Genomic DNA, 57,671 nt, shown 5'->3' on the forward strand with positions numbered 1-57,671 from the left:
TTCCAAGAAATGATAGCGAGGAATTTACGAGGAGGTGCTTACGCCAAGTTTGAAGTGAAGCCGATTATGACTCCAAGAAGCGGAAAAGCTTTCGTTTATTAGGAACAACCTTATTAACGCACAAGGGAAATTTGCGGCCTCGCTTGGCTATCAAGGGAGCGTGCTGCTGAACCTATTAAAAAAAGGCATGAACTGCTCTCCAAGACAATGGTATCTAACCATTTAGAGTGCAGTTCATCCCCTTCAACCGTTTAACTCCCTCAGCGCTGCCTCGTCAAAACCGTCCGATAAGTGAAGGGAGGCTAATTTATTGCGGTAAGGCAAACCTTATTTGCCCATGCGAATATTTTTGACCGTTTTTCTCTCGATCGATAGATTCTCGTAAATTCTCTTGCCGCCGTTTCCTAACGGTGCTTGTGCCAATAGCCCCACCTTGACCGTCTCATCCGCAGGCAAAGCGAAAAATCGCATCATATAAAAGTTTTCCCCATCCGCAGAGTAATGGAATGCAAATGAGTTCCCGCTTCTGCACGCCTGCAGCCATACCGTGTGATCATCGATATTGCAGCCGTTCGCATCATCCGATTCTTCCTTCGTCACCACACTAACAACCGCATGAGTATCAAAATCCGTTAATTCAAAGCAAGCCTTTGCCCAATGCGTGAGATCCTTCATTACCATGATGGAGGCGGAATCGTATGTATCTTTGAAATCATGCGATACCTTTACCCGCATCACAAAGTCTCCGGATATTTCTGTATAGTAAAACGGCGCATTACAAAGTGATTCCGGCGTGATTCCTTCATCGGCTATTGCTCCATGATTAATGAAAAAATCGCTCTTCGCCGTTGCCTGTATTTCTATTCTGCCTTCCGTTTCATGGATTTCACTCTCATTCAACCACTCAAATTTCATTGTCATGCCTCCAATTCAATAATGGAAATTACTTATAAAAGTAACATATTCCGTAATTGAAGGCACTACTAAAATATGAACAATGCTAGGGGCGAAAAACGCTAGTATGAGTCTACGGAAATTAACAGGCGCATTCCACGTTTGAGTACGGTTCAAAACCGGGTAAGAATAGATATAAATTGATGCGAGGTGACAACGATGAACGAATTCGAGCGAAGCGCCGACCGCAGGCGCGTGCAGCAGGGCAACCGTGATAACCCGGAGGGAGTGCCAACGGAGAAGGAGAGCCTATTCGACAAGTTCGTTAGCGAACGCACGGTTGATCCGATCCCCGTTGAGGATCAGACCATTGAGCAGCAGGACGAAAAGGAGAAGTACCGCACGAAGCGGGACTCCTCCAGCGAACGCAAGCATCATACCGGGATTTGATTTTGCCGTCTATCTCTTTGATTTGTTTAGCAGCGATCATCGGCAGGAATCCAGCCCGAAAGAAGGGCCCCTCCTGCTGGATGATTGCTCGCGGCTAATTCGCCACCATGCTGGCGAATAATTCGGCGCGATATGGTTAACCCCAAACCCGCGCCTCCGGTTGCGCGGTTCCTTGACTTCTCTCCCCTGTAAAGCGGTTCAAATACCTGTTCCTGCTCTTCCGTTAAAAAGCCCTGCCCGGAATCGTGGATCGTGAAAGACACCCGATCCTTCTCTATCCAATATTGAACGTAAATCCGTCCGCAATCGGGTGTATGCCGAACGGCATTATCCAGTAAATTGCTTATTGCGCGCTCGAGCAGATGCGAATCGCCGCGAACCGCGCAATCGTCCGGCATTGAATGGAGAAGAAGGGAGATTTGCTTTGCTTTTGCTTGCGGCTCCAAGCTTTCCATCGATTTTTGAATAATGCTTCCAAAATCTATCGGAGCTCTAATCAATTCGGCCTCCTGATATTCCATTCGGGTAAAAGCGAAAAGGTCCTCGACCAACCGGTCCAATTGCGCCGATTTCTGCTTGCATACGGCTACGTATTTCGACATTTGTTCCGGTGTTTGCGCTATGCCTTGCTCAAGCCCGTCCAAATATCCGCGTAAGGCAAATAACGGAGTCCGCAAGTCATGCGCGACGGCCGCGATGACGAATCGCCTCTCTTCCTCCAGCTTTGCCTGCTTTAAATGCGAGTATTGAAGCTCGTTCACCATTAATTCAAATCCGTTTCGAACCTCCGAAATTTCCCTAATGTTCGATTGGGGCAGCTCGATGTCCCACTCGCTTCCCGCTATCTTTCGTGCTGCTAAGCCCAGCCCCTCAAGGGGCTTTAGAAGAAGCCTCCGCATTTGCCAGCCAACAATAACGAAAGCAACCAGCAGCCCCGCGAAAGCAGCCGCCATGGGAACCGCGTAGGAATCCGTCCGGTCCTCTCTAATATGCAGCGATTTAGTCGTAATGAAAAATACAATGACAAAGAAAATCCAAGGCAGCAGCAGAAGCAATCCCAAGCTAAGCAAGGAATGCGTACGAAGACGAAGCTTTTGCATCCTACACACCCTCGAAGCGGTAACCAACGCCCCATATATTAATAAGCTGCTGCTGACCGGAATCTAGCTCGATCTTCTCGCGTAGACGGCTCAAATGGACGCGTATGGTATGTTTGTCCCCAATGCCCTCCCAGAACTTCTCCAGCAGCTGGTCATAGGTAAACACCTGCTTCGGGTGCTCCAGAAATAATCGCAACAGCTCGAATTCCTTGGGCGTTAGCGATACATTCGCTTGACCCACGAATACTTCCCTCGTACTCGCATCAAGCTTAATTCGGCCATATTCGAGCACTTGATTCTGATTGAATTGCGTTGTTCCCGTACGCCGTAGAACGGCTTTCACCCGAGCCACAATCTCTCCGGGCGAAGCGGTTTTTACAATATAATCGTCCCCGCCAAGCGTAAGGCCGCGAATCTTATCGACATCTTCGCCGCGAGCGCTCAAAAACAATATGGGGATGCTGCTCTCCGCCCGAATTCGCCGGCAAAGCTCAAATCCAGTTTGTCCCGGCATCATAATGTCCAGAATGATGCAATGAACGGAATTCTGCTGCAGGATGGTCCATGCCTCCACCGCGTCGTTAGCCGTCAAAACCCCGAAATGATCGTTTTCCAAAAAGTCTCTCAATAAATCGACGATGCTCTGATCGTCATCCACGACCAAGACGATCGGTTCTTCCTTATTCATGTCCATCCCGCCTTCAATCCAAGTATGCCCACGATCAAAAGTGTACCATCTTCGTCCCGGAAAAAACGAGCTCTTCGCATATTGTGACGGTTTGTTTATTATTTTGTGATCATTTGTGCGCTTCATTCGAGAGACTTTCCTGCTATCCTTCGGATTAGCGGTTTTATATCAAAGGGAGGTTACGGGAAGCATTGATTAAAAATCTATCTTTCTACAAGCTGGTTTCGTCTGTTTGCGCTATTTACATCCTCTATTCGCTGGCCAACAATTACATGATCGATCCGGGCGCGGAGGCATTCCTAGGCCACAAGACAGATCTAACGCGGGAGCTTAATACGTCAGCCTGGTTAATGGTTATGTACGTTCATATCGCGTTCGCCTGCGTCGCAATGGCCTCGGGGCTTCTCAACTTCTGGACCGGCAGTTATATGAAGCACCCCCGGTTACATCGCTCGAACGGATACATCTATGTAACTTCCGTACTGATGGTGGTGCTGACCTCCGGATACATGGCCCCTTATGCAACAGGAGGAAAAATAAGCAGCATGGGTTTTAATTTGCTTAATCTGATTTGGCTGGCTATCACAACAACAGCGATTGTTCACATCCGGAAAAAACGGGTTTCTCCGCATCGCCGGTGGATGATCCGCAGCTACGCCTTCTGCTTTACGAATATGCTGATTCATCTGTTCACCTTCATCCTGCACAAGATGATTGGCATTACCTATGTAACGAGTTATACGATAGGACTTTACGGGGCAATTGCATTTATTCTCGTTGTTCCGGAAGTGATTTTTCGAATTGAGAAAAGGCCTATTTGAGGAAGTTAAGCTTAGAACGCGGCTACATAAAAGGAGCTATCCATATTCCTTTCCTAAGTTGTGGATGTGTAGAGTGATTTTATGTCCGTAATCGAAAATAGGAAAAAGCCGCGTTTTTTCGCGGCTTTTATCCATTACGTCACCTTTTTGATTACATTCAATTCCCTATTAATGACTGCCAATAATTCCGGTGGAATATTTGTAATTTGCGCAAACTTCTCGATCGACATAACGTTTTTCGTTACTTCGAAGAAAGGATTGTTCGTCATGTCTCCGAAGTATTTGAGGAATACTCGTTTTGCTTCTTCGTTGCCATCATATTCATCGAACGTATCGAAGGTCGAATAGTAACCTTCCTTCAATTCAATGCTTTCCGCGTTAGACAGATCGAATTTCTCAAACCAATTAACGACATTCCCGGATTCTTCTTTTTTCACATGGATATAACTCGAGTCGATCTCCATCACGCGGCATAGCTGAATTTCATCGCGATAAACATGGCCAAGCTCATCCGTTGCCTCTACTTGCAATAGGTGTTCTCCGATAGCCAAAGAGACATCTTTCACAATTTTCACCGGTTCTTCGTTCGAAATCTCCGTCAGGAGAATCCCGTTCAGATAAACACGGACCCGCCTCAAGTTCGACAGGATCACGATGTCGTTGAGCTCTTGATGCCGATTCACGAAGCGCCGGCCGGCCAAATGAACGAAAGGCTCCTTCGACCAGTAAGCCTTATAAAGATAGAAGGCATCCTTCTTCAAGGCGCGATCGATCGTCACAAGCCCCTTCTGATTTTTGCCGGTCTCTCCTCCTTCCCGCCGATTTGCGCTTCCGAAGTCGAACATGTTCCAGACGTACCCGCCCTGAACGAACGGTCTCGAGCTCATTGCTTCAATCGCATGGCGATGGAATAGAAGCTGGTATTCTTCCGTGTAATCTTGAACTTGAGGCGTATAGGAATGATACTTAGGATTGGTATCCACGCCATACTCGGACAAGATTAGCGGAACATCCGGCTGAGCTTGATGAAACGCATCGAAACGGTCGGCCAAATCCTTAATCTCTCCGTAATACCAGCCGTAATACAAATTGTATCCTACAAGATCCGTATACCGATTGATGACACTTTCATTCTCGACGCTGTAGATATTCGCCTGCGCGGTCAAACGATTCGGATCCAAAGCTCTCGCATATCGAACCAATTTCTGAATCGACCGGTGAGTATGCTCGTTTTCAACCGCGATCGTAATTTCGTTTTGAACCCCCCAGCAATAGATGGAGCAATGGTTGTAAGCTTGCTTGATGAGCCTTTCCAATTGCTCCTCCGCATTCCGACTCTCGGGGTCCTGGGCGGAAGGGATACTGATGAAGGGAATCTCGGCCCATACCAACAATCCGTAACGATCGCACAAGCTGTAAAAATAATCGTCATGCTGGTAATGGGCGAGCCGAATGCTATTCGCTCCAATTTCGCGGATCAAGGACATGTCCAATTCCATATGCTCTTTCGTTATGGCGTTGCCCCTGCCGCCGAAATCCTGGTGGCGGCACACGCCGTTTAACTTGACCGGTTTGCCGTTTAAGAGAAATCCGCGATCCGTTGTGACCTCAATCGTTCGAAAGCCGACTGAAATGTTCCGGGAATCCCTAATCCGTCCCCCTACGATGACTTCAATGGTTGCCGAGTATAAATAGGGCCGTTCTACCCCTTCCCACAGGATCGGATCTATAAGCTCGCTTCGCATTGCAAACTTCGTTTGATCCTCAAACGCCAGCTGCATAACGTCTTCCAATACGGTTATTCCATCTTGATCCTGAAGCCGAACCCTGATCTCTCCTTTTTCAGGCATTGCGGACCGATTGGCAACTTGGCCTTCAACCAGCAATTCGAAGGTTCGTCCTTCCAATTTCTTTGGAGTCAAATAAATACCGTCGCGTCCGTTGTCCGTCATCTCAAAATGAATATCGTCCATGTAGAAAAGCTTAACTTCCCGATACAGGCCTCCATAGAAAGTAAAGTCGGCCATGAGAGGAAACACCTCGTTATGTTGACGGTTGTCCACCTGAATCGCGATGAGGTTCTCCCCTTCCTTCAGATACGGGGTCAGCAGTACGCGAAACATGGCATAACCGCAGCGGCTTTCCCCGGCTAATCGGCCATTGACATACACGTGCCCGATATTTCCAGCCGCTCCGATCTCCAGGTATATATGCTTGGTTAAGTCCTCCGGGGAGACAATCAATCCTTTCTGATACCAGCAGGAACCGCGAAAATAGGAATCTGCGCCCCCTTGACCGTCCGTTTGATTCCAGGTATGAGGGAGCGAAACCATGTGTCCCTCCGTAATAGGCTTGAGCTGATAAGCAGAATCGTCTGTTGTGGTAAAAATCCAGTTATCGTTTAATGATATCGCATGAGACATCTTATTCGCCGCTCCCCGTTTCTAGTTTCTCCATTAATTTGCTCCAAGTTCCGATCGAGATGTTCCTCCCTATTCGAGCTGCCACCCTATTACTTCACGGCGCCGATCGTGATGCCCTTGATGAAATATTTCTGGAAGAACGGATAGATGATCAGAATCGGGAGGACTCCGATTACCGCAATGGCCATTCGTACCGACGATCCAGGCAGTTCCGACATTGCATCGCCTGCTGTAGAGGAAAGATTGCTGTTGTTCGCAAGGAACTGAATATCCGAGATCATTCGGTTTAGTATGTTCTGGATGCTGAACAACTTCGGATCGGTCACGTACGTCATCCCGTTAAACCAATCGTTCCAGTAAAGAATCGCTTCGAACAAACCGATCGTAGCCATGATAGGCATCGACAGAGGGAGAACAATTTTATAAAATGCCTTGATCTCCCCCGCTCCGTCGATTTGAGCTGCCTCGATCAAGGCAGGGGGAACCGAGGTCGCGAAGAACGTCCGGACCAGCAGCACATAAAATCCGTTCATGAGCAAACCCGGAACAACCAGTGCCCAGATCGTATTCTTGATCTCAAACACCTGCGTGTAAATTAAATAGGACGGCACGAGTCCTCCATTAAACAGAAGCGTAAAAAACACGAGGAATGCCCAGAAATTTCGCAGCGGAATATCCTGACGCGACATCGGATACGCCAGCATGGATGTCATTGCCAGGCTGGCAACAGTGCCGACCACCGTAATCAGCACCGTTATCCCGTAAGCGTGTCCGAGCTCGCCCCAATGAGACCATAAATAATCGTAAGCCTTGCTGCTGAACTGTTGAGGGAAGAATGAATAACCATGTTGAATGATGCTGCTTTCGCTTGAAAGCGATGCCATCACCAAGAGCACAAATGGAACGATGCAAACAATCGAGAAACCCATCAAGACTGAATGTGCGACCCATCTGACCCATCTGCTGTCGTTCGGCATCAAGAGTCACCTCCGTTTAGAATAAAGCATTGTCTTTGCTGAATTTACGTACCGCAAAGTTGGAAATAATGACCAGAATAAACCCAACGATCGATTGATACACTCCTGCAGCGGATGACATCCCGATGTCGCCCAAGTTCATGAGAGCGCGATAGACGTAAGTATCGATGACATTGGTCGTCTCCGATAAAATGCCCGAATCCATTGGAACTTGGTAGAACAGCCCGAAATCGGAGTAAAATATGCGACCGATGGATAGCAGCGTCATCATAGTAATCACGGGTATAATGAGGGGAACCGTTATCGTGCGGATTTGATTCCATTTCGAAGCGCCGTCGAGTGTCGCCGCTTCGTAATATTCCGGATCGATGCTGATGATGGACGCCAAATAAACGACGCTCAAGTAACCGATGCCTTTCCACACATTGACGATGGTCAGAATATAAGGCCAATATTGCTTGCTCGAGTACCAGGATATATCGCTTGCGCCAAATAGCGGGAGAATCGATTTATTGACAAATCCCGTATCGCTGCTTAGCATGGCGAACACAAGATAACTCACGATTACCATCGAAATCAAGTGCGGTAAAATGATGATGCTCTGATAGAACCGTTGGAAAAACTTTTTCCGTATTTCGTTTAACAGTATCGCGAGGCCAAGGGCTCCGATCGTGTTTACGATGATGAAAAATCCGTTATAGAGAATGGTATTACGCGTAATGATGTAGGCATCCTCCGTCTTGAACAGATATTCAAAGTTCTTGAACCCGATCCAATCGCTGCCGAGAATCCCCTTCGAGAAACTGATATCTTTGAAGGCAATGATAATTCCGAACATGGGAAGATAATTATTGACGATCAAATAAGCGAGCCCGGGAAGCATCAATAAAAACAAAGGAGCGAACTTTTTCCACCTTCTGACCGAGAAGCTTGTCATGTTCTATTTCCTTCCGTGCCTTTCTTGGCAGCCCAGGAATCCAGTTGCTTCTGCTTCTCGGCGATGATCTTGCCGATACCCGCATCTTTCAGCTTCGATAAGAACTCGGGAAGAACCTTGGCCGGATCGAGCGCCCCGCACTCCAGCGCGATGCGGTATTGGCTAAGAACGTTGCTGACGGCGGCATATTCCGTCTTGACCGATGAAGAGTCGAACGTAAAGCCTAGTGCCTTGGACTTGATTGCTCCGGCGTTAAATGCCTTCATCTTTTCCCAGAGCTGCTCATCGTCTCCGTTGAATACGTAAGATAGGAACTGGTTTCCGAACAACCATCCTGTTCCGGCATAACCGACGTTGCTTGCGTTTACGCCTTGCGGGTAATCAATGACGTTATCGGATACTTTGACATAATGCTTGCCCTCGATTCCCCAGTCTAGCAGATTGACAACCTCCTTGTCCGTATACATGAGGTTCAAGAACTGCATCGCTTTTTCCGGGTTACCGGAATTCCTTGCGATTCCCCACATGATATTAGTGACCGTACTGGTTTTCGCGACAGGCGGGAGCATCTCGACGGATACGATCGGGGTTCCGCTCTGGCGGGATTCCTGTACGTTGAATCCGGGCTTCATGACGGCAAGGCTTCCGGCTCCTTTGCCGGCTTTAATGATCTCGGATTTGGATTCCTTCACCGTAACCGCATCCTTGGCGATAAAACCGGCAAGGTACCATTCTCTCATTTTCTTCAACTCTGCCGCGTATTCTTCCGATTCGAACCAATTCACCACTTTCAAATCTTGTCCGTTATTGAGCAGAACGCCCATATCGTCGCCAAGCGAATCCCGCGTGCTGAACGAAGAGAGCGGGGAAGCGTTCGTGGCGTTGACCATCGGAATCATATTCGGCTCGTTTTCCTTAACGGTCTTGAGAATCGGCTCTACATCGTCTAAGGTTTTCACTTTGCTCAGATCAAGATTATACTTGTCGGCAAGATTTTTGTTCAAATAGAAGCCATAGCTTTGCGCCAAGTCGCGGACCGTTGGAACAGCATACGTTTTTCCGTTAATCTGAGCCGCATTCGCGTAATCCGGACCAAGCGCCTCCACGATTCCTTTCCCCTGGTTGGAGAGTAAGTCATCCAGTTGGACCAACTGGCCTTTTGCGACTTGATTCGCGTACGTGGTGCCTAACATTGGCATTAGGTCAAGCTTCTCGTTGCTGGTTAACATTAAGTTAATCTGGTTTTGCCATGCGCTCATGCTGATCGGCAACAGCTTTACGGTGGCGTTAATTTTCGTTTTTGTGATCTTGTTTAGCTCTTGCTCAATGAGCAATTGGTCCTTCGGTACGCTGCCAAGCGAGAAATAGGCCACCGTCAGTTCATAGGGCTTGCCTCCGCCTCCGCCGGATTCCTCGGTCCCTCCGTTCCCGGACGAGTTGCTGTTATTCCCGTTGTTTGATCCACATGCGGCAAGCAGAAGCATCATGGTAACCAAAGCATGAAGCATAATCATCTTTCGTTTCATTTTGTCCCCTCGTTTCGTTGGAATAAGCCAGGTCCGAATCGTTTGGTCCGTTGCGCTTCCCGGCTCTGCATCTATAATAGGACTTCTTGAATAAGGTCAACTACCCGGATATCGACCTCTACCTGTCACGTCGTCGACCACTCAACGGTCTTTTTCTCTGCTTGTACCAGCCTGTTCCTCGTGTCGGAATTCAAGCGGACTTCGGTTCGCGTGCTTTTTGAAAATGCGGGCAAAATGCGAAAAATTCGAAAAGCCAACCTGACTCGCAATCGCGTGAACGGGAAGAGCCGTCTTACTCAACAGCTGTCTGGCGACGGCCATACGTTTCCGGACGATATATTCCGTGACGGATACCCCCATCTCCTTTTTAAACATCCGGTCTAAGTAATCGGGATTTAAAAAAACATGCTTGGCAATTTCATCACGTACCAAAGGTTTGTCCAGGTTTTGAACAATGTACGCTGTCGCTTGGTCAACGATTGATCCGGAGCGTTCGACGGACCGAAGGCATTCCGCCGCTTTGGCTACGATATGGCGGCACCATTCGAGCATCTCTTTTACCGAACGGCAAGCTTTCTGCGACATTTCAACGGATTTATCGTCACTGAATAATTGACGAGCCTGGATCCCCTTGGTATGCAGCATGGAATACACCATCTGCAGAAAATCATGATGGAATTGATGCAATCGTTTCGCATCCAAACTTGTGGCATGAGCTGATCTTTCCAAAAAAACGGTCACTTCTTCCAACAATTTCTCGGGAGCGTTCTCCGAAAGTAAAACGGACCACAACGGAAGCTCAGGCTCATTTGAAGGGAACTGTTCCGCTAATTGCCCGTTCAACAGATGAACCCGGTTATCGAATGCCACGTTGTTACGGTCGAATGACAATAATTGATCGGTCACGGACGGCAATTCGTATGCATGAACCGGATGACCCACATAACAGCTCAAATCGCAATAGAAATATTGATTGCAACTGTTTATGAAAGTCTCGCAACTTTTCCTGAGCCGTTCCAGCTCGTAGTCACTCCATGTCTCAAACGTTAAAATCGCGAGTAAATTACCTTGATTAATAGGAAGCAATTGCCCGTATTCGCCCAACTTCATCAGTAGTTCCTCAGCGGAATTTCGAAGTGCGTACTCGAGTATAATCTCATCCCTCTTGTTCAAGACCTTATGCCATCGCTTTACGACAATCAGTAACGGAACGAATAACATCCCCTTCGGGTACGGGATGTTGCGTTCCTCCGCGGCCAGGTGAATGGCTTCAGGACGGGATGGAATGGTTCGATTCAAAATATCCAGCCAGAATCTTTCGATAAGCAGCGGTTGATGCTGAACCCAGAATTGACCGTACTGGCTGTACTCCGATTTTTTGTTGTCCTTTTCTTTCTTGGCTACGGCTTTGGCAATAACATTCTCGAGTTCCGGAATTGGGATCGGTTTCAAAAGATAATCGAAGCTGCCTAGCTGGATAGCCTGCTTGGCGTATTGAAAGTCTGCGTGGCACGTCAAGAAAATCGATTCCGTATCCGGATAATTCTCCCGAACCCAGGCAAGAAGCTCAAGACCGCTCCCCAACGGCATTTCTATGTCGCACAGCATGATATCGATTGGAGAATCGGCCTCGAATCGTTCTTTGGCCTGTCGGATATCGTAAGCGGTAAGCACCTTGGAGATGCCGAGCTTGTCCCACCGGGCAGCTGCCTTGATCCCTTCCACCGAGTGAATTTCATCGTCAACAATCAAAAGTCTGGCCATATAAGCAATCGTTCTCCTTTCTAATCACAAGCTTGTCTACAAGGGTATCAGCATCTCAATGAGCGCTCCGGAAGGCACAGCGTTTGAGGCGAGCAAATAAGCCTTTTCCGGATACAGCAATCCAAGCCTTCGCTGAACGTTCCAAATTCCGATATGTTCTCCTTGTTCATCAATGATCCTATTTCCCGCTCTTATTTCCTCCAGAACTTCCTTCGAGAAGCCTTTCCCTGTGTCCTGGACACTGATCAGAAGCCTCGGCTCCGATTCGGACTCCTCTAATTTAATGCGAACGGAGATCCTGACTTTTACGTCGGAGTCTATGGCATGCTTAATGGAATTTTCAACAAATGTCTGAATGACAAGCGGCGGAATCCGTGCGGCCAGCAAATATTCGGGAGCTGCTATCTCGAATGATAGTCTATCGGGAAATCTTAGTTCTTGAATCCGAATGTAATTGCGCACATGCTCGAGCTCGTCCTTCACCGTGACAAACGTCAGATTGCTTCGAAACATGTAGCGGAAGTATCGCACCAAATTTAGTGCCATCTCTTGAATTAATTCGTAATTTCGCACCAACGCTAGATTGTATATAATGTTTAAAGCATTCATATAAAAATGCGGATTAATCTGCAGCTGCAAGTGTTGCAGCTCCGCCTTCTGCTTGCTTAGCTGCTCTTCGTATACGTTGATTCGTAGTTCCTGCACTTGCTGCATCATTCGATTAAACGTCTCGTTCACAAGCAGGAACTCATCGGATGTCGGAAATGGGTCGATACGTGTGTTTAAATTGCCCTCGCCGATTCGCTTCATGGCCACTATAATCCGATTGAGGGGCCTGAGAACCATCTTTCGCAGCAGTAACAAATAGACCGGAACCAAGATGACGGCTGCAATCGGAATCATCGACGCAATGCGCTTCAAATACGGCAAATTCTCTAGCATTTGCTTATTCGGAATCAGCGCTACCAAACGAAAGTCGCCTTTGGTCGACCGTTGGCCAAGGACCAAATAAGAGATCTTATCTCCTGAAAAGTAATAACCTTCCATATTCCTGGATAGATTGATGTTGTGCTCCTTCACCTCTCCGGCATGTATCATCGGTTCTCCCTCCTCCGTGGAGAACAGCGAAATCCCGTCCTTGCCGAGATTCAATAAGCTCAAGGGTACCGAAAGCCTCTCTATGTTTAACCAAGCACCTACATAGCTGTCGCTTGTTTGCAAAACACGGAACAAGTAGTACTCGCCATTAATTTTTTCGCTGTACCACGTCCTGTTTAACGATGCTTTTTCGCTCCGAAGGTTGTCGGTAAGCTTTTGAATATAGCTGCGAATCCCTTCTCTTTCTTGCATGCTTTCGGATCCTTGAAATTCTTCCAAAAGCTCTTGGTTCGGAACCGAATAGACAAACATGGAATCGATTGACTGGAAGTTGGCTATGTCTGTTTTCATCCTGTTGTCCAAGCGGACTTTAGCCAGGATACGAGCCTGCTCGGAGGCTTGGTATTCCATATCTTGTAGATCCGGGTCATTCACGATAAGATTCGTCATATATTTATCGACATTGTCCAGGTTACTATCGATTTGCTCCATGTACATCGTAATCAAGTTGCGGTTGGATTCAGCGACCTGCTTGTGAACGACGCGGATTGCATAGTTGTTGTTGTATATGAGAAATGCTACAGTCGGCAATGTAATCACTAACAGACCGAAAACGAGCTTGAAGCGAATGGAGTTCCATGTAAATCCAAAAAGCCGTCCCGTCATTTGCGATCATCCTTTCTATGTAAAAGACCTATTATGCCCAGCGTAACTCCTATTTTATTAGATCGGTTAACATTAGACGAATACAATCTCGACTATTTCCTATCACGGGATCGACTAATTAATAACTTCCCTAATGTAATAATCACAAGCGCACGCTTCTGTAGATTAGCGTTAAATAATAAGTAATTTATTAACTGCTATTAAAATCAAAATAATACGGACAAAAAAAGAGCCGGATATGATCCGACCCTTTTTTTGAATTTGTATTAGTCCTCGTCATGCTCTTCATGTTCTTGGTGTTTACCATGATTGCCGTCATGGTCGCGGTTCTCGCCTTGATCATCATCATGACTACCCTTTTGCCCGTTATTTTGGCCGTGCTCCCGATCGCTGCGCACTAATTGCGTTTGCTGCTTCTTCTTTTCCTGCTGCTCCTTATGAGCCTTCTGCCAAGCTTGCTGCAGCGCTTTTTTCTGAGCAATCAATGCCTTCTTCTGCTCTTGCTTGGTATGCTGATCATCCGTTGCAGCCTGTGCCTTCTGATTATCTTGAACGGTTGATTGTACGGGTTGAACCTTCGCATCGTCATCACCGTGATCAGCGTCGTCGTCCTTCTCTTCCTTAAACTTCAATTCATCCGGACGGTTTTTCATTTTAATATCGATTTCCAGTTCGACTTTTGCCGGATCGACGGCAAAGTGCGTAAACAACGCATCCATGACCTGCTGCTTGTCCATGTTTGCCTGCAGATTTAGTACTGCAAGCAGCTGCTGAATGAACGAAGTCGCTTCACTGCCTGTAAAATATTGTTTCTGGCCCTCGCCAATTTTAATTTCCACCTTGGACTCGGTTTGCGCTTGTTCATCCTCGAGCTCGATCTTGACTTTCACGTTATTGCCTTCTATTTTCAGCTCCAGTTCCTTCAACTGTTCAAGCTGAATTGGAGCTGTACTGGTGCCCGGTTGGGCTGCAGCAAGCTTAACCGCAGCATCCGTCTTTGACGGGACTACGGATGAATCGCTTATTGTCGGTTTATCCTCTTTCGCTGCGGAAGCATCATAATCCGCGTAGGCTACTACACCGTAAGAAAGCATGATCGTGCTTATTGCACCGATTAGTATATAGGAAATTTTCTTTTTCAAAATGCGCCTCCTAAAATGACATGCATGTTTTTGTTCTTGGCAGCCAATATAGGATTTCGTTAGGCTCGGCTGTTTTTAAGTCCGTATTAAAAAAAGCCGCGATTCGCGGCCTTTCTCAAACATACAAAAAGATGGAAAAGAAGTGACAGACGGATCCGGCGATAACGAAAAGATGCCATACCGCATGATGATAAAGGAAGCCTCTCCATACATAAAAGATGCTGCCAACCGTATAACACACGCCGCCGATGACCAGAAATACAAGTCCTCCATAGGCTAGATGGTCAGCTATGGCCCCCCATGCAAAAACAATCATCCATCCCATAACGACGTAACCAAGCGTTGATAAGAATAGAAACCTCTTTACAAAGAAGCATTTAAACACCACGCCCCCGATCGCTAATCCCCACACAATGCCAAATAAGCTCCAACCGAACGGACTTCGTATCGTAACAAGCAGATAAGGCGTGTATGTGCCGGCAATAAACAAATAAATCGACCCATGATCGAAAATTTCGAACAGATCCTTTACTTTTCCTTCCGGAAAACTATGCAAAAGGGTGGATGACATATATAAAATAAACATAAAAAATCCAAACAGGACAAACGATACGATATGCCAGGCTTCACCAATGTAGCTCGCCCTAACGATGAGCAATACCAATGCGGCAATACTTAACCCGGCGCCAATGCCATGGGTGATAGCGTTAGCCGCTTCTTCCTTCCTTGAATAGACATGCGTATTTGCCATAGACTCCTCCTGATTTGCAACTAACGCAATAAGGTTTTACTTCTATCGTAACATAAGTGCGCGTACCGGTAACAGCAGACGGTTTAGTGCTGTTCTCATGCCGTAATCAGTGATCACGGCAAACTTAACGATTCTGGTCTCCTCCGTTGCTGCGAACACGGCAAACTTCTTGATTTTCTCTACCTCACTCCTTAATCCAACCGCATTCCAACGCAAACCAATTATGGTATAGTTCTGTAAACATATTGGACAAGGTGGTTACACGATTGTTAATCCGTACCGATTCTTATTTCTGCATGCATTGCAAAATCGTTCATGTTCGCCGGAAAGGGGATCTCATTATGACGACCGGCTGGGTGTGCATCGACAACGTCAAGCATGCTGCCGGCTTCTGCAGCACCTATAGGAATAAGCTTCCTAGCCAAGACCTTAAGTCTCCTTTCGCAGGGTCTACTTAACCAACGAAAAGCCCCGTCCCGAAGGACGGAGCTTTTTATGAATTAACCTTTTCCGGTCCAATTAGAGATTCCGTTGGATGGATTAGGCAATATCCGATCGGAGAGGCCTGGCCGTTCCCTTACCTTAAAACGCTATTACGTTTTGTTATTCGTTCACCCTCGATGGCTACGGTTAAGTAAACCGATGTTTCGTCAGACGCTAACCGAACATCAATGACTTTTGTAAAAAATGGCGTAATTTTCCCCGCGGGTGAGAAGGTCAAACGGCGGCGAAGGTATCCTCTTACTTTAATTTTCCGCCAAACACCGGGTAGAAGCTATGTTCCCCATAATGCTGAATTTGCTCCAGATTCTTTAACGTATCCATATCGGTATCGTTGATAACAAAATCAAGCTCCGCATTCATTCTCATGTGATTCGGATTTGCCGTCTTGGGAATGACAACTAGACCAAGCTGTATGTCGTAGCGCAGGCAAAGCTGGGCAACCGATACTCCATATTTATCCGCGATTACCTTCACGGCTGCATCGTCAAGGATTGCACCATGAGCTATTGGGGAATAGGCCTCTACCAGGATGTCTTCTGTCTGGCAGAATCGAATCAGCTTCTCAGGAGTATTGCTCACATGCGCCAATATCTGATTGACCATTGGCTTGATCTCGCAGACGGCTAGAATATTCTCTATATCATCCTGGAGGAAGTTGGAAAGGCCGATAGCCTTTACTTTTCCTGACCTATAAGCATTCTCCATTGCTTTCCAAGCTTCTTTGTTTTCCTCGAAGTAGCGCTTCTCCTCGCGGAACTCCCGCCAAGGCTGCGGGCTGTGAATAATCAGAAGATCAATGTAATCCAGCCCCATTCTCGCCAGCGATTCATCAATAGATTGCATAACGGCCGTATAGTTCTTTAATTCGGCAGCAACCTTTGTCGTAATGAAAAGCTCTTCCCTTGCGACGCCGCAGGAACGAATTCCTTCGCCTACGCCAGCTTCATTCCCATAAGCCTGAGCAGTATCAATATGGCGATATCCGATAGAAACCGCGTCACGCACGGCTTGCGCAGCTTGCTCATTGTCAAGCAGCCAAGTACCTAGCCCCAACTTTGGTATTTCCAAGCCATTTGATAATCTACCGGTTTCGTTAAACATATTTTTCCCACCTTATCCGTTGTTATCGTTTCAAACCCTATATAAGCCGGTTGCTCATTCATCCTCCGGAATAATCTCGTTGACGCATTGCAGCGCATTTAGCGTGCGAGGGAAACCCATGTAGGGCAGGCAGTGTGTGATGGCGGCGATCAAGGTATCTTTTTTGTTGCCAACATTGAGATTACCCCAAACATGCGCCTTGACTTGGCTGTCAGCTCCGCCAAGCGCGCTTAGAATGCAAAGCGTGAGCAATTCCCGAGTTTTCAAATCAAGACCACCGCGGGTGTAGAAGTCGCCAAAACAAAAGGAGGAAAGGAAATCCTGGATATGGATTTGATTGGCCGGAGCCTTCTCGCGGTTCTGCCTGATGACCTCTCCGAAAATCTCGATTTGCGCAGCGTTTTGGGAAACCCAATATAGGGCGCACACTGGTAAACCGCCTCTTTGATCTCGATCGGCGTCAGCCCGACATGAAGTGCGGCATGCACATGGGAACGGAGCTAAGGAAGCGTTTGATTCGTGGCCAGAACCACCAGTGTAATCAGCTCCCGTTGCCCCTCATTCAAGCTGCCCTGATGGAACACTTCACCGAATATAAAACGGCTCAAAATATCTTGAAGATCCGGATCAGTTGCGTATGCTGCCGGAATGGCGTCGCCGAAAAGCTTTCTATACGTATCCTGACTTTTCTCCACTCGATTCATATTAAAGCCTCCTCCTCAAAACCAACAATGGATTGAAAAACAAATTGATTTGTTTATCCAACTCATGTCTATTATTATAAGAGTAACCCTCGCATATTCAATGATTAAAAAACCTTAGTTTGTTGGTATTTCAACATAATAATCGAAATTGTTAATTAACTGAGAAAGATTGGTGGTATGAGGATGGCAAAAATAGATCGAAGAATTGCGAAGACTCGAGAATCCTTAAAAAAGGCTGTTATTGAGTTGATGGCCGACAAAAGTTTCGACGAAATTACCATACAGGATATCGCCGACCAAGCCAATTTGAACCGTGGAACCATCTACTCTCATTATCAGGATAAATATGACCTGTTGGATAAAATGATTGAATCGCATATGGATGAGTTAAGCGAAATGGATGAATGGGCATGCAAGCTGGATTGGACCAATGCCCTGGTCCCTTTTTTCGAGTACTTTGAGAAAAACTTTTTATTTTTTTCGACCATGTTAGCCAGTAAGGGAGCCCCATCCTTTAGAACAAGGCTTCTAGAATATATTATGAAAGGTTTTAAAGGCGAGATTGATAGGGAAAGCGGGAGAAATCAGGACTTAAGCGAAGACGTCATGTTGCAATTTACAGGTACAGCGTATGTAGGGGTAATTGAATGGTGGATTAGAAACGAAATGCCTTATCCTCCGCAAAGCATGGCCAAACAAGTGGGGGCCTTATTGGAAAGAAGCCTGTAAAACTTACGCTTCCGACAGCAAGGAGAGAAACTGCTGAGTCCGTGCATTTTGGGGATTGTAGAAAATTTGTTCCGGCGGCCCTTCTTCTACAATGACACCTCCGTCGAGAAGCATAACGCGGTCCGCAACTTCGCGCGCGAACTGCATCTCGTGCGTGACAATGATCATGGTTCTTCCCTCCTCCGCCAGCTCACGGATGACCTTAAGTACTTCGCGTACAAGTTCGGGATCAAGCGCAGACGTCGGTTCGTCAAACAACAATAATTCCGGGTCAATCGACATCGCTCTCGCGATGCCGACTCTCTGCTGCTGGCCGCCGGAGAGCTGATGCGGGTACGCGTCAATCCGGTCACCCAACCCGACCTTCGCAAGCAAACTTAGCGCCTTTGCCCGGGCTTCGTTCTTTGATCTGCGTTGCACCGTGATTTGCCCCTCCATCACGTTCTGAAGAGCCGTAAGGTGCGGAAATAAATGATACGCTTGAAACACCATACCCGACTGGCGGCGAAGCGCTAGTACGTCTGCTTTCCGGGGTTTCGCGTTTGGTCGAAACTCTAGCCGCGCGTTCCCGATTGCAACCGTGCCTGTGGTTGGGACTTCCAACACGTTCAAACAACGAAGCAAAGTCGATTTTCCCGAACCCGAGGGCCCAATCAACACCAGGACTTGCCCTTGTTCAAGGGTCAGGTCTATACCGCGAAGCACCAGCTTGTCTCCAAATGATTTTGTTAACTCACGCACGTTAATCATGCGGTCGACCCTCCTTCAGCGAATATGAAACTTCCTTCCCGTGTCAAACCGTGGAATACCGTTCGAAATACCGTTCCAACTGCTGCTGCAATAACCCCAGCACGGAACTGAAAATCAAATAGATCAGCGCTACCTCGCAGTAGATTAGCAGCGGCTCGTAGACAGCCGCTGTAATTTGCTGTCCTTTCTGAAAGAGCTCGGTAACCGTCACGGTTGCCGCTAGCGACGTATCCTTCACAAGCGATATGAAAGAATTGGACAACGGCGGTACCGAGACACGCGCTGCTTGGGGCAGGATAATACGGCGCAGCGCCTGTAGTCGAGTTTCTCCGAGCGAATACGCTGCTTCCCACTGTCCTTTCGGAATAGAGACGATCGCCGCGCGAATAATTTCCGATCCGTATGCACCTACGCTAAGCGTGAAACCGATGACAGCTGCCGGGAACGCGTCAATCAGAATGCCAAGACTCGGCAGTCCGTAGAAAATAATAAACAGCTGTACCAGCAGCGGCGTTCCCCGGATAATCCAGACGTAGAACCTCGCCACCAAAACCAGTGGATAAACATCGGACAATCGCACGAGTGCCGTCAGGACCGCGAGCACCAGACCAAGCACGAAGGAGATCAGCGTTAGGGGTACAGTAAACGAAATCCCTGCTTTCAGCAGAGGGAAAAATGAATCAAAGAAAATATCCAGGTTTGTTCGTTCATTCATGATGCAAAGCCCGCCTTTTTACTTCGAGACATCTTCACCGAAATAGGTTTTGGAAATTTCCAAGTATCTTCCGTCAGCCATCATTTCTTTAATTGCATGATTAACAGCGTTGACCAGTTCCGTGTTTCCTTTTCGGAAAAGCATGCCGCTTTGCGACACATTATCCGTCTCGGCTACAACCTTTATCGGCACGTCAGGACGCGCTTTCTTCAAGTCCAGGTAAGACAGCTTATCATTAATGGTTGCATCGATTCGTCCGGATGTAAGCAAATCGATTGCCTGATTGAACCCATCGACCGCAACGAGCTGCGCACCGTTCGCTTTAGCGATATCGCCGAGGTCGCTGGTTAGCGACTGACCGGACTTTTTACCTTTTAGATCGGCCAGGCTCTTAATGCTCGTGTTGGTCTCCTTTACGATCAGAACCGCTTTGGATAGAATATAAGGTTCCGAAAAGTCGTATTTGGCTTTTCTGTCATCCCTGATCGTAACTTCATTTGCAACCATATCGAATCGCTTCGCATCCAAGCCGGCCAGCATACCGTCCCATTTGGTTTCCACAAACTTCGCTTTTACCCCGATTCGCTTCGCAATCTCTTCCGCGATTTCCACATCAAATCCCGTCAGCTTGCCACTCTTGTCGTGGAATGTAAATGGCGCGTATGTCCCCTCCGTGCCAATCGTGATTTCACCGGCCGATTTAATCGATGCCAGTGAATGGTCCGGTGACGAGCTCGCATTGTTACCGTTTGATGCGTCTTCCGTACCGGAATTCGCATTGCTCCCATTATTCTTGGCACCACATGCCGTTCCGGAAAGCAAAATTACGGCGGACAAAATCATAATACCGATGCGGCGCATCCTAGTATTCATGGAAAATCCCTCCTTATTATCGTGGATAGTATGCCAGTTTCTCACGAGGCTTATCCGCCAGCGGGGACGTTTATCTTCCGTTAATAAGGTTCTCTTTCCTTTAAACGCAAAATACCTCCGAGCAGCTGTACGCCGCTCGGAGGCGAGATTAATATTGTATAACGAATTGCGGCTGCTGTATTATTCGTTGTTCTGCAACCATTGGAAATGGAAGCTTCCCTCTTGGTCCACCCGTTCAAACGTATGAGCCCCGAAATAATCCCGCTGTGCCTGAAGCAGATTGGCCGGTAAATTTGCCGTCCGGTAGCTATCGTAATAAGCAAGCGCGGAAGAGAATGCCGGAACAGGAATACCCCTGGTTACCGCGATTGCAACGACTTTGCGCCAGGCTTCCTGGTATTTGTCGATGACTCCGCCGAAATATTCATCCAGGAATAAGTTATTCAACGCCGGATCCTTATCGAATGCATCCTTGATATTCTGCAGGAAGCCGGCTCGGATAATGCAGCCTCCGCGGAAAATCATGGCGATATTGCCATAGTTCAAATTCCAGCCGAAATGCTCCGATGCCACCTTCATCTGGGCAAACCCCTGCGCATAAGAGGCGATTTTACTAGCATATAGAGCTTGTCTTACCGCTTCGATGAATTCATCAGCTTCACCCTCGTGTTTCCGAAGCGCAGGGCCGCGGAGCTTCTTGCTTGCTGCTAAACGTTCCTCTTTCATCGCGGAAATAAACCGGGCAAAGACGGATTCCGTTATGATGGAGAGTGGAACGCCAAGATCAAGCGCGCTTTCGCTGGTCCATTTGCCAGTTCCCTTTTGGCCGGCCGAATCCAAGATCACGTCTACCATCGGTTTGCCGGTGGCTGGATCTTTTTTGGAGAAAATATCCGATGTAATCTCGATGAGATAACTGTCCAGTTCTCCCTTGTTCCAATTGCTGAAAATGTTATGCAATTCGTCAGCATTCACATTCAGCACGTCTCTCAGCAGATGGTAAGCTTCGCCGATCAACTGCATGTCCCCGTACTCAATACCGTTATGCACCATTTTGACATAATGACCGGCTCCACCCTCCCCGATATAGGTCGAGCATGCGTCTCCGTTCACTTTGGCGGAAATGGCGGTCAGAATCGGCTCTACAAGCTCATAGGCATCACGCTGGCCGCCAGGCATAATAGACGGCCCTTTAAGAGCTCCTTCTTCACCTCCGGAAACCCCCGACCCAATGAAACGAATTCCTTGGGCCTCCAATTCCCGGTTTCTGCGCTGCGTATCCAGGTAATGAGCATTACCGCCGTCGATAATGATATCTCCGGGACTGAGATAAGGCACTAGCTGATTAATGGTATCATCCGTTGGTTTCCCCGCTTTAACCATAATCAAGATTTTGCGCGGTACCTCAAGCGACTGTACAAATTCATTGATGCTGTAAGTGCCTACAAAGTTCCTGCCCGGTGCTTCGGCCAGAAGCTCTTTCGTTTTTTCCGGAGAACGGTTATACACCGCTACCGAAAAACCTTTGCTTTCTATATTCAAGGCTAGGTTTTTGCCCATAACGGCTAATCCCGCCACGCCAATTTGAACTTTATTCATTCGTATTCCCTCCACTTTTGCGCGCACCTTCGATTTCATGGTGCGGCTTTGTTTGTATTTTTCTTAGAGCTGACTCTTTATTCTAGCCTCTGTTGCGGTCTAACTTAGTCGGCCAACGGAAATCATTACATCATCTCAACATTCTTCTCTCCTTCAACATCATATTGTTCTATCGTCAGCTCTACTATAATACGAAACTACACCATATACGAAATTAATATAATATAGAGATGGTATAGACGGTGTCTATAACAAATACTTAACGTAAATTTTTGGATCGAATTGCAGCTTCACTTGGCCAGAGATGACGCCCATGCTGGCGCATACAAAAAAACGGATTGGCTTACGCCATCCGTTTTTCAAAATAATGCCCATTTAATCAAATCACGAAACATTCGGAGAGCTAGAAATCCATGGAGAAGAACACCATAGGCATCTGCAGCTCGCCCTCCTTTGCAGGTTAACAGCGGAGAAATATCAAGGAGCCTTTGTGTGCGTCATGCCTAGGTGTTCGACAAATGGCTGAACTATCCTCCCATTTATGTTAAGAATTCGTCCTATTACTTTGTTTGCGCAACAAATTCGTTAACCGCTTGCGTAAATTGCTCGGTGTGCTCAACGTGTTCCATATGACCGCCTCGTTCGAATATGACGAGTTGAGATCCAGATATTTTTTCCGCCATTTCATTTGACCACCTTGGCCCGCAGTTGACGTCATATTCACCGACTAGTATGAGCGTTGGCGTGGTGATTGTATGCAGGATATCCCGTACATCCCACTCATAGGGCTGCCGGTTAGGGTCTCCGGAGAAATCGAGAACAACCTTCCATTTGTCTACCTTCTCCTTAACGCTCCAGTAGTTACCGAAGTAGGCAGGCAATAAGCGGTGGAGAACTGCCAGCGCAGACTCTTTGTCTCTTACGTTTTTCGAATCCATCATAGCCTGCTTTGCATCTTGAGCTTCCGCGTTATCCGGCCAACGCTCTGCAAAGCTCTCGATTTGTTTGAATTGCTCCATGTACAGTTCGGGTCCCATGGAAGGAGCACTGGATTGGAGGATCAGACCGGCAAGTTCGTTCGGGTAATCCAGAGCGTATTGAAGGCCAACGCCACCGCCATGAGCATGACCCAGGAAGTAATACTTTTGAGCTCCGGTATGCTCGGCTACTTTATGCGCGAAATGCGCATACCGAGGCATACTGTAGTCTCCGTCTGGCAGCGCATCTGATTTTCCTGTTCCTACAGGCTCCAAATACACCATTGTCATTGTTTTCTCCAGCTCCGGCATCTGCAGATACTTCCAGTGAAACCCGGGTCCACCCGGATGAACCAAACAAACGGGGCCGTTGCCAGCTACGTGATACACTTGACGCAGACCGTCGATGAAGATTTCATGCTCTCCAGCTGCCAGTGGTTGTTTGATAGCATCATTAGATGTATTCATGCTTAAATTCCTTCTTTCTTGGTTAATGATTATAATTGATTGTAATTTCACCTTACTTGCCATTAACGCCGAACGACTTCAAAAATTCCTCCAATGCTTTGCGCCATGGACGAAAGTCTTCAAATCCATTGGAGTGGATCGCCGTATGCGCCATTGCCGAGTAGCGCGGACGAGGCGCAGGTCGTGGAAAGTCTTTCGTGGAGCATGGTTTAACCTCCGCTTGGAATCCGCTCTCCTCCATAATCGCAAGAGCAAGATCATACCAGGAACAGATCCCCGTGTTTGAGGCGTGATAGATGCCATATTTCTCCGAATGGATAAGTTGCAATAGAAAATAGGCAAGATCCATGGTATAGGTAGGAGATCCGAATTGATCATTGACTACCTCTAACCTTTCTCGTTCTTGAGCCAATTTCAGCATGGTTTTAACGAAATTATTCCCGTTCCGTCCATATACCCAAGAGGTCCTTACGATAAAATAGCGAGAGGAAAACATTTGGACAGCTTGCTCTCCGGCCCGCTTTGACTTTCCATAAACACTTTGTGGATTAGTAGATGCATGTTCCTCATATGGTTTAGTTGCCCTGCCATCGAAGACATAATCCGTACTGATATAACATAGCTTTGCCCCTATGCTTGAAGAGGCTCTTGCTATATTCCAGGTGCCTATTTCATTTATTTTGAAAGCCAGTTCTTCCTCAGATTCGGCTAAATCCACATTTGTGAAAGCAGCGCAATGGATGACGACATCCGGCTTATAAGCCTCAAACACCACCACGCACTGAGCCTCATTTGAAATATCAAGCTGCTTTCTGCCAAGACCTAAAACCTCGTGACTAGCCGAAAAAAGTTTGACAACATCATGACCTAACTGACCATGCGCACCTGTCACTAATATCTTCATGGCATTCCCCTAACCGTGATGTCCTGGCTCTGAAGAGTTACCAGTGAGAATGCTCATCCACCAGTCTTGATGGTCCAAGTACCATTGAATAGTCTCTAATATACCTGTCTCAAAATGATGCTTCGGATGCCATCCCAGTTCGTTCATAATCTTGGTTGCATCAATTCCATAACGACGATCATGCCCTAAACGATCAGGAACATGCCGAATTAATGATTCCGGCTTTCCAAGCTCCTTTAATATCGTCTGCACAATCTGAATATTCGTCTTCTCATTACTTCCGCCAATGTTATAAACCTCGCCGTTCTTTCCTTGGTGCAGCACCAGATCGATAGCATGGCAGTGATCCTCTACATACAACCAATCACGGATATGCAAGCCGTCTCCGTAGATAGGAAGAGGACGATCGTTCAATGCATTTACAAGCATGAGCGGGATTAATTTTTCGGGAAATTGATAGGGCCCATAATTATTCGAACAGCGTGTGATGTTAACTGGCAAGCCGAATGTCTCATGATAGGCACGTACAAGCAGATCGGATCCGGCTTTACTTGCCGCATACGGACTATTAGGGTGAAGCGGTGATTGCTCGGTAAATAACCCTGTTTCGCCAAGCGTTCCATACACCTCATCCGTAGAGACATGAACAAACTTCTTAACTCCAACTTTTACAGCGGCATCAAGTAAGACTTGCGTGCCCCATACATTGTTCTTTGTAAAAATATCCGGTTCCACAATACTGCGGTCCACATGAGATTCAGCCGCAAAATGAACAACGATATCAATTCCCTGTCCAAACAAACGGTTCATTTGTTCTTTGTCTGTGATATCGCCTTTTATAAATGAATGCTTGCTGTCTCTTGGAATTTTTGACAAATTCGTTAGATTTCCCGCGTACGTTAATGCATCTAAATTGATTAGTTCATAATTCGGATAGCGATCCAGCATATAATGAATGAAGTTGCTGCCAATAAATCCGGCTCCGCCCGTGACTAGTATTTTCATGACTTTATTGCTCCTAGAAAATTAGTTCCGCATCAACAAGCAGCGGATGCTCCTGATCTTTACCCGATAAGATAGGATTCGCCGTAGGCCAATGAATACCTAATGCCGGGTCACTCCAAAGGATCCCCCGATCCTGCTCAGGAGAGTAAAAAGCATCAACCTTATATAGAACCTGCGTATTGGGAACTATGGTACAAAAGCCATGTGCAAAGCCCCGCGGGATAAGCAGCTGCCGTTTATTAGCCTCACTTAGGATGACCCCTTCCCATTGGCCGAAGGTTGGAGAATTGGGGCGGATATCAACCGCAACATCATAAATGGCTCCTGTAATGACACGAACTAGTTTTGTTTGAGCATGGGGATTTACTTGATAATGCAAGCCTCTTAAAACCCCGCTCTGAGCAGATAAGGAATGATTATCCTGTACAAATGGAATGTCGATCCCATGCTCAGCAAATGCTGCCTGACTGTAACTCTCCATGAAGAAGCCTCGGGAATCGCCATGAACTTCCGGCTCTACAACATATAATCCTTCTAGCTTTGTAGGAATGAAATTCATTAGCATCAACACCTTACATTTTTAATTCCAGTAGTTGTCATCAAGAAATAAATCCTTGGCTAGTTCATTAGCGTGTAATAACGACTCATGAGTCCCCGCATCTGTCCACCAACCCTTCAGGATATCAAAGGTGAGCTCGTTTCTTTCGATATACGCGTTATTCACATCCGTAATTTCCAATTCGCCGCGACCGGATGGTTTCAGTTTCTTCACGATATCAAAAACGGTGTTGTCGAACATATAAATACCCGTGACGGCATAATTGCTTTTCGGATATCGGGGTTTCTCCTCAATCGAGAGGATTTTATCTTCTAAGAGCTCTGCAACACCATATCTCTCCGGGGCTTGTACTTCCCGGATCAATATTTTCGCGCCTTTGCACTGCTCTTTAAAACGATTCACAAAAGGAGCTATACTCTCTTTAAACACATTATCCCCGAGAATAACAGCCATTTTGTCGCTACCCACGAATTGTTCGGCTAAATCTAAAGCCTGGGCAATCCCTCCGGCTTTATCTTGAACTTTATAAGTGAATGTAAGGTTCATCTCTCGGCCGCTCCCGAGCAGGTTAACAACATCCCCTAAATGCTCTTTTCCTGTTACGACAAGAATTTCGGTGATGCCGGCTTGTTTTAATTTAAAAACCGGATAGAATATCATGGGATATTTACCGACGGGCAATAAGTGTTTATTCGTCACTTTGGTTAGTGGATACAATCTGGACCCCGTCCCGCCTGCGAGAATAATTCCCTTCATTAATATCCCCCCTTACCTCCCGGTCATCAATATTAAGATGACAAGGATATTATGATTTGGCTTCTAACTCGGCGACGACATTCGCGATGGACGTGTACGGATCAAGGGCAGCATACTCCGCCTTCAATCGTTGTGCATTCGCCAAGAATTCCGTCTTGTTAAGTACGTTAAGAACCGCCTCCCGAATTGCCGCCGGCGTTGGTGTTTGGGTTTTGAGATTGATTGCGGCACCAGTATGGGCCGTACGAGCGTTACCCTCAATCTTATCTTCGGAGATTCCAGCCAATACCATCGGCACTCCGAAACTCAATGCCTGCTGCGTCCCGCCAAATCCACCGTTTGTGACGAGAACATTGGTATGCGGAAGGAGGTCGACGAAAGGAATAAATTCCGCGACGCGCGCATTGGCCGGTATTTTTTTGACTTCATCCTTACTGCCTGTCGCGGCAATAACTAGAACAGGCAGGTCAGCCAGTGCTTCTAGTGTTGGCTCAATGAGATGACTGAAGTCACCGTTTGCTACGGTTCCCTGTGTTACAACGACAACTTGTTCAGCTTCTAACACTTCCGGCCACCATACTGGCAATTTAGCCTCAACGGAAGGCGGGGTAGGAAGCGCTCCGATGAAGCGGACGCTGTCGGGCAGGTCTGATCGCTTATAACTCAGCTCCTCTACAGACAACTGAAGGTAGCTGTCGGCAAGTACGCAGCTATCAAGAAGGTACGGTATTTCCCCGACCGCTCCCAGATCCTTTAACACCTTTTCATAAAGCTTCTGTGCATCCCCGAATACGGTATTTTTCATTAAGCCATTAAGCTCGATGTTTCGTGCGCGTCCCTCTTCCGAGCCGTCCGGTTCTAGCCCCATGCCAAATGGCGCAGCATCCATGCTAGAAATTGCTAGCGGTATAACACCAACGACTATATAACCCTTCGCTCGTACGCCTGGGGCACCGTGCAATGCTGGCGAGATTGGGAATCCAAATGATTCTGCCATCACAATCGCCTGGTCGTCTCCATACTTTTTCAGTTCTTGTTGCAACGCTGCATATTGATTCGGAATAGCGCTAACGAAATAACGCTGCAGGTCATAGTTAACCTGAGTCGGCCCTTCGAGAGCAAGTCGCTCGGGGTCTAATAATTCCTCGGGCTTCCAATCGGCTGCACCCGTAAATGAAACAAATGCGGCGCCTGTCTTTTCGACAGCTTCCTTGAATATAGATCCTGTAATAATAGTCACCTCGTGACCGCGGCGAATAAGGTCTTTTGCTATAGACAGCATGGGAGCGACATGTCCGTATACAGGTGTAATGGGAATGATAATTTTTGACATAATAGAACCTCTTTCTTTTGCGCTATAGCAATCATTTCATGCTTTATCTGGAAATCGGCTAGTTCGGCGGATGAATAGAAATCCTCTTGGTTGTCGACTTTTTTACCTGCGCAGTAATGAGATCGATCATTCTCATAATGGTACTCCAACAATGTTTTGTCAACGAATCTATCGCAAACTTAATATTTCATAAATTTTTCCGTTTAGTCATTTTAGGATAGGAAAAAACTTCTTGCAGGATTTAGATTAAATGTTTGACATTGATCAACGGATAGAGAAAACCCTTTGCCGTATACGGCAAAGGGTAGCCTTTATTTTACGATTTGAGTTACTTTACCGGTTGAATCGGATTGCTCTTCCATTTTCCTGCTGAAGCTCGTTCAATGGTGGACAGTAAATATGTTCTGGCATGGATATAGTAGGCTAAAAAGATTCGCTAGCATTCAAGGTAAAATTAAAGACCCGGATACGTAATATTATATTTATTGGATACTTGTATGAGCTTCTGGAAAAACTCAGGAGTAGGGGGCTCCAATTGGGCTTCCATCCCTTCCACGTAAGGGGTGCCCAATTCCTTTACAAAAGAATCAAAGCCTGCAGGGTAGGCCGTGACTAAGAAACGAGCCTTTTTGGACCTCACCTTAAAGGTATGCGGAATGCCGCGAGGGGCGAAGACATATTCTCCGCTTTGCACAAAAAACGTTTCATCCCCAAGTGTCATCTCTAACTCTCCATCGAGCACGTAAAAAGATTCATCTTCGTTTCCGTGGATATGAAGCGGCGGACCATCATTCTCCTTAACCGAACAATGCACGACGCAAAATTCCCCGTTTGTGTCTTCCCCGCTTACCAAGATGGAATTAATGTCGGTAAGGAATAAAAACGTATTATCATTTTCTGACTTCCGGTGCATCTTTCCTGCTTTGCTTTGATTACTCATGATTTCTCCCGGTCTCCTCTTGGTTGTCGATTTTTTTACCTGCGCAGTAATGAGATCGATCATTCTCATAATAGAAAAACCATCCGCTTTAGTCAATGTATCCAGCGCAATCTTAACATTTCATAAATTTTTCCGGTCAGTATTTTTATGTTTAAAACCTAAGAATGCTTAGATTAAGGCATTATTGGTTTACATTTGATTGTTCACTATTAAACTTTTACCGAATGTTCTAATATGATAAAATCATTTTGATGAGGTGAACACGATGACAAGAAGCAAAGAGTTCGATGAGAGAGAAGTCCTATTAAAGGCAATGTATTTATTCTGGGAAAAGGGTTATGAAAAAACCTCTTTACAGGACCTTGTTACGCATATGGGGATACATCGCAGAAGCCTGTATGATACTTTTGGCGATAAGCATAGCCTCTTTATAAAGACGTTGGAACTATACGAGAAACACAAAACAGCAGCTATTCAGGCAGAAGTATCACGCGGTCGTTCGGCGAAACAGGCGATCCGCTTGATCTTTGATTTGCTGATTGAAGTAAACGACGACCGACCGTTGGGCTGCTTATTTGTGAATTCAGCCACCGAACTGGCTTTGAGGGATCCGGAAGTACGCGAAATAACAAACGAAGGTTTTAATAACTCGGAGAAAGTTCTGGTAGAACTCATTCAAAAAGGTCAGCAGTCGGGCGAGATTCCCATTGATAAGGATGCAAAAATTCTTGCGGCTAGTTTGCAGACTACACTGATTGGATTAAGAGTATTGGTTCGAACGACCACCGATAAAAAGAGGCTGCATCAAATAGCAGATACTTCCATAGCGATGCTTGACGCTTAAAGGAACCCTATACGGCGGTCTTTAGTCTACACAATAGAGTCCTGTTACGCGTATGGTTACCGAGGATTTATTGGTGGATTGAGCTGTTGGATGTTTTGAAATAGCGCTTTCTTGTGTTTGCGATTCACCATGCCTTCATCTACTAAGCGTTTTGGCTCTGTCCTCATTTCCTATTCCTTTAACTCTTGAGTTGAGCTTGATGCTGCATATTGGAACTAAGCTTCCGTTGGCGTAAAAAACAGCAGCCTGTATCGGCTGCTGTCCTGTAATTAAAGCGTCATGATTCGAGGCTGTTCACTGTCTTTTAACGTTTCCGAAGGATAGTGAAAAGACCAATTCCGATTATAACGCCAACACCGATTCCTATTAACCCAAGCCAAACCGCTCCCAAAAATCCCTTCGAAAAAACAACACCAACGGTCCCGAAAAAAGCTCCGAAAGCAAAAGGGAATACAGTATTTGGGTTCAGTTCTTCCCCGGCATCCTTATAGGCATCCCAAATTCCGAACATGTAGACACAAGGATAGAACATAAGCCATTCCATACATGTTGGCTCGACCGTTGGAATATCTCCATGAAAGCTCGTTACAATAGCCCCGTTCAGATGTGACTTTAAGTTGATAAGAAATTCCAAGGAAATCAGCAGGATGCCCTTTACATATCTACCGTTAAGGAGCTGGCCGAATCCCGGTAAAGCGATACTCCACAATAACGCCTCGATGCGGGACACTCTACCCATGTCCTACCCCATGGTTAACGATTTACGATCTGCCGCTTGTGGAGGCTGTTCCATCCAGCCTAAATCAATCATTGTATTGGCTCCATCCTCCACGTAATTTCCAACTTCCATGATTAATCGCGCGAATGTAGCCGACACATCATGTCTTGCACTAAAAGCCAACGCATTGCCATATGTTCGGACCCGCATCGCAAACATATCGATTTTATGGGTAAGCATTAGCTTATCCGAAAATGGCGATACGGTTGAATCGGTAACGAGATGATTCATCAGCGGATGGGTAGGCAAATCTTCTTTGTGCAGCAGCTTGGTTAAAATATCGTATTGTTTCAATGCGATATCCTTCCCTCTCTTGAAGTAATTCCTAACTTGATCCAGCTTGGCAGCTTGGCAGAAGCCTACCAATACCGCACAACTGGTCGCGTTATTTTGAACATTATCGTAAATATGGGTAATTTCCAGTGATTGAAGAGGACGAATATCCCCGAAGAAACCGTCTAAATACCGCTGTTTTTTGATAAAATCGATTTTGTCCGGAACGGGTATATAAGGCGGCTTGACCAAAAGTCCTTTCGCATCCAGCAAATCGTTAACGTCATTGATTAGATTAATGGTTGATTTGAGACAATCGGTAAAAAATTCGCGGATGTCCTGACGACTCATTAATGGCACAGCGATTCCGTAGATACTAATCCCCGCTTTACCGGTATACTTCAAGTAATGCAAATAAAATTCATCCGCGTACAACCGGGGAGCTTTTAAATTTACGTCGTCATCGGTGAGTCCGACCGGTACCGGATGACCCTCCCGCGTGAAAATATCCTTGACCGTTTGCGTTAATCGGTCTGCCAGTTGTAACGCTTCATTCAAAACATTTCGAATATCTGCGTCGTCCACATTTTGCTGAAAATAACGCAAAACACACCTGGCCATACTGTTCCCCATAAAAGTCGCCCATAATTTCCCGACTTCCGCCGACGTTAATTTATTGGGCGTATTTCCTTCCATTTCCGTTTTTTCTTCGTGTTGTAGTTTGCTCATGGGGCACCTCTTCTTGTTTAACGTGATTTCTCACTTATTTATCCACGTTATTATTCCATTTTGAACCACATTAAATACCGTTCCATTACGTTATATACATTTTTGTTCCCCCATCGGACTTGATCATCTGCACCGCTTCAGACTGTCCTGCAAATAAACAAGGCTGCCGGATTGTGGCAGCCTTGTCATGGATCGTCTCCTTTATTTGCTTTCGTTTAATTGTGCTAAAACTTGCTCGAGGTGCCTATCGGTCATGGCACCGCCGCCGAACGAAACCAAGGCGCGCAGAGGCAAGTACTTTATGGTACGCCATCGTCCTTATCCCTTCGTATCGCTTGATTATTTATATTTATACATCTCCACTTTAAGAGCAGCTGGTTTTCGACCTACCGAAATCATATAAGCAGCTTCATCACCGTTTAATACTCTTCCTCTGATCCATTCATCATTTATAAACTCGCCTTCCTCGATTTGAATGTAGCCGACCTTATCCGTTTCTCCCGATTTCGGAAGAAATTCCACCGAGAACCCGATTCCAGCGAACAGAAATTCATCCTCGCTAATCTCGATGACCAGCCCCCCTGAAACCGGTTTGCCTTCCTCTTGCCGTTTATAGGTAAGCTTCACATCATATTTCGAAAAAGTTAGCAAGCATCCACTGTTATGATGTTGCAGGAAACCGGTCATTTTTCCAGTACCCCGATACCGGTTAATGATACCCATCATATTGCCGAGCAATTTATAGCTTTCGGCGAGATATGGTCCGGTACCGTTTAAGATGAAAGCCGACATATCAATATTAAGTGCCATCATGATTCCGAAATCCGGCCCGTCTTCATTTGTCTCAGCAGCAAGAAAATCCTCAATCCCGAACGGAGCAAAGCATAGTGCATTATGCTTTCCGATGGCGTAGAATACGTTCGTTGCCGACACCATATCTCTTCTTGCTTCCGGAATGAAGAGAGGGTTGCCGTCAGCCGTATATTCTTCGCAAACCTCGGCAAAATTGGGCAAATAAATATCAGGCGCATACAGACAGATGGTCGGAGCAGCGTGCTTCCATATTTTCATCACTTTCGCAATTGGACCGCCGCTCGGATAAGTGCCGGCCTTCCAAGGGTATTGCTCCAGCCATGCGTTAACAAACATTGGAAGCGGATAAGCCTCCGAACCTGCTTTAGCGATTTTTTCTATCGCGCATGCGTAGTGATAGGCCATGAAATTTTCAGCGGCTGCTTCGCCAAACACCTCTTTCCAGTTCCCGTTTTTACTATATAGGGCAGCAAGGCCCGAAGGAATAGCCTCTTCAAATTGCTTGTCAGCCTTATCCGAGTAATCTCTTTCCGCGCCCAGAAAACCAATTTCGTTCTCGATCTGCATCATAATGACGGTTTGCTTCTCCCCGTCTATTTCCTTCAAATGCTTCATCAGAGAATGAAACGCCGTGGCGTCCGCTTCAACGGCTGCGTCGCATAGCGGTGAAATCGTATCCGATGCCGCTCCGCCCGGATAACGCGCTCTGAAATAGGCTTCATAGTCTTTTTTTACCCAGGAAGGCGCATAAGTGGATCGACCGTTTTTCCACAGCCCGAACCATAGCAGGACAAGTCTTACGCCTTCTTCTCTTGCCTGATCGATAATGCCGTCAACCAAAGCAAATTCATATTGGCCTTGAACGGGCTCCATTAATTCCCAAAATACGGGCACGATCACGGTATTCAAATGCAAGCCTCGTAAATTCGGCCAAACTTTCGTCTTCATATAGTCAAGACTAGAAGAACTGGAGTTATGAATCTCACCGCTTAAAGCGATATAGGGTGCTCCGTCCACGTACAAAGTTGTTAATCCATTCTCATTATTGAGATAGGGCAATTGCTTCATTTCATCTGCACCTCGCTAATATTGTTATACTAGTTCGAAACTTGCTTATTCGATTTCGCCCATTCATCCAGCTGCTTTTGCTTTTCAGCGATAATTTTGTCGATTCCTGCTGATTTTAGCTTCGAAATAAATTCAGGAAGCGATTTACCCGGATCCAACATGCCCGTTTCAAGGGCGAGACGGAATTGCTGACTGACAGCTGTCACAGCCGCAAACTCCGTTTTTACCGGGTCAACATCAAATATAAATCCTAAAGCTTTGGATTTTAACGCCGAAGAATTGAATTCCTCCATTTGCTTCCAAATGTCAGGGTTGTCGCCTTCAAAGGTGTAAGAAAGAAATTGGTTGCCAAACAACCAGCCCATGAACAAATTGTATCCGCTGTTCGTTCCGTCGACGCCTTGCGGAAATTTGATAACGTTATCCGATACTTTCACGAAATGCTTGCCTTCGATTCCCCAATCGAATAGATTTACGATTTCTTTATCCGTATACATCAGATTTAAAAATTGCATCGCTTTATCGGCATTGTTGCTGCTGCCCGGAATACCCCACATAATTCCAGTAATGGAAGATGTTGTAGCAACAGGCAGGGTAAGCGGAACGGATACAACGGCAACGCCGTTCTTTGATTCCTGTTCGTCAAAACCAGGCTTTGTTTTTGCCAAGTAGCCGAAGCCGCGATTTGATTTCAACAGATCGAACTGACTGTCTTTATTCGTAGCTGCATCCTTAAGGATGTATCCTGCTTTGTACCAGCTATGAATTTTGTTTAATAGCGCTGCGTATTCGGGCGTTTCGTACAAATTGACGACCTTCAACCCATTATCGAAATTTGGCAATACACCGAACGAATCCCCCAAGCTATCATAAGTAATATAGCTGTCTGCGATCGATGCTCCAACTGCGGATGGTATAAGAGGTGCCATAGTTGGCTCGTTTTCTTTAATCGTCTTCAGAACCGCTTCCACATCATCTAACGTTTTAATGGACGTAACATCAATTTTATATTTATCGACCATGTCCTTCCTCATCGCAAACGAATAATTCGTTGCGAGATCGCGGTTCGAAGGGACACCGTAAGTGCTTCCGTCTATTTTGCTGGCGGATAAATAAGCAGGATCGAATACCTTCTTGATCCCTTGACCATGCTCTTCAATCAAGTTATCCAGCGCCGTCAATTGGCCCTTGGCCACCTTAAGCGGATACGTATTGCCGGACAGCATCATAAGATCAATCTTCTCGCCGCTTGTCAGCATCAGATTCGTTTGCTGATCCCAAGCGCCGAAATTAATCGGAGTCAGCTTGACAGTAGCATTAATCTTCTCCAAAGCCAATTTGCTGATTTGATCTTGTACAGCTTGCAGATCGGTCGGCACACCGCCAAAAATAGGGAATACAATATTTAGCTCATAAGGCTTTTCACCTCCGCTTCCGGAATGGCTTGCCGTTTCACCATTGCTGTCTCCATTAGAAGAACAAGCCGACAGCACGATCATGCAAAGAGCCATTAATGCGGACAACCATTTCATTTTTTTAACCATCGAGAATCCCCCATTTCATTGTGTATTGTATAGCCAGCGATTTGTTGACGGTCGCATTCCCATTTCGTTGAACCTCGCTAGCTTGGTACCCATTATATAATCATGCTTTCAAGCACTCTGCTCCAAGCTCGACCTCTCATTTGCACCATATCGACTTTGTGCTCGTTTCCCCTGATCACAAAGCTGTTATCCTTTTACGGCTCCGATCGTAATTCCTTTAATGAAGTATTTCTGGAAAAAAGGATAAGCAATCAATATTGGAATAGCACCCACTACGGCAATGGCCATACGTACTGAAGTGCCTGGCAGTTGTTGTGCTGCACCGCTGGCTCTCGAGTCCGCCATCCCGCTCGATAAAAACTGTATGTCCGTCAGTATTCGATTCAAAATGTTTTGAATGCTGAACAGCTTCGGATCTGTCAAATAAACAAGCCCATTAAACCAGTCGTTCCAATAGGCGATCGTCTGAAATAATCCGATGGTTGCCATAATGGGCATCGAAAGCGGAATGACAATCGAAAAAAATGTCCTGAACTCTCCTGCTCCATCGATATTGGCAGACTCGATAACCGGCAGCGGAACGGAGGTCATGAAAAACGTCCGCATGAGCAATACGTTAAAGCCATTCATTAGCAGCCCTGGGATTATCAGCGCCCAAATCGTGTTTTTCAAATCAAAATATTGCGTGTAGATCAGGTATGTCGGAACCAGACCTCCATTGAATAGAAGCGTGAAGAAAACGAAGAAGGCAAGCGGATTTTTTACCGGGAAGTCTCCCCTGGACATCGGATAGGCAAGCAGGGATGTAATCGCTAGACTAGTCGCCGTGCCGGTCAGCGTAATAAATATCGTTATTCCGTATGCTCTAAAAATTTCTTCGGATGCCTTTCCTAAATATTCATAAGCGGAAAAGCTCCACTCCTGCGGAAAAAACGAATACCCGTTGCTAAGGATAGATTGCTCGCTCGTCAATGAGGATACGACCAGCAGCAGGAACGGAATAAGACATGCACCCGAAATGAGGATCATCGTAATATGGCCAATCGATTGGATCGTCCGATTTTCTGCGTTCATAATGGTTAAGCTCCTCTCTAGAACAAAGCGTTATCGCTGTTGATTTTACGAACGACATAGTTGGAAATGAGAACTAATACAAAACCAACAATCGATTGGTAAACGCCAGCAGCAGACGACATGCCAATATCGCCAAGCTGCATCAAGCCTCGATAGACATAAGTGTCTATAACGTTTGTTGTGCTGTTCAATGCACCGGCGTTGAGCGGAACCTGATAGAACAGGCCAAAGTCGGAATAGAAAATGCGCCCGATCGCCAGCAGCGTCATCATCGTAATAACAGGCATTATTAGAGGGATCGTAATCATCGAGATTTGCTTCCATTTGGACGCGCCGTCGAGCGTAGCTGCTTCAAAATACTCCTGATCGATGCCGATTATGGCAGCTAAGTAAACAACACACAGAAATCCCGCACTTTTCCAAACATTGATCACGGTTAAAATAAATGGCCAATATTGCGATTCCGTATACCAAGAAATTTCGTTTAGCCCAAGCATGGGAAGAATGGTTTTGTTCATAAATCCAGTTTCAGCGCTTAATAATGCGAATACCAGATAGCTGACAATGACCATGGAAATAAGATGCGGCAGCAAAATAATGCTCTGATAAAACCGCGACAGAAATCGATTTCGAATTTCATTGAGCAGAATAGCGATACCTACAGCAACAATTAAATTAATAATGATAAATGCGGTGTTGTACAAGATCGTATTTCTCGTAATGATGAAGGCATCGCTTGTCTTAAACAAATACTCAAAATTTTTGAAGCCGATCCATTCACTGCCCAATATGCCCTTCGAAAAATTGACATCCTTGAAGGCGATCACAATTCCGAACATTGGTAAATAGTTGTTGATAATCAAATACAAGATACCCGGCAGGGTCATCAGCATCAGCGGCATATACTTCCTTAGTTTCATGACTTTTTTCTTCGCGCTGATCTTCTTCTCTTCTGCCATCACGACCTCTGTCATCGAACAATCCTCCCTTTTCTCCACTCACTTGTTGTATATTCTCTATAGTAATGCGAATGGAACAAGCCTACTGCTCCGTGATCGACCTTTCATTTGCCTCATCTCGACCAAAAGTATTTCGATGTAAATGAGAAAAAAACCGACCTGAACGGTCGGCATTTTATGTGGATTTTAGACTACGAGAGAGACTTAAGCCTATATTCTAAAGGATTCATCCCGGTATGCTTCTTGAATCTCCTCGAAAAGTGCGACAGATTCGAATATCCGGCGCTTACAGCTATCCTGCTGACTGGCATCTCCGTTTTCAGCAGCAACGATTCCGCAAATTTCAGACGCTCCAACACAAGCAATTCCGTTACGGACATACCTTTCTCTTTCTTGCATAAGCGATCAAGATAATCCGGATTTAAATGCACCTGCTGGGCGATCTCTTCCCTCGTCAATGGCAAGTCCAGATGCTGAGCGATATAGGCCATGATATGCTCTATCACACTGTGATTCAGGTCCTTTTCGTTCTTTAACGCGGATATCGTTTCCGTGAACCCGGAAATCCATGCGAGGAAATCGGGAACCGATCGCGTTGCATTCTCGGACAGTTCCACCAGTTTGATATCTCCGAATAAAGATTGGAAAGGGGCACCTTCTTGTCTCATCATATAGTACTGAGTTTGCGTTATGAATTGCTGAAAAAGATACAATGCGCTCGCGTCTAGCTCGAAAGCATTTGCAAGATTGGCCAAGTAACGCTCCGCTTCCATCACGATTTTTTGCTTTGAGCCTTCGCGCAGCAGAACCGTCCACATCTGCTGGTCCGGTTTTTGGATCGTCGAGCTAATGCGAAACGGCTCGTAACCAAGCCGCATCACTTTATTATGATGTGCCACGTTATTCCTCTGGGTAACGATCAGCTCATCCACGAGCTCGGGAAGTTGGTTCACATCAACCTGCCCTCCAATATAACAGGTGAGATCGCAGAAGAAGTACCCGCGGCAAGCGGTAATATATTGCTCGCAAAGACGGTTTAGCTCTTGTTCCTTATAGTTGTGAGCTTCTTCAAAAGATAGGATTGCGAGCAGTGACCCTTTTGTAAAAGGAATAACCTGGATGACGGAAGATTCGCCCTTCATCATTTCTTCAGCCGTATTCTTTAAAGCATATTCCAATATGCGTTCATCTCGTTGATTGATGGACTTGTGCCATCTTTGAATATGAATGAGCACAGGCACGAATTTATCGGAAGCGCAAAACGGTATACCGCGTTCCGCTGCATTTTTTTCGATATGAGAAGCTTGCAAAGTAATAGAACGATTCAATACATCCATCCAAAATCGTTCCTTTAATATGGATTGTTGACGGAACCACTTTTCGCCCAGGTTCACCGTTTCTTTATCTTTCATAATTTTGTCTGCTGCCTTCGCAACGACTATCTCCAGCTCCTCATACGGAAGAGGCTTCAATATATAATCCAAGCTGCCGAGCTTCATTGCCCTTTTGGCGAAATGAAAGTCAGCATGACAAGTCATTATAATTGATTCCGTAGTTTGCGAATGTTCCCTTACCCATTCAAGCAGATCCAATCCGCTCCCTTGCGGCATTTCGATATCGCATAGCATAATGTCAATGGCCGTACCCTCGAAGAGCTCTTTCGCTTGTCGAATATTGAATGCTGTGTACACGCCCGTAATACCCAGCTTAGACCAATTAATATCCGATAAAAGGCTGTCAACTACAATACTTTCGTCATCAACGATTAGCAGATTCATCCACGCTTCACCTTCTTCAAGTTGTTTTGCTCGAGCGGCAATTGAATTTCAATCACGGCTCCGGAAGGATTTCCATTGTTAAATTTAATATCTGCTTGTCCCTCATATAATAGATTGAGCCTCTGTTGAATATTTCGAATGCCGATATGCTCGCCTTGGTCGTCTCGAATCGGTTCGCTTCCATTAAGCAGTTGAAGCATTTCCTGAGAGAAGCCTTTTCCCGTATCTCTAATTTTAATATGCACTCTCGGCGCTGCACCGGCATGATCCATCCGAATGTCAATGAACAAGTATACGGGTGTATCCAAGGTTACGGCATGCTTAATCGTATTTTCCACAAACGACTGGATAAGAAGAGGCGGGACGTAAACATCCGCAACGTTGTCATGAACATCAATGGACGGAATAAGTCCAGTCGGCGACCGAAGCTCCTGAATCCGCAAATAATTCCGTACATGCTTCAGCTCATCTTGAAGCGGCACGATCGATAGATTGCTTCTGAACATATATCTGAAATATTGAACCAAGCAGAGCGTTATCTCCTCGATCACCTTCGTCTTACCCGAACGGGCAAGCGTATAAATGATATTTAGCGAATTCATAAAAAAATGGGGATTGATTTGTAACTGCAGATGCTGCAGCTCTGCTTTTTGCTTATTGATCTGTTCTTCATAAACGCTGATACGCAGTTCCTCAATCTGACTCATCATATTGTTAAACGAATTGTTTACGACCTGATACTCGTCACTTGTACGATAAGGTTGTATGCGAATGTTCAAGTTCCCTTCTCCAATCAATTTCATTGCCGAGATGATTCGGTTGAGCGGACGCAGGACCATTTTGCGCAGCATAATGAGGAAAAGCGGCAGCAGTAAGATCGATCCCAAAGTGATAATAGTGGAAATCTTCTGCAAATAAGGAAGGTTTTCTAGTATCTGTTCATCTGGAATAAGCGCTAACAAACTGAAATCCCCCTTCATCGAGCGTTCGCCTACAACCAGGTAACGATTTTTATCACCGGACATATAATAACTTTCGAAGCTTCGATTCAAATGGATGCGATTCTCACTTACAATGTCCGCATGAATCGTCGGTTTACCTTCATCCGTCACCATCAAAGAAACACCTTTTTCACCCAGATTTATTAGCTTTAATGGCATCAGCAGCTGATTGATATCTACCCATGCACCTACATAAGAATGATCAGTAGCCAGAATACGCAACAAATAATATTCATCGCCAAGCTTTTGTACGATCCAATCCTTGGAAGGGCACTCCGTTGAATTAAGGTGATTCTTCAAATAATTTCGTACCGCTTCTCTCTCCTTATAAGAGGCGCTTAGGTTAATGCCTTCCAGCAAATCATCCTTTCCCGTATATACAAACAAAGAGTCAATCGTTTTATAGACCAGCACATCATCGGACAATTTTCTGGACAGCCGGATTTTACTTAACAGCTCCTCTTGCGGAGAACGATTGTCCGGCATGCTCTGCAAATCCAAATTGGTAGCCGCCAGGCTGATTAAATAATTATCGACATCATCAAGGCGGCCATCGATCTGTCCCATATAGAGCGAGATCAAATTTTTATTCGATTGCGCTACCTGCTCCCTAACGACGTCTATAGCATAAAAGGTGTTATATAGCAGCAAGGCAAGTATGGGCAAAATAATAGCGATGACCAGAGCTGTCAGCTTGAAGCGCAAGGAATTCCTCGATAGATGTGGCAACAGAGCATTCACGGTAAGGACCTCCCAGATAGCATGATGTCGATTTTATTAAACATTCTATATTATATTGTCTTTAAATCACTACTCCAAATTCTACTTATCATTTGCTTCTGGACGACTTTTTTAAAGACGTACTTTTACTTACAAACTTATCCTTGTAAGCTCTTCATACCATTCGAAGTGGGACAATGCGAATCATAGACAGATTTTCATTCCCAAGTCATTTCCACGGCCAAACGCACAAATAGCAGCCGACAAAGTAATCGGCTGCTGTCTATCGATTTCTCGGGGATATTAATTCCTACCTCACACCTTAAATACCTTCTTCGTTCCCCAGTCGGACTTGATCATCTCCACCGCTTCCCTAAACCGCAGGGAATGGACAATCTCACGTTCACGCAGGAACTTTAGGCTGTCCTGCAAATCAACATCATCCGTCATATCGATTAGCCATTGATACGTGGCACGCGCTTTCTCTTCGGCGGCAATGTCCTCATAGAGGTCAGCGATCGGATCGCCTTTCGCCTGGATATAAGCTGCGGTCCAGGGAACCCCAGATGCATTAGCATAATACAAAGCATGGTCGTGGTTCACATAATGTGGCCCTAAACCTGCCTCTTCGAGTTGTCTAGGCGTAGCGTCTTTTGTCAATTTATAGACCATTGTAGCAATCATTTCCAAATGGGCAAATTCTTCCGTGCCGATATCCGTTAATAGCCCAATGACTTTATCCGGAATCGAATAACGTTGATTCAAATATCGAAGAGCAGCGGACAATTCTCCATCCGCACCACCGTATTGCTCAATTAAGTATCTTGCCATCCTTGGATCGCATTTGCTTACCTTTACGGGATATTGCAGCTTCTTCTCATATAACCACATCCGTTCGACACGTCCCCTTTCTCAAGTGGAAATACAGGCTCAATTCGGTACTACACCTGCCACGGCCATGGACTTTGAGACCACTGCCAAGGATAATTCGAGAAGCTGTTCCCGAATTGAAGCATTGGACCGTATAGGCTTTCGAACGCCTGCCGGCATTGATGCTGCTGCATCGCAAGCTGATTAAACTGCTGGATCGCTTGGGCATCATGCGGATGGGTGTCCAAATAGAGGGTCAATTCCACCAAGGCAAAACTTATCGCTTGAAGCTCTTCCAGCTTGCTGTAGTATTGTTCGTCCAGAACAATGCTCAAGAAAATCAACCTCCTCAAAAGAATTGCGAAGCAATTCTTACTTCGAAAGCATAACCCTAAGAAATCCTTACAAGTAATACTTGGATTGATAGGAGCTGTAGAGAGCCGGCCACAGCGTCCCCCGCCTTAATGCTTCGTGAATCGAGTACTGAGGCAGCCCCTGCGGCTGGTACGGGATAAACAGGTTCGGCGGCACGACATAGGTTTTCAGCTTCATCGGCGGACAAGGATCGCATGGACCGATAAAAGGCTCATACACATGAACCTGATTAAGCGGGTTCGTATTGTTTGCGGTCTTGTATCCCTTATTTTCCATCCCCATTGCCATGTTCTCTACAGCTGCCATGTTTGGAACAGGGGCATTGTTGGCTGCAGCCGCAACGTTTTCCGCGTTTGCTGCATTTACTGCTGCATTCGAGGCGTTTGCAGCGTTTGCCGCATTCGGAGCGTTGTTCACAGCTTGAGCTGCCATGTTAGCGTTATTCTCCGCTCGGTTATTGCTCTCGGTGGTCATCCGGATATCCCTCCTGACATTTAGACATCTCCTAATCACTGTATGCCGGGATGGCTTTTCCCCATTATCACAAAAATAAAAAATCCGGCAAAATCTGCCGGATTTTTCTACTTTAATTGTTTAAACTTGAACAACCATTACGCAGATAACCCGTCTCATAAAAGACATTCATACCGTTATTTAAACGATTCAATAAGCTTCAATCCTTCACGCATAATTGCCTTCAAGGGAAATGTTACGGTCTTTTAATTTGCTGTAAGGTAGTTATTCATCCACTCTCGGAATGGTCAAATAACATACAAATAATTATATATGCCTTATAACTAAGGAGAGTTGGGCGATTTGAAGAAAAAGAAAAGGCTCCTGAAAAGAAAAAGAAGGCACAAACGAGTGTCAAAAAAAAGAAAAGGCTCGTGGACATGCAAGAAAAAGGGTATACCAAAGAAATCTGGTTGCAGGAGACGTCGCTCAATCTGCAAAAGACCCTGCCTTTATCGTTCAATAAAGAAGGTTCAAAAGTCTCATGATACATCAAGCGTACAATGGCGGAACGAATCAGCTGGCCCGTCAGGTGCTGCAGGTGCTCAAGGCCCCGCCGGTTCATCAGGTCCGCAAGGTGCCCCTGGTGCTCAAGGCCCTACCGGTCCATCAGGCCCGCAAGGTGCTCAAGGCACATCAGGTCAGAAAGACAATCAAGGTCCCCAAGGCCCTCAAGGCACTCAAGGCACTCAAGGCCCACAGGGTCCTCAGGGCCCTCAGGGGCCTCAAGGTCCTCAGGGTCCTCAAGGTCCTCAAGGCCCACAGGGTCCTCAGGGTCCACAGGGTATAATCATTGTTCCTGGAGTAGAAGTCATTTCCATGGAAAACCGTTATTTCTTTTCCCCTGATACCGATCTGGATTTATCGTTCTCTACTGCCATTCCTGCAAATCAATTTACAAATGACGATGGTGCGGTAACCTCCGAGTTTACTGGAGTTGGCCCGAACAGTTTCAATAACCTCTACATTAACGGAATCATTCAACCGGGCGGCTCTTATGACGTGAGTTATGCCGAACTGTATTTCCCACCGCAAAGCAGCATCATCTTTGCAGGAACTCCAATCGTACTCGAAACGGTACAGTTTATGGCGAATATCATTCCTTCATAATTCGTAATTTTGATAGATTTGCCCTCACATCTACCTCCCTTCTATCATTTATTAATGAGGAAGGGAGGTGAGAACAATGCCAATCGTTACACCCTATCAAAATAGCAGAAGGTTTACTTCTACTATCGGTTCAGGAACGGGAACTGGCGCGACGTATGCAATTGCCGCCACAGCTTTCACGAACGATGCCGGTACTGCTGCAACAGCATTTCCGGGCACGTTCAATTATTATAATCTCTATATTAACGGTCTTATGCAAACGGCCGACACGTCCACCGTTACGACCACTACTATTACCATTCCAGGAGGCGACGTCCTGGATGCAGGAACTCCAATTATCGTTCAGTTTGTTGTCTCCTAAGCTCACCTAAGTATGATTTGGCGAGAACAAATAGCCACGTCTAGAGCTGATCTTTCTCCGGTGTAATTACGGCCATCCGGCTTCTATTCATGTGAATAGAGCCGGTTTTTTTGTATTAGAGAATTGGTCCTGGAATTGACCGACCTACTTTCCGACCTAAAAATACAATGCGGTCCTGCGCATCCATAACCGTCGATTAATGGACGTATTTCGCTAATTCGGCAATTAATAGTTCCGGTAAAGAAAGTTCGCGGGCATCTCAACAAGCTCTTCGGGCTGCCCGAAACGCGTCCCGATTTCGGCAAAGCGCTCTTCAATGTTTTTGTCGAGGAGTCCCTTTTGGTTTGGTGCCCCGTTCAATAAAAACGTGACGTTGTGAAGATTGGCATCCTCAACCTTTTGCAGTACCCAGTCCGTACTTTTCAATTCCATGGTCGAATCGGTTTTTCTCCAGAACCAGGTCTTAGTCAGAATATTGCAGCTTGCTCCCGGTCCGTTAAATGAATCCTCTATTTCCTGACCCGCGGCATTCTCGTAAAAGACAATATCCGTATGATCCAATGTCGATTCGCAGCTGATATTCATCAGCAAGCATTGCGGTTGGAAGCCCTTCACCCACTCATCGATCTCTTCGAACGGAAGCTCCTCGTAATTCGGACCTCCCCAATGCGCGTTCCATCCGTCAATGATTATGAACGGAACCTCTCCATAGCTTGTCAACAGCTCCTCCAATTGATTTTTGATAAAATGCTTATCCTCTGGCGTACACTTCCTACGCCCGATTTGATGGTGCAAATCCAGCATTGAGAAGTAGAGTCCCGCCGCAATGCCTTCTTGCCTGAATGCATTCAGGTATTCCTTAACGACATCACGCTGAATAGCTGCGTTTTTCACGCTGTGTTCCGTATAACGGGTCGGCCATAAGCTGAACCCCTCGTGATGCTTCGCTGTCAATGCGGCAAACTTCATGCCTGCTGATTTAGCTGCCCTGGCCCACTGCGCGCAATCCAATTCCGACGGACTCCAGCTCTTTGGTTCGAAAGGGAATCTGCGGGGCTCGTCATGATTTTCGTGCGCATATTCCCAATCCTCTATTTCCGTCTCGGCAAACTGAAAGGTAGCGCTATTGAAGTGAATAAACATACCGAATCTTTGATTAACAAACCATTTCTGTCTCCGCACCAGCTCGGGGTTTATCATTTCTCCATCCTCCTTATTATTGCTAGCAACCACTCGATATCGTATGATATCTACTACTGTATCTCATTTATCTAATTAGTTAATCAGACAATGACGACTAATAATCATACGATATCTACATTGAATAGGAGGAGATGATAGAATGCTGGTCGTCGAACTGCCCGTCCCGCCAATTCCGTTACTGACTGCTGTTGGCTATACCCTGTGGCAAAACGGAATTGTGCATGCTCGCCGCCAATTCGATGCATACGATCTTGTAATTTGCACCAAAGGTACGTTATATATGGAAGAGAACGATATCCAGTACGTACTCGAACAAGGAATGATGCTTCTTCTCGAACCCGGGAAGATTCACGGTGGTTACCGTCCCACAGAATCAGAAACTGAAGTGTACTGGATTCATTTTCAATACCCTTCGTCGGACCTTTTGTTATTGAAAGAAAAGTCCATCTCCCGGCAGCCCCTGCTGCAGGTAACGGACCAGGATATCGTCCCTCCCCCCGCGATCATCGAAATTCCCAAGTTCGCAGCCATCAATGTGCGAGCAATCGTTCCCTTATTGAAAGAAATGATCAAATTGCATAGCATGTTGACTCTTTCGCGCTCCTTTGAATTAGAGATCCTCTTCGGCCAGCTTCTCATTCACTTACAAAATGGAATACGGGAGAACAGCCCAAATGCCCGGACATACGAAATTGGCGAAATGGTAGCTTCCTACCTGGCAGACCAGCTCGAGCTTCCTTTCGATTCCAAACGGATGGAACTGGATTTAAATTATCATTTTGACTATTTGGCGCGCTGCTTAAAGGAATATTCCGGCATGAGTCCCATGCAGTACAGGCATCATTTGCAGATCGATCGCGCCAAAAAACTCCTCGCGCATACCAGGCTTCCTCTGGTTAAAGTCGCGGAACAATGCGGCTTTCAGGATATCAATTACTTTTCGCGGCTGCTCAAACGCCATACTTCGTATACCCCCGGAGAATACCGGAAAAAACATCAATTATTCCGCGCGTAATCGCAAACGAAAAAAAATCCGGCAGAATCTGCCGGATCACGTCATAGCTTTATATTTATTTTGAACAAACCTGCTTTGCGGATCGCCATGTAAATAATGACAACCAATGGTCCAAGAAAGACCCCGATTACGCCCACCAGCTTAAAACCAACATACAAGCTGATCAACGCGGATAACGAGCCGATCCCTACCGAGTCACCCAGAATTTTAGGCTCTACGATACGGCGGAATACCGTCATGAACAGGAACAGGACGTAAAGTCCGATCCCGGCATACAAGTCCCCGGTTACGACCAGATAAGTCCCCCATGGGACAAGCACCGTACCCGTGCCCAGGATTGGCATAATATCCACGATGACGATAAGAAGGGCAATCGCAAGCGGATATTTGATATCCAGGATGATCAGACCGATTAACGAAAGGATGTAAGTAAGAGCACTCAAAATTATTTGCGAGCGAAGGAAGCCAAAAATCGATCTTTTCAAATTATCCAGCACTTCATTGACCTGTGGCCTCGATTTCTCGTCAAACAGGGTTAAGAACGTAGCCTTCATCGTATGGAGGCTGAAGCCGAACATGTAGACCGCAACCAGAAAGACGATAAAGAAAATGAACATGCTCGGAATCCCTGAAGCAAAAGAAATGACGGAGGACGATAATGAGCCTACCATGCCCGTGAGCGACTTGCTCATATCGGTCAGCCAATTCTCAATCTGGCTTACGGTATCCGGAGAGAAATTCGCGTACAGCGATCTTGCATTCTCGACCAGGTCGGTTACGTATGTACTGGCATCCCCAACATAGTTAGGTACTTTCTGCGCGAAGGCGATAAGCTCCGCGACAACCTTAACCCCAAGCAGCGCCATCAATCCGATTAGAATAACGGTAAACAGGCTGCTTGAGATCGTTGAGGCGATGAGACGGTTGGTCTTCAGCCTGCGGATAAGAAACTGAGTCAGCGGCTCCAGGAAAATAGCGACAACCAGAGCAAGCAGGAACGGCGCCCCAACCGTAAACAGCATGTACAGCAGGAACAGTCCAAAGGCAACCATGACTAACGTTTTTATCGACACTTTAACGGATACCCTCCTTTCCTCTGGAAAAGTTTTACGAGCCGTTATGTAAGCGGGGCTAAGACTTTCGTATGAGCTTCGTCCACTATCAGCATACGCCCAATTGCGAAAGTAATGTCCCCTTTTCCGCGCGGAAGCTTAAAGAATTGCTGTCTTCTTGTGAAAGTCGATGTCCTTATAATACATGTCCTTCACCAGCAGGTTTGGACCGCAGCAGGCGGCCGCCGGACAATGACAATTCACGCTTCTCGCGAGCTTATGGTCAAGCCAGCGATCAAACAATCGATCCAGTTGTTCATCCTTCATATTGCCAAATGCGGGTACGTCGGAGAAATCGGTTACGAATACCTCGCCGGTAAAAAGATTCACATTCAGCCGGTTGCGGCCGTCCGGGTCATTACGCACCGTCACATTGGGTTCCGAAGCTAGTCTCGACAAGAGCTTGCGCTCCTCCGGATTGTCGCTGCATTGATAGAACGGCAAGGTTCCGAACAGCATCCACACATTCTTGTCCCTTGCATCGAGCAGTCTGCTGATCGACCGTTGCATGTCTTCCTTCGACAAGACCGGAAGATCCTTCGCGAACGAGCTTGGGTACATCGGATGCACCTCATGGCGCTGACAGCCCATCTCGATAATTAGCCGGTGAATCTCTTCAATCTGATCATGAGTCCGGTAGTTGATCATTGATTCGGCGGATACAAGCACACCCGCATCGCTTAACCGCTTGGCATTGTCAATCATCCGGTCATACAGCTTGGCAGCCGCTTCGCGGGATACCGCATGACCCGCCTTCGCGAAGCCAATCTGGTGGAAATCGTCCGCATTCGTGTAGTTAAACGAAATATGCATGACGTCCAGATACGGAGCGAGCTGCTCATAACGGCTGTACGGCAGCGTGACATTCGAGTTAATCTGCGAGCGGATGCCTCGGCTTCTCGCATATTGAAGAAGAGGAACCATGTATTCCTTCACGGTACGGTCCGAGAAAGACGGCTCTCCGCCCGTAATGCTTATGGTCTCCAAATGCTTCACTTCATCCAGACGCTTAATCATCAGCTCCAAAGGAAGCTTCGCCGGCTCCGACATGACCAGCGTATCGCCTACGGCGCAATGCTCGCAGCGCATATTGCACAGGTTGGATACCGTCATCTCGACACTGGTCAAGGTATGGCGTCCATATTGCTGCAAGGATCGAATCGGGTCCCAAGGATCGTTAAGGGGAGATAATGGCGTGAGGGTATTCTTATTCAATGCATAATCTATCTGGTTCAATAATTTCATTAATATCAGCACCTGACTTACATGGTTAAATTGGGTATGGCTTATACCATTGTAATGTTCGAAGGAGAATGAAGCAAATGGAAATAGGTATAAACAACGAAAAAAGAGGCTATGCAGCCTCCTTTTCTCCTATTATATTCCTGAGGCCAGGCCAACATTCGATTGTTCGCCGTTTACGCTGACGATCATCGTGCTGAGCTGCTTCGATAAATCGATTTCGTAAGGCGCAGCCAGCTCTTCCCCCGCTTCGTTATAGAGCAGACGGATAATTGGCCGATGCGGATACGAGTGGTTGAAATCAACCACAACACCCGTCTCGCCCGTATGGATCTTGACCGTTATCCCGATTGGATAAATCGCCACCTTGTCCCTGAATAGCTGAACCATGTGCTGCTCGTACAAGGTGCCCGTGCCCGCATACAACAGCTCAATCGCTTGATGAGGAAGCATAGGCGCGCGGTACACGCGGTTTGTCGTCATCGCGTCATAGGAGTCAACCAGGCCGATCCACTTGGCGAAATCATGGATTTCTTCCCCTTTGATCCCGCGAGGATAACCGCTGCCGTCAACCCGTTCATGATGCTGGAAAGCGCAATGCGCGACAATGAGCGGCATATTTGGCTCATCCTTCAGAAGCTCGAAGCCGATTTTGGCGTGATTGCGCATCATCCGAAATTCATGATCGGTCAAAGAGCCAGGCTTTTTCAGCACGTCCATCGGGATTTGCGTCTTCCCTATATCATGGAGCAACGCTCCCATTCCGAGCTTCATTAATTCGTCTCTCGTATAACCGTGGGCAGAGCCAAGCAATGTCGTATATACGCAGACATTCAATGAATGCTGATAGAGATATTCGTCGACAATCCCCATGTTCATCAACATGATCATGGCGTCCTTATGATTGGACAGATCGTCGATTATCATATTCATGATCTGTTTAAAAGGCTGTGCGATGTACGGGTAAGTAGCGCCTTTTTTCTGCTTCGGCAATTCCATCATCGCGCGGAAATTCGTCTTGATCTCCTTTAAGGCGAGACTGATCGTATTTTCGCTTATAATTTCCGGAACTACGATATCATCGGTCCTCGGATCCTTAATAAACACATAATGAATTCCATATTGCTCCAAACGGAAAATATGGCGACTCGTTAATTCCATATTTTCTCCCAAGAGGACTAATCCGTCGCCCGAGAAAATTTTTTTGGCAAGTCTCATGCCAGGCTGGCATTGCGTTATGGGTACCAAGCGCATGTTCTTGATCCTTCCCCTTAATCAAACGGTGTCTAAGCTAAAAAACACTTATACATTCTTATTCGGACAAAACTAGCCGTATTGTTAATGTAAGGTATAAATTCACGCTTGGCAACCATTTTATACTAAAAATTCGACAATATTCTCCATCTTTCTTGGTGACATGCCGTAATTCCATTGCCTTCCCGCAGCTCCGCAGCCAGAAGATCCCGGATAAATTCGGGTAGATAGTAGGATACCTCCGTCGCCTGTCCCAGCGATAAATAGCCGATATGGAACGTAAACATATCGATGCAGCCAACCACGTAGTCCCGCTCGTCGGAGAGCGGTTCGCCGTTAACGCGAATCGACAAAATTCGATGAAACTCCGGAAGGGATGGATCGTATTCGACCTCCATGCCGTCAATCGCCAGCGTGCCAAGCACCTCGCCACGGAAGCCGTAGCCTTTGATCGGCATGCCTGTAAAAGAAGGCAGCAGCGCTTCCTCCAGCGCTGCCCGGATATTCGCGCCGCTGAGCACCATGCGGCACGGATTAATCGGCGACGGACAGAGGGCATGCAGCTGCCCCTCCGTCACGTCGCCTTCCTGCAGGCCGCCTAGCAGCTGCCCCGTATTCACGATGCCGATCTCGGCATCGGCATGGCGGCGCAGGCCGGCGGCCAGCAGGTTCCCGAGCGGCGATTCCCGCTCGGGGAGGGCGGGCAGCGGCGCATCCAGCCGGGCGATAACCCGGCTGAGCCGCCGCTCTCCCGCCTCGCGGTAGCCGCCGATAATCGCGGCGGCTGCGGGATGCTCCGCATAGGCGGCCATCGGCACGCATGCTGCGCGGAGACTCAAGCGCTTCTTGCTCTCGTCCAGCTCGAGCTCGATGCGTCCGATCTGCTCGCCGTATTTACCGGCGGCGCAAATCGAGGTACCGCCGATAACCAGCGGCTCCTCAAGCAGATGATGCGTATGTCCGCCCATGATCAGATCGATGCCCGGTATTTTTTCCGCCATCTGCTTATCGACGTTAATTCCGAGATGAGACATCACGGCTATGACGTCCACCTGCTCTCTTAGCCTCTTCACTTCTTCTCCAATAGCTTCAAAGGGATCGGTCAGATCCCAGCCAAGCAGCTCGTAAAAGTCCGTGTAACGGGCCGTAGCGGCTATCAGACCGACTCGGATTCCGTTCTTCTCCATTACCGTGCTGGGCAGCAGCCAGTCCGGCGGCTTACCCGTACCGAGCTCGCGCATATTTGCGCCAAGAATCTTAAATTTCGCCTCGCGGTATACCCGCTCAAGCGTATCCTTCGAATACGTAAGACCTTCGTTATTGCCAAGCGTCGCCGCGTCATAACCGGCCGCGTTCAATAGCTCGACATTGACCATACCGTCGCTGCCCTCGGTTTCCAGCCGGATACGGTCCATATGATCGCCGATATCCAGGCAGAGTATAGGTTCGCTGCCGTAAGCAGCTCGCTGCTCCTCTATATAAGACATCATTCTTGCTGCATTCTCGAGACGGCTATGAATATCGTTGCTGTGCAAAATGAGGATTGATCGATTTGAGAATGTCATGCCTGCCTCCTCCGGTTCGTTACCCGCCAATTTGAGACATCCGGCGGTCGGTTGGCGTATGCGACAACGCTTCATTCGCCAGCTTAGCCGCCATTTCATGATTTTCGGGCTTCAGATCCATGGCTTTGTAGAAAATGCCTCGCATCGCTTCCGGATCGCCCAGCGCTGCCTTCACATTCAGCTCATCCACCCAATAGAGGCAGGGCTTCATCGAACCGTCCGCCGTCAAGCGAAGTCGGTTGCAGCTCTTGCAGAAATGATCGCTAACCGGATGAATAAGGCCAAAGGATCCCTTGCCGCCTTCCATCTGCCAATCATCGGAAGGCCCGTTTCCTTTTACGTTCAAACGTCTTTCGATCTTATAACCCTCGCGCTCTGCCGTATCCAGCACATGCGACAGTGGCAGGTAGTGGTTACGCCAATTATCGTCCGCATGGCCAATCGGCATATATTCAATAAAACGCACATGCATCGGCTGCTCGTAAGCCAGCTTCAGGAACGAAGCGATTTCGTCCTCGTTAATGCCTTTGAGCAGCACGCAATTCAGCTTAATCGGTGCAAGGCCAGCCCGGCCGGCTGCCTCAATCCCCTCAATTACCCGTTTCAGCTCTCCGCGGCGGGCAATAAACTTGAATCTCGCGGGATCAAGCGTATCGAGGCTTATATTGACGCGGTTTAAGCCAGCAGCCTTTAAAGCTTCGGCATATTTGCCAAGCAGCATGCCATTCGTCGTTAAGGCGATGTCCTCAATACCGGGAATCGCCTTCAGCCTGCGGATCAGATCATCCAGGCCCGGACGGACAAGCGGTTCGCCGCCAGTAATCCGAAGCTTGGTAATGCCAAGCTCCGCCGCGGTCCGAACCACCTCTACAATATGGTCATAGCTGAGCAAATGGCTTGCATCAGCGAATTCCATACCTTCCTCCGGCATGCAGTATAAACAACGCAAATTGCATCTATCCGTAACCGAAATACGCAAATAATCGTGTTCTCTCCCGAAACGGTCCATCAATGGGGGCATGCCTCTCACTCCTTTTCTCTTCTACTAGAATAACATTTTTCACATGATTATGGTATGCTAATACGGAGTTCACCCTTAAGCGATGAGAGGTTATATAACATGACATATACTTGGAAAATCCAGTTATTCGCCGGGCTTTCCGACCGTTTCGGCAGCCCGGTCATTCAAATAGAAACAGACGCCTCTTCCATGACGGTAGCGGCGCTCAAGCAGGAGCTCGCGGACCGTTTTCCGGAGCAGGCGGATCTTGTGCGCATTTCGTTTGTGGCTTGCAATCAGACGTATGCTTCCGACGATACCGTTATTCAAGCCTCGGACGAGCTTGCCGTCCTTCCCCCCGTCTCCGGCGGGGAACCGGAGGAAAACGAAACAGGCGGAGGCGAATACAGTTCCGCGGACGGCCGATTCGTCATCACGAAGCAGCCGATCACCTCGGATGAAGTACTCGCTAAAGTTATCGTGCCCGCGCATGGCGCAGCGATCGCGTTTGTGGGGACCACGCGCGAATGGACCCATGGACAACGCACGGTACGCCTGGAATATGAAGCTTATGCGCCTATGGCCGTGCGTACGATGGAACAGATTGACGTTGAGCTTAACGAGCGCTGGCCGGGAACGCTGACGGCGATTTCCCACCGGATTGGCGTTGTTGGCCTCGCGGAGACCAGTGTCGTTATAGCGGTCTCCTCCCCCCACAGGGATGCCTGTTACGAAGCAAGCCGGTACGCTATCGAGAGACTGAAGCAGATCGTTCCAATCTGGAAGAAGGAAATTTGGGAAAACGGCTCCGAATGGAAAGGGCATCAGCAGGGAAGCCCTTGGAATCCGATTGAATCCCTGCCCGATTAATGGATGTCCATTCGAAGAGTGGTGCTAAACGTATAGGACAATAGTCATGTTTTCGCATCCCTCTTATTGCCATTACATTCATTCATTGTTACTATTATTTCATATATACCGTACATAATTTACTATTGAGGTGCAACGATGAGGCTGCATATTTCAGATTTAAAAGAGGGAGATATCCTGCTTAAGGACACCTTTAACGGTTACGGTCTGCATGTTTTGTCCAAGGGTACCGTCCTTGCGCAGAAGGATATTGCAAAGCTGTTTCAGCATCATGTTGACTATGTTGATATTGAAGACCGGCCAACTACAGAGCAACCTGCTCATCGTACACTCGAGACTACAGTAAATCCCAAATGGCTGCCCAACGTGCGGCCCGATTACGAGAATGCCGTCAAGGGCTTCCAGGAATTGTTCCAGAAAGCAACGGACGGCGGGATCGTCAAGCAGGACGAGGTTGCTGCGGCCTTCCAGCCTCTTCTTAAAAATTTCCAAATGGAACGCGATGTTGTCTCCATGCTGCTTCTGTTGAATACGGCTGATGATTATACGTACCAGCATTCTGTGCAAGTGGGCATGTTATCTTATTACCTGTCCTCTTGGCTTGGTTATACAGAATTGGAAGCGCTTGAAATTTCGAAAGCCGGCTATCTTCACGATATCGGCAAGAGCAGAATTCCTTCCAGCATCTTGGACAAGCCCGCCAAATTAACCGACGAGGAATTCGAGGAAATAAAGAAGCATACGCTTTACGGCCATGAAATTATTCGACAATCGTTTGAGATCAATTCCGAAATGATGGCGGTCAGCGCTCTTCAGCATCATGAACGCAATGACGGAAGCGGTTATCCGCATGGCCTGCGCGGCGACGAGATTCATCCGGTGGCTAAGCTTATTGCCGTCGTTGATATTTACAGCGCCATGATCTCCGAACGCGTCTACAAGAAAAAGCGCGACCTGTTCTATGTCTTGAAGGAACTGTATAAGATGAGCTTTAATGAGCTGGATGCGCATACGACCCATACCTTTATCAAGCATATGATCCCTAACTTTATCGGCAAAAAAGCCGTCCTGGAATCCGGAGAGGTTGGCACCATCGTCATGACCCACCCGACCGAATTCTTCCGCCCGCTTATTCAGACGGGCGAACGCTTTATCGATCTTACCGTCGATCGCGAGTATGAGATCAAGGAAATTATTTTCTAAAATGAACAGCTATTCAAATGCCCGTCCAATAATGGACGGGCATTTGAATTTTGCATATTTTCACACAAGGCAGAAACAATAACGCTGCAAAATAAAATGCGTGCCCGAGAATCTCGGGCACGCATCCTTACCATTTATTAACCGATCGAGCCTTCCATCTCAAACTTGATGAGACGGTTCATCTCAACCGCGTATTCCATAGGCAGCTCTTTCGTGAACGGCTCGATGAAGCCCATTACGATCATTTGCGTCGCTTCCGCTTCGGACAATCCGCGACTCATCAGATAGAACAGCTGATCCTCGGACACCTTCGATACGGTTGCCTCGTGCTCGAGCGTAATGTTGTCGTTCATAATCTCGTTGTAAGGAATCGTATCGGATGTCGATTCGTTATCGAGAATGAGCGTATCGCATTTGATGTTGGATTTCGATCCTTCGGAGTTGCGTCCGAACGATGCGAGACCGCGGTAAGTTACTTTACCGCCATGCTTACTGATCGACTTCGATACGATCGTCGAAGTTGTGTCGGGAGCAAGGTGAAGCATCTTCGCGCCTGCGTCCTGATGCTGGCCTTTGCCTGCAACGGCGATGGAAAGCACCATGCCTTTTGCGCCGCGGCCTTTCAGGATAACCGCTGGATATTTCATCGTCAGCTTGGAGCCGATATTGCCGTCAACCCATTCCATAGTCGCATTCTCTTCCGCAACCGCGCGTTTGGTAACTAGGTTGTAGATGTTTGGCGCCCAGTTCTGAATGGTTGTATAACGGCAGCGAGCATTCTTCTTGACGAGAATCTCTACAACCGCGCTATGCAGCGAGTTCGTGCTGTAGATCGGAGCTGTACAGCCTTCTACGTAATGGACGAAGCTGTCTTCGTCCGCAATAATGAGCGTACGTTCGAATTGGCCCATGTTCTCGGAGTTGATGCGGAAGTAAGCTTGCAGCGGAACTTCGCATTTCACGCCCTTCGGAACATAGATAAAGCTGCCGCCGGACCATACCGCGCTGTTCAGAGCAGCGAATTTGTTGTCCGTGCGGGGAATGATCGTGCTGAAGTATTCTTTCACAAGGTCCGGATATTCGCGAAGCGCGGTATCCATGTCGGTGAAGATAACGCCTTGCTTTTCCAGCTCTTCCTGCATGCTGTGGTAGACGACCTCGGATTCGTATTGCGCGGATACGCCGGCAAGGAACTTTTGCTCCGCCTCGGGAATACCCAGCTTATCGAAGGTTTCTTTAATTTCTTGCGGTACTTCCTCCCATGTCTTGCCTTGCTTCTCGGATGGCTTGACATAGTATTGAATGTCGCTGAAATCAAGGTCAGCCATATCGCCGCCCCAGTTAGGCATCGGCATTTTGTTGAATTGCTCCAGCGATTTCAGACGGAATTCGAGCATCCACTGCGGCTCGCCTTTCATCTCGGAAATCGTGCGTACGATCTCCTCCGTCAATCCTTTACCGGATTGGAAGACCGCTTTATGCTCGTCACGGAAACCATACTTATAATCTTCCATTTCAGGCATTGTTCCTGGCATGGTATTCACACTCCTTTATTTAATCGTATCCGTATTAAACCTGCTTCTGTTCAATTCCTTTACGCAAAGCGTTCCAAGCCAGCGTTGCGCATTTAATCCTCGCAGGGAACTTGTTAACGCCGGATAAGGCTTCGATGTCCTCGTTCTCTTCGAACTCGACGTCTTGGCCTTTCATTAAGCCGGAGAACCGCTCAGCAAGCTCCAGAGCTTCCTCGTAAGTTTTGCCTTTAACAGCTTCCGTCATCATTGATGCGGAGCTCAAGCTGATGGAGCAGCCTTCGCCGCTGAATTTCGCATCGATTACTTTGCCGTCCTCCACTTGAAGCTGAAGCGAGATGCGATCGCCGCAAGTCGGGTTGTTCAAGTTGATCGTGATGGCTTCAGTATCCAATGTTCCGCGGTTGCGTGGATTTTTATAATGATCCATGATGACTCGACGATATAAATCATCCAATTGCATGACCGAAGAACTCCTTTGTCCGGATGAGGCCGTCCACCAAGCGGTCGATCTCTTCCTCGTTATTGTATAGATAAAAGCTTGCTCTCGCCGTAGCCGATACATTCAGCCAGCGCATTAAAGGCTGGGCGCAATGATGGCCTGCGCGAATGGCAATGCCGTAAGAATCAAGCACCGTCGATACGTCATGAGGATGGATATCGCCCAGATTGAAGGTGACAAGACCAACGCGGTTTGCTTTTGGCCCGTAGATCGTTACGTCCTCAATCGTGGACAACTTATCATAGGCGTAAGCCGCCATCCTTTTCTCATGATTATCGATCTCGTCAAGTCCGATCTGCTCCAGAAAGTCTATCGCGGCGCCAAGTCCTACGGCTCCCGCAATAATTGGCGTACCGCCTTCGAAGCGATACGGCGATTCCTTCCAGGTTGATTCATACAAATCAACAAAGTCGATCATCTCGCCGCCGTATTCGATCGGCTCCATATTCTCCAGAAGCGACTTCTTGCCGTACAAAGCGCCTATACCGGTTGGCCCGCACATTTTATGACCGGAAAAAGCGTAGAAATCGCAGTCTAAATCCTGAATGTCTACTTTCATATGCGGCGTGCTTTGCGCTCCGTCAACAACCATAACCGCACCGTTCTTGTGCGCGATAGCCGTAACTTCCTTGATCGGATTAACAACGCCAAGCACGTTCGATACATAAGTCATCGCGACGACTTTTGTATTTGGCGTAACCGTTTGTTCAACATCCGCCAAAGAGATCGTGCCGTCCGGTTGAAGAGGAATATACTTCAGCGTCGCTCCTGTCGCTTTGGCTGCCTGCTGCCACGGAATAAGGTTGGCATGATGCTCCATCGGCGTAATGACGATTTCGTCGCCTTCCTTGCACACGGTGCGGGCATAGCTCGATGCGACCAGATTAAGCGCCGTCGTCGTACCGCGCGTGAACACGATCTCTTCCGCCGACTTCGCATTCAGAAACTTGGCTACCTTCTCACGTGCCCCTTCGTATGCATCCGTCGCCCGGGAACCAAGCGTGTGGACGCCGCGGTGCACGTTGGAGTGATCCAGTTCGTAATAACGACTAACCGCATCAATGACGGAACGCGGCTTCTGGGAAGACGCCGCGCTGTCGAGGTAAACGAGCGGATGCCCGTTTACCTGCTGATGCAGTATCGGGAATTGCTCCCTTACCGCTTCTATATTCATCCTTCAAGCTTCCTTTCGAGCAATCGCTGAAGCTG

Annotated in this window: 56 protein-coding genes and 1 pseudogene (1 of these 57 only partly in view); 10 read left to right on the forward strand and 47 right to left on the reverse strand. The window is 47.1% G+C overall.

Annotated elements, in window-relative coordinates; translation table 11 throughout:
• Window positions 1-327: 327 nt before the first annotated feature.
• Window positions 328-915 (reverse strand): DUF1349 domain-containing protein, encoded by a 588-nt coding sequence (locus FHT67_RS16605; RefSeq protein WP_167199966.1) that lies wholly within the window; start codon window positions 913-915, stop codon window positions 328-330.
• Window positions 916-1,113: 198 nt separating this feature from the next.
• On the opposite strand from FHT67_RS16605, the gene FHT67_RS16610 reads away from it, so the two are divergent.
• Window positions 1,114-1,344 carry a hypothetical protein gene (locus FHT67_RS16610; protein WP_132307465.1) on the forward strand — a complete coding sequence of 77 codons (231 nt, stop codon included), beginning with the start codon at window positions 1,114-1,116 and terminating at the stop codon, window positions 1,342-1,344.
• 26 nt (window positions 1,345-1,370) lie between these two features.
• On the opposite strand, the gene FHT67_RS16615 is transcribed toward FHT67_RS16610, so the two are convergent.
• Window positions 1,371-2,444, reverse strand: coding sequence for a sensor histidine kinase (locus FHT67_RS16615; RefSeq protein WP_167199968.1), 1,074 nt, complete (start codon window positions 2,442-2,444; stop codon window positions 1,371-1,373).
• A gap of 1 nt (window position 2,445) precedes the next feature.
• A complete protein-coding gene (locus tag FHT67_RS16620; RefSeq protein WP_167199970.1) occupies window positions 2,446-3,132 on the reverse strand; it encodes a response regulator transcription factor in 687 nt (228 codons plus the stop codon).
• A 191-nt stretch (window positions 3,133-3,323) separates the two neighbouring features.
• Here FHT67_RS16620 and FHT67_RS16625 point away from each other — a divergent pair, with 191 nt between their 5' ends.
• A complete protein-coding gene (locus FHT67_RS16625) occupies window positions 3,324-3,953 on the forward strand; it encodes a DUF2306 domain-containing protein (RefSeq protein ID WP_167199973.1) in 630 nt (209 codons plus the stop codon).
• 134 nt (window positions 3,954-4,087) lie between these two features.
• Here FHT67_RS16625 and FHT67_RS16630 read toward each other — a convergent pair whose 3' ends face one another.
• The 12 genes and pseudogenes from FHT67_RS16630 to FHT67_RS30050 form a co-directional block, all read right to left on the reverse strand.
• Window positions 4,088-6,376, reverse strand: coding sequence for a glycoside hydrolase family 2 protein (locus FHT67_RS16630; RefSeq protein WP_167199976.1), 2,289 nt, complete (start codon window positions 6,374-6,376; stop codon window positions 4,088-4,090).
• An 89-nt stretch (window positions 6,377-6,465) separates the two neighbouring features.
• Complete coding sequence (locus FHT67_RS16635; protein ID WP_132307475.1) at window positions 6,466-7,353, reverse strand: carbohydrate ABC transporter permease; 888 nt, start codon at window positions 7,351-7,353, stop codon at window positions 6,466-6,468.
• 16 nt (window positions 7,354-7,369) lie between these two features.
• On the reverse strand, window positions 7,370-8,290 hold the full coding sequence (locus FHT67_RS16640; RefSeq protein ID WP_167199979.1) for an ABC transporter permease: 921 nt from the start codon (window positions 8,288-8,290) through the stop codon (window positions 7,370-7,372).
• Entirely contained in the window at window positions 8,287-9,816 is a 1,530-nt protein-coding gene (locus FHT67_RS16645) for an ABC transporter substrate-binding protein (RefSeq protein WP_167199982.1), read from the reverse strand. Before FHT67_RS16645 ends, FHT67_RS16640 begins: the two co-directional genes overlap by 4 nt.
• A gap of 141 nt (window positions 9,817-9,957) precedes the next feature.
• On the reverse strand, window positions 9,958-11,580 hold the full coding sequence (locus FHT67_RS16650) for a response regulator transcription factor (protein ID WP_167199985.1): 1,623 nt from the start codon (window positions 11,578-11,580) through the stop codon (window positions 9,958-9,960).
• Window positions 11,581-11,616: 36 nt separating this feature from the next.
• Complete coding sequence (locus FHT67_RS16655) at window positions 11,617-13,344, reverse strand: sensor histidine kinase (RefSeq protein WP_132307483.1); 1,728 nt, start codon at window positions 13,342-13,344, stop codon at window positions 11,617-11,619.
• A gap of 266 nt (window positions 13,345-13,610) precedes the next feature.
• A complete protein-coding gene (locus tag FHT67_RS16660; protein ID WP_167199988.1) occupies window positions 13,611-14,486 on the reverse strand; it encodes a YusW family protein in 876 nt (291 codons plus the stop codon).
• 115 nt (window positions 14,487-14,601) lie between these two features.
• On the reverse strand, window positions 14,602-15,237 hold the full coding sequence (trhA, locus tag FHT67_RS16665; protein ID WP_132307487.1) for a PAQR family membrane homeostasis protein TrhA: 636 nt from the start codon (window positions 15,235-15,237) through the stop codon (window positions 14,602-14,604).
• A gap of 269 nt (window positions 15,238-15,506) precedes the next feature.
• Complete coding sequence (locus FHT67_RS16670; RefSeq protein ID WP_167199991.1) at window positions 15,507-15,662, reverse strand: hypothetical protein; 156 nt, start codon at window positions 15,660-15,662, stop codon at window positions 15,507-15,509.
• 316 nt (window positions 15,663-15,978) lie between these two features.
• The gene (locus FHT67_RS16675; protein WP_243867260.1) at window positions 15,979-16,794 is read right to left on the reverse strand and encodes an aldo/keto reductase; all 816 of its coding nucleotides are present in this window, start codon (window positions 16,792-16,794) and stop codon (window positions 15,979-15,981) included.
• A 102-nt stretch (window positions 16,795-16,896) separates the two neighbouring features.
• The gene (locus FHT67_RS30045) at window positions 16,897-17,271 is read right to left on the reverse strand and encodes a carboxymuconolactone decarboxylase family protein (RefSeq protein WP_243867261.1); all 375 of its coding nucleotides are present in this window, start codon (window positions 17,269-17,271) and stop codon (window positions 16,897-16,899) included.
• 26 nt (window positions 17,272-17,297) lie between these two features.
• Window positions 17,298-17,546, reverse strand: a pseudogene (locus FHT67_RS30050) (carboxymuconolactone decarboxylase family protein); the annotation flags it as partial.
• Window positions 17,547-17,729: 183 nt separating this feature from the next.
• On the opposite strand from FHT67_RS30050, the gene FHT67_RS16685 reads away from it, so the two are divergent.
• Complete coding sequence (locus tag FHT67_RS16685) at window positions 17,730-18,275, forward strand: TetR/AcrR family transcriptional regulator (RefSeq protein ID WP_167199996.1); 546 nt, start codon at window positions 17,730-17,732, stop codon at window positions 18,273-18,275.
• A gap of 3 nt (window positions 18,276-18,278) precedes the next feature.
• Here the strand turns inward: FHT67_RS16685 and FHT67_RS16690 are convergent, their stop codons facing one another.
• From FHT67_RS16690 to FHT67_RS16740, 11 genes are all read right to left on the reverse strand, one after another.
• Window positions 18,279-19,025, reverse strand: coding sequence for an amino acid ABC transporter ATP-binding protein (locus FHT67_RS16690; RefSeq protein ID WP_167199999.1), 747 nt, complete (start codon window positions 19,023-19,025; stop codon window positions 18,279-18,281).
• Between the two features lie 43 nt (window positions 19,026-19,068).
• Window positions 19,069-19,740, reverse strand: coding sequence for an amino acid ABC transporter permease (locus FHT67_RS16695; protein ID WP_132307497.1), 672 nt, complete (start codon window positions 19,738-19,740; stop codon window positions 19,069-19,071).
• Window positions 19,741-19,758: 18 nt separating this feature from the next.
• Window positions 19,759-20,613: an amino acid ABC transporter substrate-binding protein gene (locus tag FHT67_RS16700; protein WP_481856714.1), complete on the reverse strand. Its 855-nt coding sequence runs from the start codon at window positions 20,611-20,613 to the stop codon at window positions 19,759-19,761.
• Between the two features lie 180 nt (window positions 20,614-20,793).
• A complete protein-coding gene (gndA, locus tag FHT67_RS16705; RefSeq protein ID WP_167200002.1) occupies window positions 20,794-22,212 on the reverse strand; it encodes an NADP-dependent phosphogluconate dehydrogenase in 1,419 nt (472 codons plus the stop codon).
• Between the two features lie 560 nt (window positions 22,213-22,772).
• Window positions 22,773-23,657 carry an alpha/beta fold hydrolase gene (locus FHT67_RS16710; protein ID WP_167200005.1) on the reverse strand — a complete coding sequence of 295 codons (885 nt, stop codon included), beginning with the start codon at window positions 23,655-23,657 and terminating at the stop codon, window positions 22,773-22,775.
• Window positions 23,658-23,709: 52 nt separating this feature from the next.
• A complete protein-coding gene (gene rfbD / locus FHT67_RS16715; protein ID WP_167200008.1) occupies window positions 23,710-24,561 on the reverse strand; it encodes a dTDP-4-dehydrorhamnose reductase in 852 nt (283 codons plus the stop codon).
• A 9-nt stretch (window positions 24,562-24,570) separates the two neighbouring features.
• Entirely contained in the window at window positions 24,571-25,566 is a 996-nt protein-coding gene (rfbB, locus tag FHT67_RS16720; protein WP_167200011.1) for a dTDP-glucose 4,6-dehydratase, read from the reverse strand.
• A gap of 13 nt (window positions 25,567-25,579) precedes the next feature.
• On the reverse strand, window positions 25,580-26,125 hold the full coding sequence (gene rfbC, locus FHT67_RS16725; protein ID WP_167200014.1) for a dTDP-4-dehydrorhamnose 3,5-epimerase: 546 nt from the start codon (window positions 26,123-26,125) through the stop codon (window positions 25,580-25,582).
• Window positions 26,126-26,146: 21 nt separating this feature from the next.
• On the reverse strand, window positions 26,147-26,881 hold the full coding sequence (locus FHT67_RS16730; RefSeq protein ID WP_167200017.1) for a sugar phosphate nucleotidyltransferase: 735 nt from the start codon (window positions 26,879-26,881) through the stop codon (window positions 26,147-26,149).
• Between the two features lie 49 nt (window positions 26,882-26,930).
• Window positions 26,931-28,214 carry a glycosyltransferase gene (locus tag FHT67_RS16735; RefSeq protein ID WP_132307511.1) on the reverse strand — a complete coding sequence of 428 codons (1,284 nt, stop codon included), beginning with the start codon at window positions 28,212-28,214 and terminating at the stop codon, window positions 26,931-26,933.
• A gap of 454 nt (window positions 28,215-28,668) precedes the next feature.
• Complete coding sequence (locus FHT67_RS16740; protein WP_208403334.1) at window positions 28,669-29,250, reverse strand: quercetin 2,3-dioxygenase; 582 nt, start codon at window positions 29,248-29,250, stop codon at window positions 28,669-28,671.
• A 169-nt stretch (window positions 29,251-29,419) separates the two neighbouring features.
• On the opposite strand from FHT67_RS16740, the gene FHT67_RS16745 reads away from it, so the two are divergent.
• Complete coding sequence (locus FHT67_RS16745) at window positions 29,420-29,998, forward strand: TetR/AcrR family transcriptional regulator (protein ID WP_167200020.1); 579 nt, start codon at window positions 29,420-29,422, stop codon at window positions 29,996-29,998.
• Window positions 29,999-30,302: 304 nt separating this feature from the next.
• Here FHT67_RS16745 and FHT67_RS16750 read toward each other — a convergent pair whose 3' ends face one another.
• From FHT67_RS16750 to FHT67_RS30370, 11 genes are all read right to left on the reverse strand, one after another.
• Window positions 30,303-30,737, reverse strand: a complete 435-nt coding sequence (locus FHT67_RS16750; RefSeq protein WP_132307517.1) for a hypothetical protein — start codon at window positions 30,735-30,737, stop codon at window positions 30,303-30,305.
• Window positions 30,738-30,740: 3 nt separating this feature from the next.
• Window positions 30,741-31,778 (reverse strand): DUF3231 family protein, encoded by a 1,038-nt coding sequence (locus tag FHT67_RS16755; RefSeq protein ID WP_132307519.1) that lies wholly within the window; start codon window positions 31,776-31,778, stop codon window positions 30,741-30,743.
• A gap of 339 nt (window positions 31,779-32,117) precedes the next feature.
• Complete coding sequence (locus FHT67_RS16760) at window positions 32,118-33,659, reverse strand: GH35 family beta-galactosidase (RefSeq protein ID WP_132307521.1); 1,542 nt, start codon at window positions 33,657-33,659, stop codon at window positions 32,118-32,120.
• A gap of 29 nt (window positions 33,660-33,688) precedes the next feature.
• Window positions 33,689-35,203 (reverse strand): ABC transporter substrate-binding protein, encoded by a 1,515-nt coding sequence (locus FHT67_RS16765; RefSeq protein WP_132307523.1) that lies wholly within the window; start codon window positions 35,201-35,203, stop codon window positions 33,689-33,691.
• Window positions 35,204-35,389: 186 nt separating this feature from the next.
• Window positions 35,390-36,277, reverse strand: coding sequence for a carbohydrate ABC transporter permease (locus tag FHT67_RS16770; RefSeq protein WP_132307525.1), 888 nt, complete (start codon window positions 36,275-36,277; stop codon window positions 35,390-35,392).
• Between the two features lie 17 nt (window positions 36,278-36,294).
• The gene (locus tag FHT67_RS16775) at window positions 36,295-37,251 is read right to left on the reverse strand and encodes an ABC transporter permease (protein ID WP_243867265.1); all 957 of its coding nucleotides are present in this window, start codon (window positions 37,249-37,251) and stop codon (window positions 36,295-36,297) included.
• Window positions 37,252-37,427: 176 nt separating this feature from the next.
• Window positions 37,428-39,014 (reverse strand): response regulator transcription factor, encoded by a 1,587-nt coding sequence (locus tag FHT67_RS16780; protein WP_167200023.1) that lies wholly within the window; start codon window positions 39,012-39,014, stop codon window positions 37,428-37,430.
• On the reverse strand, window positions 39,011-40,756 hold the full coding sequence (locus FHT67_RS16785) for a sensor histidine kinase (RefSeq protein WP_347880100.1): 1,746 nt from the start codon (window positions 40,754-40,756) through the stop codon (window positions 39,011-39,013). The genes FHT67_RS16780 and FHT67_RS16785 overlap by 4 nt, the downstream gene beginning before the upstream one ends.
• A 294-nt stretch (window positions 40,757-41,050) precedes the next feature.
• Window positions 41,051-41,626 (reverse strand): manganese catalase family protein, encoded by a 576-nt coding sequence (locus FHT67_RS16790; RefSeq protein WP_132307529.1) that lies wholly within the window; start codon window positions 41,624-41,626, stop codon window positions 41,051-41,053.
• Between the two features lie 50 nt (window positions 41,627-41,676).
• Window positions 41,677-41,940: a spore coat protein CotJB gene (locus FHT67_RS16795; RefSeq protein WP_116394336.1), complete on the reverse strand. Its 264-nt coding sequence runs from the start codon at window positions 41,938-41,940 to the stop codon at window positions 41,677-41,679.
• Between the two features lie 67 nt (window positions 41,941-42,007).
• Window positions 42,008-42,256 carry a spore coat associated protein CotJA gene (locus FHT67_RS30370; RefSeq protein WP_132308021.1) on the reverse strand — a complete coding sequence of 83 codons (249 nt, stop codon included), beginning with the start codon at window positions 42,254-42,256 and terminating at the stop codon, window positions 42,008-42,010.
• Between the two features lie 769 nt (window positions 42,257-43,025).
• On the opposite strand from FHT67_RS30370, the gene FHT67_RS30060 reads away from it, so the two are divergent.
• The 3 genes from FHT67_RS30060 to FHT67_RS16815 all read left to right on the forward strand — a co-directional run bounded on the left by FHT67_RS30060 (window position 43,026) and on the right by FHT67_RS16815 (window position 43,964).
• The gene (locus tag FHT67_RS30060; RefSeq protein ID WP_279591570.1) at window positions 43,026-43,283 is read left to right on the forward strand and encodes a hypothetical protein; all 258 of its coding nucleotides are present in this window, start codon (window positions 43,026-43,028) and stop codon (window positions 43,281-43,283) included.
• Between the two features lie 29 nt (window positions 43,284-43,312).
• Window positions 43,313-43,603: a DUF4183 domain-containing protein gene (locus FHT67_RS30065; protein WP_243867308.1), complete on the forward strand. Its 291-nt coding sequence runs from the start codon at window positions 43,313-43,315 to the stop codon at window positions 43,601-43,603.
• A 76-nt stretch (window positions 43,604-43,679) separates the two neighbouring features.
• Window positions 43,680-43,964, forward strand: coding sequence for a DUF4183 domain-containing protein (locus FHT67_RS16815; protein ID WP_132307533.1), 285 nt, complete (start codon window positions 43,680-43,682; stop codon window positions 43,962-43,964).
• Window positions 43,965-44,189: 225 nt separating this feature from the next.
• Here FHT67_RS16815 and FHT67_RS16820 read toward each other — a convergent pair whose 3' ends face one another.
• Window positions 44,190-45,164 (reverse strand): alpha-L-fucosidase, encoded by a 975-nt coding sequence (locus FHT67_RS16820; protein ID WP_167200029.1) that lies wholly within the window; start codon window positions 45,162-45,164, stop codon window positions 44,190-44,192.
• A 142-nt stretch (window positions 45,165-45,306) separates the two neighbouring features.
• Between FHT67_RS16820 and FHT67_RS16825 the strand changes: the two genes are divergently transcribed.
• Window positions 45,307-46,182, forward strand: coding sequence for a helix-turn-helix transcriptional regulator (locus FHT67_RS16825; RefSeq protein WP_167200032.1), 876 nt, complete (start codon window positions 45,307-45,309; stop codon window positions 46,180-46,182).
• A gap of 41 nt (window positions 46,183-46,223) precedes the next feature.
• Here the strand turns inward: FHT67_RS16825 and ytvI are convergent, their stop codons facing one another.
• The 5 genes from ytvI to moaA all read right to left on the reverse strand — a co-directional run bounded on the left by ytvI (window position 46,224) and on the right by moaA (window position 52,376).
• A complete protein-coding gene (gene ytvI, locus FHT67_RS16830) occupies window positions 46,224-47,255 on the reverse strand; it encodes a sporulation integral membrane protein YtvI (protein WP_132307539.1) in 1,032 nt (343 codons plus the stop codon).
• 138 nt (window positions 47,256-47,393) lie between these two features.
• Window positions 47,394-48,539, reverse strand: coding sequence for a radical SAM/CxCxxxxC motif protein YfkAB (gene yfkAB / locus FHT67_RS16835; protein ID WP_167200035.1), 1,146 nt, complete (start codon window positions 48,537-48,539; stop codon window positions 47,394-47,396).
• A 132-nt stretch (window positions 48,540-48,671) separates the two neighbouring features.
• The gene (locus FHT67_RS16840) at window positions 48,672-49,790 is read right to left on the reverse strand and encodes an HD-GYP domain-containing protein (RefSeq protein WP_132307543.1); all 1,119 of its coding nucleotides are present in this window, start codon (window positions 49,788-49,790) and stop codon (window positions 48,672-48,674) included.
• Between the two features lie 125 nt (window positions 49,791-49,915).
• The gene (locus FHT67_RS16845; protein ID WP_132307545.1) at window positions 49,916-51,355 is read right to left on the reverse strand and encodes a bifunctional metallophosphatase/5'-nucleotidase; all 1,440 of its coding nucleotides are present in this window, start codon (window positions 51,353-51,355) and stop codon (window positions 49,916-49,918) included.
• A 19-nt stretch (window positions 51,356-51,374) separates the two neighbouring features.
• Entirely contained in the window at window positions 51,375-52,376 is a 1,002-nt protein-coding gene (gene moaA, locus FHT67_RS16850) for a GTP 3',8-cyclase MoaA (protein WP_132307547.1), read from the reverse strand.
• A gap of 99 nt (window positions 52,377-52,475) precedes the next feature.
• Here moaA and FHT67_RS16855 point away from each other — a divergent pair, with 99 nt between their 5' ends.
• Together FHT67_RS16855 and FHT67_RS16860 are read left to right on the forward strand one after the other, a co-directional pair.
• Window positions 52,476-53,225 carry a molybdenum cofactor biosynthesis protein gene (locus FHT67_RS16855; protein WP_167200038.1) on the forward strand — a complete coding sequence of 250 codons (750 nt, stop codon included), beginning with the start codon at window positions 52,476-52,478 and terminating at the stop codon, window positions 53,223-53,225.
• 138 nt (window positions 53,226-53,363) lie between these two features.
• Window positions 53,364-54,428 (forward strand): HD-GYP domain-containing protein, encoded by a 1,065-nt coding sequence (locus tag FHT67_RS16860; RefSeq protein WP_132307551.1) that lies wholly within the window; start codon window positions 53,364-53,366, stop codon window positions 54,426-54,428.
• A 137-nt stretch (window positions 54,429-54,565) separates the two neighbouring features.
• Here FHT67_RS16860 and sufB read toward each other — a convergent pair whose 3' ends face one another.
• The 4 genes in view from sufB to sufD are tightly spaced (at most 34 nt apart) and all read right to left on the reverse strand, a layout consistent with a single transcriptional unit that may run on beyond the window.
• The gene (gene sufB / locus FHT67_RS16865) at window positions 54,566-55,963 is read right to left on the reverse strand and encodes a Fe-S cluster assembly protein SufB (RefSeq protein ID WP_132307553.1); all 1,398 of its coding nucleotides are present in this window, start codon (window positions 55,961-55,963) and stop codon (window positions 54,566-54,568) included.
• A 34-nt stretch (window positions 55,964-55,997) separates the two neighbouring features.
• Window positions 55,998-56,423, reverse strand: a complete 426-nt coding sequence (sufU, locus tag FHT67_RS16870; protein WP_132307555.1) for a Fe-S cluster assembly sulfur transfer protein SufU — start codon at window positions 56,421-56,423, stop codon at window positions 55,998-56,000.
• The gene (locus FHT67_RS16875; protein ID WP_132307557.1) at window positions 56,410-57,636 is read right to left on the reverse strand and encodes a cysteine desulfurase; all 1,227 of its coding nucleotides are present in this window, start codon (window positions 57,634-57,636) and stop codon (window positions 56,410-56,412) included. The genes sufU and FHT67_RS16875 overlap by 14 nt, the downstream gene beginning before the upstream one ends.
• Window positions 57,633-57,671 carry the 3' portion of a Fe-S cluster assembly protein SufD gene (gene sufD / locus FHT67_RS16880; protein ID WP_132307559.1) on the reverse strand. It continues 1,269 nt past the right edge of the window, so 39 of the gene's 1,308 nt are visible here — the last part of the coding sequence; its start codon lies off the right edge, out of view — the gene reads right to left on this strand; its stop codon occupies window positions 57,633-57,635. The genes FHT67_RS16875 and sufD overlap by 4 nt, the downstream gene beginning before the upstream one ends.

Source organism: Paenibacillus sp. BK720 (assembly GCF_011761545.1).
GTDB lineage: Bacteria > Bacillota > Bacilli > Paenibacillales > Paenibacillaceae > Pristimantibacillus.

What these genes read in the sequence shown, in the direction of transcription:
- sufB (WP_132307553.1), bottom strand. Translation starts at nt 55,963, where the DNA reads ATGCCAGGAACAATGCCTGAAATGGAAGATTATAAGTATGGTTTCCGT.
- FHT67_RS16700 (WP_481856714.1), bottom strand. Translation starts at nt 20,613, where the DNA reads ATGAATACTAGGATGCGCCGCATCGGTATTATGATTTTGTCCGCCGTA.
- FHT67_RS16860 (WP_132307551.1), top strand. Translation starts at nt 53,364, where the DNA reads ATGAGGCTGCATATTTCAGATTTAAAAGAGGGAGATATCCTGCTTAAG.
- FHT67_RS16755 (WP_132307519.1), bottom strand. Translation starts at nt 31,778, where the DNA reads ATGAGCAAACTACAACACGAAGAAAAAACGGAAATGGAAGGAAATACG.
- FHT67_RS16745 (WP_167200020.1), top strand. Translation starts at nt 29,420, where the DNA reads ATGACAAGAAGCAAAGAGTTCGATGAGAGAGAAGTCCTATTAAAGGCA.
- FHT67_RS16840 (WP_132307543.1), bottom strand. Translation starts at nt 49,790, where the DNA reads ATGCGCTTGGTACCCATAACGCAATGCCAGCCTGGCATGAGACTTGCC.
- rfbC (WP_167200014.1), bottom strand. Translation starts at nt 26,125, where the DNA reads ATGAATTTCATTCCTACAAAGCTAGAAGGATTATATGTTGTAGAGCCG.
- yfkAB (WP_167200035.1), bottom strand. Translation starts at nt 48,539, where the DNA reads ATGAAATTATTGAACCAGATAGATTATGCATTGAATAAGAATACCCTC.
- FHT67_RS16710 (WP_167200005.1), bottom strand. Translation starts at nt 23,657, where the DNA reads ATGAATACATCTAATGATGCTATCAAACAACCACTGGCAGCTGGAGAG.
- moaA (WP_132307547.1), bottom strand. Translation starts at nt 52,376, where the DNA reads ATGCCCCCATTGATGGACCGTTTCGGGAGAGAACACGATTATTTGCGT.
- FHT67_RS16615 (WP_167199968.1), bottom strand. Translation starts at nt 2,444, where the DNA reads ATGCAAAAGCTTCGTCTTCGTACGCATTCCTTGCTTAGCTTGGGATTG.
- FHT67_RS16690 (WP_167199999.1), bottom strand. Translation starts at nt 19,025, where the DNA reads ATGATTAACGTGCGTGAGTTAACAAAATCATTTGGAGACAAGCTGGTG.
- FHT67_RS16645 (WP_167199982.1), bottom strand. Translation starts at nt 9,816, where the DNA reads ATGAAACGAAAGATGATTATGCTTCATGCTTTGGTTACCATGATGCTT.
- FHT67_RS16780 (WP_167200023.1), bottom strand. Translation starts at nt 39,014, where the DNA reads ATGAATCTGCTAATCGTTGATGACGAAAGTATTGTAGTTGACAGCCTT.
- FHT67_RS30370 (WP_132308021.1), bottom strand. Translation starts at nt 42,256, where the DNA reads ATGGAAAATAAGGGATACAAGACCGCAAACAATACGAACCCGCTTAAT.
- trhA (WP_132307487.1), bottom strand. Translation starts at nt 15,237, where the DNA reads ATGGCAAATACGCATGTCTATTCAAGGAAGGAAGAAGCGGCTAACGCT.
- FHT67_RS16820 (WP_167200029.1), bottom strand. Translation starts at nt 45,164, where the DNA reads ATGATAAACCCCGAGCTGGTGCGGAGACAGAAATGGTTTGTTAATCAA.
- rfbD (WP_167200008.1), bottom strand. Translation starts at nt 24,561, where the DNA reads ATGAAGATATTAGTGACAGGTGCGCATGGTCAGTTAGGTCATGATGTT.
- FHT67_RS16735 (WP_132307511.1), bottom strand. Translation starts at nt 28,214, where the DNA reads ATGTCAAAAATTATCATTCCCATTACACCTGTATACGGACATGTCGCT.
- FHT67_RS16605 (WP_167199966.1), bottom strand. Translation starts at nt 915, where the DNA reads ATGAAATTTGAGTGGTTGAATGAGAGTGAAATCCATGAAACGGAAGGC.
- FHT67_RS16875 (WP_132307557.1), bottom strand. Translation starts at nt 57,636, where the DNA reads ATGAATATAGAAGCGGTAAGGGAGCAATTCCCGATACTGCATCAGCAG.
- FHT67_RS16630 (WP_167199976.1), bottom strand. Translation starts at nt 6,376, where the DNA reads ATGTCTCATGCGATATCATTAAACGATAACTGGATTTTTACCACAACA.
- FHT67_RS16650 (WP_167199985.1), bottom strand. Translation starts at nt 11,580, where the DNA reads ATGGCCAGACTTTTGATTGTTGACGATGAAATTCACTCGGTGGAAGGG.
- sufU (WP_132307555.1), bottom strand. Translation starts at nt 56,423, where the DNA reads ATGCAATTGGATGATTTATATCGTCGAGTCATCATGGATCATTATAAA.
- FHT67_RS16775 (WP_243867265.1), bottom strand. Translation starts at nt 37,251, where the DNA reads ATGACAGAGGTCGTGATGGCAGAAGAGAAGAAGATCAGCGCGAAGAAA.
- FHT67_RS16610 (WP_132307465.1), top strand. Translation starts at nt 1,114, where the DNA reads ATGAACGAATTCGAGCGAAGCGCCGACCGCAGGCGCGTGCAGCAGGGC.
- FHT67_RS30065 (WP_243867308.1), top strand. Translation starts at nt 43,313, where the DNA reads ATGGAAAACCGTTATTTCTTTTCCCCTGATACCGATCTGGATTTATCG.
- FHT67_RS16845 (WP_132307545.1), bottom strand. Translation starts at nt 51,355, where the DNA reads ATGACATTCTCAAATCGATCAATCCTCATTTTGCACAGCAACGATATT.
- FHT67_RS16765 (WP_132307523.1), bottom strand. Translation starts at nt 35,203, where the DNA reads ATGGTTAAAAAAATGAAATGGTTGTCCGCATTAATGGCTCTTTGCATG.
- FHT67_RS16730 (WP_167200017.1), bottom strand. Translation starts at nt 26,881, where the DNA reads ATGAAGGGAATTATTCTCGCAGGCGGGACGGGGTCCAGATTGTATCCA.
- rfbB (WP_167200011.1), bottom strand. Translation starts at nt 25,566, where the DNA reads ATGAAAATACTAGTCACGGGCGGAGCCGGATTTATTGGCAGCAACTTC.
- FHT67_RS16790 (WP_132307529.1), bottom strand. Translation starts at nt 41,626, where the DNA reads ATGTGGTTATATGAGAAGAAGCTGCAATATCCCGTAAAGGTAAGCAAA.
- FHT67_RS16760 (WP_132307521.1), bottom strand. Translation starts at nt 33,659, where the DNA reads ATGAAGCAATTGCCCTATCTCAATAATGAGAATGGATTAACAACTTTG.
- FHT67_RS16750 (WP_132307517.1), bottom strand. Translation starts at nt 30,737, where the DNA reads ATGGGTAGAGTGTCCCGCATCGAGGCGTTATTGTGGAGTATCGCTTTA.
- gndA (WP_167200002.1), bottom strand. Translation starts at nt 22,212, where the DNA reads ATGAATAAAGTTCAAATTGGCGTGGCGGGATTAGCCGTTATGGGCAAA.
- FHT67_RS16655 (WP_132307483.1), bottom strand. Translation starts at nt 13,344, where the DNA reads ATGACGGGACGGCTTTTTGGATTTACATGGAACTCCATTCGCTTCAAG.
- FHT67_RS16635 (WP_132307475.1), bottom strand. Translation starts at nt 7,353, where the DNA reads ATGCCGAACGACAGCAGATGGGTCAGATGGGTCGCACATTCAGTCTTG.
- FHT67_RS16640 (WP_167199979.1), bottom strand. Translation starts at nt 8,290, where the DNA reads ATGACAAGCTTCTCGGTCAGAAGGTGGAAAAAGTTCGCTCCTTTGTTT.
- FHT67_RS16620 (WP_167199970.1), bottom strand. Translation starts at nt 3,132, where the DNA reads ATGAATAAGGAAGAACCGATCGTCTTGGTCGTGGATGACGATCAGAGC.
- FHT67_RS16770 (WP_132307525.1), bottom strand. Translation starts at nt 36,277, where the DNA reads ATGAACGCAGAAAATCGGACGATCCAATCGATTGGCCATATTACGATG.
- FHT67_RS16695 (WP_132307497.1), bottom strand. Translation starts at nt 19,740, where the DNA reads ATGAATGAACGAACAAACCTGGATATTTTCTTTGATTCATTTTTCCCT.
- FHT67_RS16685 (WP_167199996.1), top strand. Translation starts at nt 17,730, where the DNA reads ATGGCAAAAATAGATCGAAGAATTGCGAAGACTCGAGAATCCTTAAAA.
- FHT67_RS16815 (WP_132307533.1), top strand. Translation starts at nt 43,680, where the DNA reads ATGCCAATCGTTACACCCTATCAAAATAGCAGAAGGTTTACTTCTACT.
- FHT67_RS16825 (WP_167200032.1), top strand. Translation starts at nt 45,307, where the DNA reads ATGCTGGTCGTCGAACTGCCCGTCCCGCCAATTCCGTTACTGACTGCT.
- FHT67_RS16855 (WP_167200038.1), top strand. Translation starts at nt 52,476, where the DNA reads ATGACATATACTTGGAAAATCCAGTTATTCGCCGGGCTTTCCGACCGT.